This is a genomic window from Bradyrhizobium sp. ORS 375 (assembly GCF_000239775.1).
Taxonomy (GTDB): Bacteria; Pseudomonadota; Alphaproteobacteria; order Rhizobiales; family Xanthobacteraceae; genus Bradyrhizobium.
The window spans coordinates 1-43406 of record NZ_CAFI01000176.1 but is presented as its reverse complement, the minus strand read 5'-3'; the positions used below and the strand labels follow the sequence as shown (position 1 = coordinate 43406).

Below are 43406 nucleotides of genomic sequence, written 5' to 3'. Positions count from 1 at the left end.
TAACGGGGAGAGGCAGTGCACCTTGCCTGCTGAGATAGCTCGATTTTCCCTTTGAGAACAGCGAGCCATGATGAACTCAATGCGGTGTTCGCCTGATGCAATGGACTTCTGCGACGCGATTGCGTTCAATGTGTCGGATCGGGAAGCGAGGCGGTTGGGATGAAGAAACTGGGCGTGGTCATTCTGGTAGCGGGACAGTCGGCCCTGACGCAAGCCGCCGGGGCGCAGTCCACACTCGCGCCGAAGCCGGGAGCCGCCAAGCGCGCCGATGTCTGCGCGCCGATCGGGCGCACCGAGGACGGCAAGCTGGTCTATTCGATGAAGTGTGAGAGCATTCCGAGGCCGATCTCGCCAGCCGCTGCGCCGCAGGCGGCGGCACAGCCGGCGCCGGCCGCCTCGGCGGCCCAGCCGGAAGCGGAGACCGAGCGGAGCGGACTGTTCGGCTGGTCCTACGATCGCCGGCCCAAGCCGTAGCGCAGTCGTCGACATCGTCAGACGTGCTGCGCCGAGGACGCGGCGGCCGCGGCGTCGGCCTCGGCCGTCTTGCCGCTGCCGAGCCCGTTGAAGAAGGCGTTCAGCAGCACTGCAACGACGGCGCAGAGCAGGATGCCGGACTCCAGCAGCGGCTGCAGGTCCTTCGGCAGATTGTGGAAGAAGCGGGGAGCGACCAGCGGGATCAGGCCGAAGCCTGTCGAGATCGCCACGATGAACAGGTTGAAACGGTTGGTCTTGAAGTCGACATGGGCGAGGATGCGCGCGCCGGTGGCCGCCACCATTCCGAACATCACGAGGCCGGCGCCGCCGAGCACGACCTGCGGCACGGCCTCGACCAGGGCCGCCATCTTCGGCAGCAGCCCCAGCAGCAGCATGATGACGCCGCCGGTGATCGTGACCCAGCGCGAGCGCACGCCGGTGACCGAGACCAGTCCGACATTCTGCGAGAACGACGTGTAGGGAAAGGTGTTGAAGATGCCGCCGAGCAGGGTGCCGACGCCATCGGCGCGCAGGCCGCGCGACAGCGCCTCGCGATCGACCGTCTTGCCGGTGATCTCGCCCAGCGCCAGGAACATGCCGAGGGATTCGATCATCACCACGATCATGACGATGCACATCGTGACGATCGGCACGAATTGGAACTGCGGAACGCCGAACTTGAACGGGATCACCAGCGCGCCCCAGGGGGCGGCACCGACCTTGTCGAAATGCATCACGCCGAGCAGCGTGGCGAGCACCGCGCCGGCGACGATGCCGAGCAGCACCGAGACGTTGGCGAGAAAGCCCGTGCCCCATTTGATCAGGCCGAGGATGAACAGCAGAACGAACAGCGCGATCCCGAGTCCCTGAAGTTGTCCGTAGGCCGGGTTGGGGAAGGCTCCCTGGACGCCATCGACGACCTTGTTGATCGTCGGCAGGCCGCCGCCGGCCCAGTTGATGCCGACGCGCATCAGCGAGATGCCGATGATGAGGATGATGGTGCCGGTCACGACCGGCGGAAACAGCGGCAACAGCCGGCTGATGAAGGGGGCGACGATGATGCCGAAGACGCCGGCGGCGATGACCGAGCCGTAGATGCCGAGCAGGCCGACCTCCGGCGAGGCGGCCATCGACAGCATCGGACCGACGGAGGCGAAGGTCACGCCCATCATGACCGGCAGGCGGACGCCGACGCCGGGGAAGCCGACGCACTGCACGAGCGTGGCGAGCCCGCAGGCAAACAGGTCGGCGCTGATCAGGAAGGCGACATCCTCCGGCGGCAGCTTCAGTGCGCGGCCGATGATCAGCGGCACGGCGACGGCGCCCGCGTACATCACCAGCACATGCTGCAGGCCGAGCGCGAGCAGCTTCGGCACGGGCAGCATCTCGTCGACCGGATGAATCGTCTTGCTCATGTTCCCCCCCAGATCGTCCCCATCATCGCGTCAGTCGCCGAACGTCTCCTGCAACTGCTGAAACAGCCGGTCCGGCTTGAACGGCACCGCCGTGAAGCGGATGCCGGTCGCCGCGCGCAGGGCATTGCCGAGCGCGGCGGCCACCGGATTGTACGGGCTCTCGCTCATCGACTTCGCCCCCAGCGGGCCGATGGCGTCGGTGGTCTCCGCGAACAGCACCTCGGTGCGCGGCACGTCGGCGTAGGACGGCAGATGATAGTCGCGGAATTTCGGATTGACCACGCGTCCGGTGTCGTCGATCACGACCTCCTCGTAGAGGGCGGCGCCGAGCGATTGCGCGACGCCGCCCTCGATCTGGCCGCGGCACTGCATCGGGTTGGCGACGCGGCCGGCATCCGCAGCCTGCACGCTCTTGAGGATGCGGACCACGCCGGTGTGCTTGTTGACGGCGACGCGAAAGCCCTGGACGTTGAACGCGACCGAGCGCGGCGTGCCTTGCGAGTTGCCGCTGGCGCTGAGCTGTTCTTCGCTCAGGCTGGCGATGCTCGCGAACGAGAGCCGCTGCGCGCCGCAACTCACGGCCTCATCCGCGATCCGGCAGCCGGTTGCGTCAATTTTCCAGCGATCAGCCGCGAAGCGCGTGATCTTGTCGGCCAGCGCCTCGGCCGCGGCCTGGGTCGCGCGTCCGGCGACGAACGTGCCGGTCGAGCCGTAGGCACCGGTGTCGTGGCCGCCATGCGCGGTGTCGGACTGTTTGAGGGTGATGCGGTCGACCGTCGTGCCCAGCACGGTCGCGGCGATCTGCCGATGAACCGTGCTGGTGCCGTTGCCGAACTCGGCGGTGCCGACGGTCAGCGTGAAGCCGCCATCGTCACGCAGGCTGATGGTGGCATCGGCGATGTGGCCGTCGGGCGGCACGGTGTCGATCATCGTCAGCGCGATGCCGTCGCCCGTGAGCCACTCGGGCGAGAGCTCCGGCGCCGCCGTGGACTCGGCCATCGCCCGCTCGACCAGGTCGAGGCACTGGTCGAGACCATAGGAGCCGTACAGCACGTCGCTATGCTCCGAGCCCGGCGGCGCCAGCATCGGATCGCCGGGCCTGACGATGTTGCGGCGGCGCATCTCGAAAGGATCGATGCCGAGCTGGCTCGCGAGCTCGTCAATCGCGGCCTCCACGGCGAAGGTGGTCTGCGGCAGGCCGTAGCCGCGGAAGGCGCCCGCGGGCACCGTGTTGGTGTAGGCTGCGATCGCGTCGACCTTCTTGTTCGGACAATTGTAGACCGAGATCGACTCGCCGCAGGCGTGGAACAGCACCGGACCGGCGTGATTGCCATAGGCGCCGGTGTTGGAGAGTACGTCGAGCTGCAATGCCGTCAGCCTGCCGTCCTTGTCGGCGCCGGCCTTGACGGTGACGCGCATCGGATGCCGGGTCGAGGTCGCGATGAACTGCTCCTCTCGGGTGAGTTCGAGCTTCACCGGACGCCTGGTCTTCAGCGCCGCCAGCGCCAGGATGTCCTCGACGAACATCTCCTGCTTGCCGCCGAAGCCGCCGCCGACGCGCTCGCAGAACACGCGAACCTTGTCGGGCGCGAGCTCGAAGATCTCGGCGAGCGCCCGCCGCGTCAGGAACGGCACCTGCGTGCTGGAGCGAACGGTGAGGACGCCGGCGTCGTCGAGCCAGGCCAGGCCGCCATGCGTTTCGAGCGCGGCGTGCTGGACGCGTTGCGTGGTGAAGGTGCCTTCATAAGTCGCGGCGGCAGAGGCGAGCGCGGCGGCGACGTCGCCGAACTCGCCATGGCTCTCGGCGACGATGTTGCGGCTGACATCGGCGATGCGATGCGCGCTGCCACGGCCGGCATGGATGATCGGCGCGCCCGGCGCGATCGCATCAGCGGGATCGATCACGGCCGGCAGGATCTCGTAGTCGACGACGAGGCGCCGGCACGCTTCTTCCGCAGCAGCTTCCGTCTCGGCAACGACAGCAGCGACCTTCTGGCCGATGAAGCGGACGACATCGTCGAGCACGCGGGTGTCGGCGGGATCCATCCAGGCCTGCTCGTGGCGCGCCGTGGAGAACAGCAACCCAGGCGCATCCTCATGCGTCAGCACCGCATGCACGCCGGGCAGCGCGAGCGCCGCCGTCTTGTCGATGGAGGTGATGCGCGCATGGGCATGCGGCGAGCGCACCAGCTTGACGTGCAGCAGGCCGTCGATCGCGGTGTCGAACGTGTAGCGCGCCTGGCCGCGCACCACGTCGGGTCCCGCGGGGGCGGGCAGGCTGTGGCCGAACGCCTCGCCGGCGGCGACCTGCTCGACATGCGCCATACCGAGCAGCGCGTCCTCGATCGCGCGATAGCCGGTGCAGCGGCAGAGGTTGCCCTTGAGCGCCGCATCGAGGTCCTTCTTCTGCGCCTGGTTGAGCGAGGCGCAGGTGACGATCATGCCGGCGGTGCAGAAGCCGCATTGAAACGCCTGGGCGTCGAGGAACGCCTGCTGCATGGGATGCAGGCCGTCCTCGCTCGCGAGGCCTTCGATGGTCGTGACGGCCTTGCCGTCGGCGCGGAAGGCGGGGATCAGACAGCTGTGCACCGGCTCGCCGTCGAGCAGCACGGTGCAGGCGCCGCAGTCGCCGGCATCGCAGCCTTTCTTCACGCCGAAATGGCCGGTGTCGCGCAGGAACGTGCGCAGGCACTGCCCCGGGCGCGGCGCGGCCTCGACCGCCTGGCCATTGACGATCACGCTCATGGCCTGAGGCCTGCCAGCTCGGCGCGAATCTCCTCGGCGAGGCGCAAGGTCATCGCCTTGCGCCAAGCGGGCTTGCCGTGGACGTCGTCATGATAGAGCGCATCCGGAACGTCGCTGAGAAGGCTGGCGCGGAGCGTGTTGGCGTCGGGCATCGTCGAGAAGCGCAGCTGCAGCGGCTTGATGGTCGAGCCCGTCACCGTGAGCAGCAGATCGGCCTCGCGGCCCGCCGTTCCGATCAGCAGCGCGCCGGAGCGGCCGACCGGTGTCAGCGCGATCTGGCGGAAGGCGGTGCGCCGTTTCAGGGCCGCCAAGGGAATATCGATCTGCCGCAGCAGGTCGCCCGGCGCGAGGACATTGCGGTTGTTGCCGGTGACGAAGTCCACGACCGCGATGCGCTGCTCGCTGCCGTCGGTCTTCCAGATCGTGCAGACGCCTTCGAGCGCGGCGAGCAGCGAGATCATCGGGCCGGCTGGCAGCGACATGCAGAGATTGCCGCCGACGGTCGCCGTCTTCCAGATCTTGAACGAGGCGAGAAAGGCGCGGCAGCATTGATCGATCAGCGGCGCGGCGGTCCACTCGGCGGGGCACTGCAGGGCATCCAGCGCGGCGACGCTGCAGGTCGCGGCGATGCCGAGGCCCTGATCGCTGATGGCGAGCGGCGTCCAGGCCAGATCGCTGAGATCGATCAGCCGCGACAGCTGCGCCTGCGGCTCGGAGAACAACCAGGTGCCGCCGGCCAGCCAGGCATCGCCTGCCTTCCAGCTGGGCAGCTCCGCCCGCGTTCTCGGGCGCACGACCTCGGTGATGGTGTTCAGGTCCATGGTGACGCAAGCTCAATCGCGCAGCGGATCGCCGGTGAAATCCTTGCAAGACCGGAGCCAACTGGCAATAGGATGACATTGGCCTTTTGCTTGCACGCCATCCGCAGGCGCGAACGCCCCAGCAGCGAGACGAGACCGCATGAGCACCACGCCGATCTGGATCAAGGACCCGCTCGCCATCCTGGCCGAAGGCGCCGCGCGCGGTGTCGTCGTCAAGGATGGTCGCATCGTCGAGCTGGTGCCGACGGGGAAGGAGCCCTTGACCGAAGGCGCCGTGGCGTTCGATGCGAGCGCGCATGTCGTGATCCCCGGGCTGATCAACACGCACCACCACTTCTACCAGACGCTGACACGGGCATTGCCCGCGGCGATGGACCGCGAGCTGTTCCCGTGGCTGAAGGCGCTGTATCCGATCTGGGCCAGGCTGACGCCCCATGCGCTGGACGCCGCCGTCACCCTCGCCATGGCCGAGCTGATGCTGTCGGGCTGCACCACGACGACCGATCATCACTACGTCTTCCCGGCCGGGCTCGAGGATGCGGTCGGCATCGAGGTCGCCGCGGCGAAGCGGCTCGGCATGCGCGTGCTGCTGACGCGCGGCTCGATGAACCTGTCCGAGCGCGACGGCGGCCTGCCGCCTGACAGCGTGGTGCAGGACGAGGACACGATCCTCGCCGACAGCGAGCGGGTGGTCGCGACCTATCACGAGCGCGGACCCGACGCGATGGTGCAGATCGCGCTGGCGCCGTGCTCGCCGTTCTCGGTGACGGGATCGCTGATGCAGAAGACGGCGGCGCTTGCCGACAGGCTCGACGTGCGGCTGCATACGCATCTGGCGGAGACCGAGGACGAGAATCGCTTCTGCGAGGCGATGTTCGGCTGCCGTCCGCTCGACTATCTCGAGCAGAATGGCTGGCTCGGCCCGCGCACATGGCTCGCGCACGGCATCTTCTTCAATGCCGAGGAGATGAAGCGGCTCGGCAAGGCCAAGACGACGATCAGCCATTGCGCCTGCTCCAACCAGCTGCTCGCCTCCGGCTGCTGCCCGGTCTGCGAGATGGAGGAGGCCGGCGTCGGCATCGGCCTCGGCGTCGACGGCTCGGCGTCGAACGATGGCTCCAACCTGATGCAGGAGGTGCGCGCGGCGTTCCTGCTGCAGCGGGCGCGCTACGGCGTCAGCCGCATCAGCCACAAGGATGCGCTGCGCTGGGCGACGAAGGGCTCCGCGGCCTGCGTCGGCCGGCCCGAGCTCGGCGAGATCGCAGTGGGGAAGGCAGCAGATCTCGCGCTGTTCAAGCTGGACGAGCTGCGCTTCTCGGGCGCCGGCGATCCGATCGCCGCGCTGGTGCTGTGCGGCGCGCACCGCGCCGACCGCGTCATGGTCGGCGGCCGCTGGACGGTGCTCGACGGCGCCATTCCCGGCCTCGATATCGCTGGCTTGATCGGCCGCCACAGCACAGCGGCGAAGGCGATGCGAGGCGGCTGAGGCGCAGTCCGGTACGAGCTGAGGAGATCTCTCCCCGCGTGCGGGGAGAGCCTTGATCGACGCCGGGCGCCTACTTGCCCGGAAGCTTGTCGTCGACGCCCTTGACGTAGAAGTTCATGCCGAGGATCTGGCCGTCGGCGAGGTGGTCGCCGCCCTTGCACTCGACCTCCTTGCCGTCCTGCGCCACGATCGGGCACTTGAACGGATGCAGCTTGCCGGAGGTGATCGCGGCCTGCGTCTCCTCGGCCATCTTCTTCACGTCGTCAGGCATGTTGGTGTAGGGGGCCATCTCGAACATCTTGGAATCGAGGCCGCCCCAGGTGTCCTCGGACTTCCAGGTGCCGTCGAGCTCGGCCTTGACGCGGGCGATGTAGTAGGGACCCCAGGTGTCGAGGATCGAGGTCAGCTGCGCCTTGGGGCCGAACTTGATCATCTCGGAATCCTGGCCGAAGGCGAGCTTGCCGCGCTCGGCCGCGACCTGCATCGCCGCCGGGCTGTCGGTGTGCTGCATGATGATGTCGGCGCCCTGGTCGAGCAGCGCCTTGGCCGCATCAGCCTCCTTGCCCGGATCGAACCAGGTGTTGACCCAGATGATCTTGACCTTGATGTTCGGATTGATCGACTGCGCGCCGAGCATCGTGGCGTTGATGCCGGAGACCACCTCGGGAATCGGGAACGAGCCGATATAGCCGAGCACGCCGGCCTTCGACATCTTGGCCGCGATCTGGCCCTGGATGTAGCGGCCCTGGTACCACCGGCCCGAATAGGTCGACATGTTCTTGTCGCGCTTGTAGCCGGTGGCGTGCTCGAAATGCACGTTCGGATACTTCTTGGCGACCTTGAGCGTCGGATCCATGTAGCCGAACGAGGTCGTGAAGATCAGCTTGTTGCCGGCGCGCACCAGCTGCTCGATGGCGCGCTCGGAGTCCGGGCCCTCCGGCACGTTTTCGAGATACGTCGTCTCGATCTTGTCGCCGAGCTCCTTGACCAGCGCCTGGCGGCCGAGCTCGTGCTGATAGGTCCAGCCGAGATCGCCGATCGGGCCGAGATAGATGAAGCCGACCTTCAGCTTGTCGGCGGCGTGCGCCACGCCGGCGATGCTCCCCGCCAGCACCAGCGCGGCGGCAGCGCCCAGAAGCCTTTTCATCATGGTCAATGTCTCCAAACGGTCAGGGGAAAACGCGGTGATCCCAAGCGTCGCGCCCCATCGCAGGCGCTCGGGATGAAGTCATCAGCGATCCGGCACGAACACGGTGCCCAGCGCGGCGGGTGCCGTCGAGCCGCCGGTGCGGGCGCGCGAGAGCAGCACCAGCACGATTACGGTGGCGAGGTAGGGCAGCGCCGACATGAATTGCGATGGGATGCCGACGCCGGCGCCCTGCGCATGCAGCTGCAGGATCGTCACCGCGCCGAACAGATACGCGCCGATCACGAGCCGGCCCGGCCGCCAGGAGGCGAACACGACGAGCGCCAGCGCGATCCAGCCACGGCCGGCGGTCATGCCGGGAATGAAGAACGGCGTGTAGGCGAGGGGCAGGTAGGCCCCGGCCAGTCCCGCGCAGGCGCCGCCGAACAGCACCGCGAGCATGCGGATCCTCAGCACGGGATAGCCGAGCGCATGGGCGGAGACGTGATTGTCGCCGCAGGCGCGCAGCACCAGGCCGGCGCGGGTGCGATAGAGGAACCACCACACGCCGATGATCAAGGCCAGCGACAGATAGACGAAGGCGTCCTCGCCGAACAGGATGCGGCCGACCAGCGGGATGTCGGTCAGACCGGGAATCGAAAGCTTGGGCGCAGTGGTGATGCGTTCGCCGACGAAGCGCGCACCGATCAGGCCTGACAGGCCGATGCCGAGAATGGTCAGCGCCAGACCCGTCGCGACCTGGTTGACGGCCAGGCCGAGCGTCATGAATGCGAAGATCAGCGACGTCAGCATGCCGGCGACGATGCCGCACAGCGCGCCGACGATGATCGAACCCGACACCCACGCGCCGGCGAAGCCGCAGGCGGCGCCGACGATCATCATGCCCTCGACGCCGAGGTTGAGAACGCCCGCGCGCTCGGTGACGAGCTCACCGGTCGCTGCCAGCAGCAGCGGCGTCGATGCGGCGAGCACCGACAGGATGATGGCTTCAACGAGCAGCACTTTGCACCTGCCGCGCGGCGAAGACGAGCTTGAAACGGTAGAGGATGAGGGAGTCGCAGGCGAGCACGTAGAACAGCAGGATGCCCTGGAACACCTTGGTGACGTCGAGCGGAATCTTCATGGTGATCTGGGCCTGCTCACCGCCAATGAACGTCAGTGCGAGGAAAAGTCCTGCAATTAGTATTCCAATCGGATTGAGCCGGCCGAGGAAGGCGACGATGATCGCTGTGAAGCCGTAGCCCGGCGAGATCCCTGGCTGCAGATGGCCGATCGGCCCGGCCACCTCGATGATCCCGGCGAGGCCTGCCAGCGCGCCGGACACGGCGAAGGTCAGCAGCACGAGCTGGTTGGCGTTGAAGCCGCCGAAGCGGGCGGCGCGCGGCGCGACGCCGACGACGCGGATCTCGAAGCCCTTGATGGTGCGGTCGAGCAGCACGAAGGCGCCGGCGACGACGATGAGCGCAATGATGCTGCCGAGATGCAGCCGCCCGCCCTCGATCAGCACCGGCACGGTCGCGACCGGATCGAACTCCGCCGTGGTCGGGAAGTTGAAGCCGGCCGGATCACGCCACGGACCGCGCACGAGATAGTCGAGCAGCAGGTCGGCGACATAGACCAGCATCAGGCTGGTGAGGATTTCGCTGGCGCCGAACCTCACCCGGCACAGCGCCGGGATCAGCGCATAGAGCGCTCCAGCCACGGCACCAGCGACCAGCATCGCCGGCAGCACCCAGTGCCCGGCCTCGGTGCCCTGCGTCGTTACCGCGATCCAGCTGCCGGCGACCGCGCCGATCAGGAACTGGCCCTCGGCGCCGATGTTCCAGGCGTTTGCGAGATAGCACAGCGACAGGCCGATCGCGATCATCACCAGCGGCGTCGCCTTCACCGCGATCTCCTGCAGCGAGTAGCCATCGGTGAGCGGCGCGATGAAATAGACGCCGAGCGCGGTGATCGGGTTCTTGCCGAGGATCGCGAACAGCACGCTCATGGTGATCAGCGTCAACGCAATGGCGATCAGCGGCGACACCAGCGCAATGGTCCGCGAACGCTCGGCGCGTTTCTCAAGCACCAGCTGCATGCGCGGCCTCCTTCTGGTCGAGACTGGCGCCGCCCATCAGAAGACCAAGCTTCTCGCGCGTGGCGTCCGCACGCGGCAGCGCCGGGGAGAGATGGCCGTGGAACATCACGGCGATGCGGTCGGCGATCTCGAGGAGCTCGTCGAGGTCCTGGCTCGTCACCAGCACCGCGGCGCCCGCGCTGGCGAGGTCGATCAGCGCCTGTCGAATGATCGCAGCCGCACCGGCATCGACGCCCCAGGTCGGCTGGTTGACGACCAGCACCGCCGGTGCGCGCAGGATCTCGCGACCGACGACGAACTTCTGCAGATTGCCGCCGGACAGGCTGGCGGCTTCCGGATCGCGCTTGGCCTTGCGCACGTCGAACGTTTCTGTGGTGCGATCCACCGTGCGCAGCGTTGCCGCGGCGTTGATGAAGCCGTGGCGGACCATGTCGCTGGCGGCATGACCGGTCAGCAGGGCATTCTCCGATAACCTCATCCGCGGCGCGGTGCCGTGCCCCAGCCGCTCCTCGGGCACGAAGGCTGCGCCCATCTTGCGGCGCTGGGTGATCGAGAGATTGCCGCAGGCGAGGCCGTCGATGATGATGGTGCCGGGCTCCTTGACCAGGCGCTCGCCCGAGAGCGCGGCGAACAGCTCGTCCTGGCCGTTGCCGGCGACACCCGCGATGCCGAGGATCTCGCCGCCCTTCAGCTCGAATGAGACGTTCTGCAGCCGGACGCCATGCAATTCCGCGGGCGCAAGCGTGAGATCGTTGACGACGAGGCGCGGTACCGTCGTGCGCCGTTCGGTCGGAGGCTTGACCTCCTTGATCTCGGCGCCGACCATCATGCGCGCCAGCGAGGCGGCGGTCTCGCTCTTCGGGTTGCAGGTCGCCACCTTCCTGCCGCCGCGCAGGATGGTGGCGGTGTCGCAGAGACGCTTCACCTCGTCGAGCTTGTGGCTGATGTAGAGGATGGCGCGCCCCTCTGCCTTGAGCCGCTCCAGCACCACGAACAGCTGGTCGGCCTCCTGCGGCGTCAGCACGGCCGTCGGCTCGTCGAGGATCAGGAACTTCGGATTTTGCATGAGCGCGCGCACGATCTCGATGCGCTGCCGCTCACCGACGGACAACTGCCAGACCTCGCGCTTGGGATCGAGCGGCAGGCCGTAGTCGCGCGCGACATCGGCGAGCCGCGCCGAGACCGCCTTGAACGGCTCCTTGCCGTCCAGGCCGAGCGCCACGTTCTCGGCGACGGTCAGATTGTCGAACAGCGAGAAGTGCTGGAACACCATGCCGATGCCGAGCGACCGCGCCTCAGCGGGGCCGGACAGCCTGACCGGCGCGCCCTGCCAGCGCAGCTCGCCCGCGCTCGGCTGCACCAGGCCGTAGATGGTCTTGACGAGGGTCGACTTGCCCGCGCCGTTCTCGCCCAGCAAAGCGTGGATCTCGCGCGGAAAGATCTCGATGTCGATCTCGTCATTGGCGAGGAAATCGCCATAGCGCTTCGTCAGTCCGACCGTCTGCAGGAGCGGTTGCTGGGCGTGGAGATCGGCCGGGCCGGGATCAAGCATTTGGGGCTGCGTCGTGGGCAGTGAATGGAACTGCCTCAATTGTGAGCTAATTTGCGGCGGCGCGTAAGAGGCGAAAAAGCGTCATCCTCTGCTCAACTCTTGCCCAGCACGCGTCGCCAGGCGCAGCCGCGAAGAAGGTTGCAGGTGGCTTACGCTGCAATCGTCCTGTCTGAAGCAGCATGTGGCAGTTTTGCGACAGTTCGAAGGAAATCCACTCCGCCAGGCAGGCTGCACGTTGGATGAGCAGCATCATTTCATTCCTCGTCTCAGCTTCGTTCGCGCGACGGATTTGGTGAAATTCGGCGACCCGAAGCGCACTGCGGACGTTCGGAAAAGCTCAGCAATGTGAAGCTGCAAGATTGGTTCTGCCGCGCGCACCGCCGCGACCGATCGTCTCATCGCCGGCAACGACACGCCGCGCGCCGCGTCTGCAATGCGGCGGAACCTTGATCAAAGCACGGGCAACTGCTGGAGAAACTTGAGGCTTCTCGCGCTGTGGGAACGGCGCAACTGTGCATGCAAGTCGGGAATCGGCGCTTGTTAACTGGGGGTGTTTGAGATGTCGTTCTATAAGTCCATTGCGGCTGCGATCGCGCTTGGCGCGGCAGCGCTGACGTCGGTCGGAGCCGCCGGCGCAGCCGATCTGCCGGCCAAGGCAATCGCCAAGAAGGCGCCGGCGGACCTGCCGTTCTTCCTCGTCGTCGATAACCGGGTCAGCTTCTCCTACATCTTCAACGCGCGCCAGCCGGGCGCCTGGACCGCCAACCCGAACGGGACCTTCAACGCCAACACGGCCAAGCAGGTCTATTCGTTCACGCACTTCGATGTGTGGGGCTATGGCACGAACTTCTTCACGATCTCGTTGTTCAAGTCGGATCACAACGACCCGGCCGGGCCGTGCACGCAGACCGGCGGCATCGTCTCCCCCAACGCCGGCTTCGCCTTCACGCCGGCGAGCTGCGCCGGCGCGACCGAAATCTACGGCCTGTTCCGCTCGACCTTCGGCTGGAACCAGATCTTCAACACCAAGGCCTTCACCATGGGCCCGCTGCAGAACATCTCGTTCGAGGTGGGCATGGATGCCAACACCGAGAACCGCTATTTCGGTGCTGCCAAGCGTGACGTCGTCGCCGGTCTGCAGTTCGCGTTCAACCTGCCGTACAAGGGCTACTTCAACGTTGCACCGCTGATGTACTGGGAGTTCGCCAACCACAATTCGTTCTCGCAGTGCGGAGCCGGTTGGTCGGCCCCCTGCATCGCGGACGGAAACACGTCGTTCAAGCCGACCTGGGCGGTCGAGACGAACTACTACATGGACCTCGGCTTCCTGCCGGAGAACATGCAGTTCTTCTCGATCTCCGGCCGCGCCGGCTGGTACGGCAAGAAGGGCACCGACACCGAGCCGCTCCCGGCCAGCGTCGCGAACGGCGTCTATCCGACCAAGATCGAGTTCAACTCGGAGCCGATCCGCCTGACCTTCGACGCCTCCAAGGCGATGTGGGGTGAGAAGCAGAGCCACATGATCGATGTCTGGGTGGCCTACCGCTACTGGCAGAACAAGTTCGGCCTCGACCACAACAACGCGGTCGGCTGCTCCGTCGCCGGAGCCGGGGGCACCCGCGTCGCGACCGGCGCCTGCACCGAGTCCTCGCTGTATTCCGGCGTCACCGTCAAGTTCTGATCGATCGATCAAACAAAGGGCGCCGCGGCTTCGGCTGCGGCGCTTTTCATTTGTGTCGCATCATTTGTCCCAGACGCCGACATGCAGTGCGGCGGCTTCGTCCTCCAACAGCGGGCCCGAGACCTCGGTGGCGCGCTGACCGCTCGCGAATACCTCGCGGCAGGGCAGGTCGAGCGTGGGATTTTCCGGATGGTTGCCGGTGAAGTCGCGCAGCCGCCGTTCGCTCAAGCCGTAGACCACGCGGCCGATTCCGGCCCAGTAGATCGCGCCAGCGCACATCGCGCAGGGCTCCGCCGACGAATACAGCGTTGCCGTCGCTCGTACTGCCGGAGCAATCGATGTGCAGGCCAGCGTGGCCACCAGCCGCTCCGCATGAGCCGTGGCGTCGCGGTCGGGCATGTAGCCATTCTCGGCCTCGATCAGCACGTGGCCCTCGGCGTCGACCAGGATCGCCGCAAACGGATGATTGCCGTGCGCCATCGAGCGGCGGGCGACAGCGAAGCTGTGGCGCAGGAAATGGGCGTCACGCTGGTCGGCGTCGGCAAAATGGGTCTCATCCGATCGGCCTTCGCCGTCCGCCGTCATGGCTCTGCTCCGTTGCATCCGGCGTGATCCTGCTCGTTCCGGATCGGCTCCGCAAGGGAACCGGTGCGGCGAGCCGGCGTTGCCCGGCGCACGCAGAGATTTCCCGTGAGGTGTCATGGCAGCGACGACCGATTCCAGAATTGCCGTCTATGCTGCGTTGGCCGGCAATCTGCTGGTCGCCTGCACCAAAATCGCGGCGGCGGTCTGGACCGGCAGCTCGGCGATGATGAGCGAGGCGGTCCACTCGGTCGTCGACACCGCCAACGAGCTTCTGCTGCTCTATGGCTTCCATCGTGCGAGCCGTCCGCCCGATCGCCGACATCCCCTGGGCCATGGCCGCGAGCTCTACTTCTGGAGCTTCATCGTGGCGTTGCTGCTGTTCGCGCTGGGCGCAGGCGTGTCGCTGTATGAAGGCGTCGCGCACCTGATGAATCCAGAACCGATCGAGAATCCGACGGTGAATTACATCGTCCTCGGCCTGTCGTTCGTGTTCGAGGCCGGCTCTTGGTGGGTGGCGGTACGGCGCTTCCGCGCTGCCGCGCCAGGCCTGTCCACGATCGAGGCCTTCCGGCGCAGCAAGGACCCGCCGGCCTTCATGGTCGTGTTCGAGGACAGTGCGGCGCTGATCGGAATCGTGATTGCTGCCGCGGCCACGGCAGCGGCGGTCGCATTCGACGAGCCGGCGTGGGATGGCGTCGGGTCGATCCTGATCGGGCTCCTACTTGCGGCGACCTCGATGGTGCTGGCGCGGGAAAGCAAGAGCCTGCTGATCGGCGAGCCCGCGGATCCGGAGCTGGCGAGCGCGGTGCTCGAGATTGCGCGCGCGTCAAAGGGCGTGCTGTCCGCCAATGGACTGCTGACGGTGCAGCTGTCGCCCCAGCAGGTCGTCGTGGCGCTCAGCATCGAATTTGCCGACGATCTGCGCGCCGATGACATCGAGCGTGCCGTTGTGGCGATCGAGACCGCGCTGCGCGCCCGCCATCCCGTCATCGCCGCATTGTTCGTGAAGCCGCAGACTGGCGCGCGCTATCAGGAAGCGCGCGCGCACCAGCTGCAGGGATCGGCTCCGGCCTGAGCGACCGCTCAGCGATAGACGACGTCGCTGCGCGCCGACGACAGCCGCACCAGCATGCCGATCTGATAGATCGCCGACAGCGCCACCAGGATGTAGACGATCCGCGCGATCGGCGACGACGTGGCGGTTTCGGCTGCGCCGTTGCCGAAGATCGCGGTGACGAGGTCGAAATCGAACAGGCCGACAAGGCCCCAGTTCAATCCACCGATGATGACGAGAATGAGCGTGATGATGTTGAGTGCCCGCATGGTTCTGCTCCTTGGCCAAGGCATCTGATGCGAGGTCAAAGCGAGGTCGCGTGGCTCGTTCCTATTGCGGTGCCCTTGCGACCAATGGCGCGCTGACGAGCACGATGATCAGCAGCCCGGCCAGGATCCAGAAGGCGGTAGCGAGGCTGGTCGCCGCGGCAACGAAGCCGATCCCGGCGGGGCCGAGCAGCACGCCGGAATAGCCGGCCGTGGTGACGGCTGCGACCGCCAGGCCGACCGGCATCGTGCTCTGGGCGCCCGCCCTGCGGAACAGCACCGGCACGAGGTTCGACGCGCCCGCGCCGATCAAAGCGAACCCCGCCATGGCCGCAACGACGGACGGAACCATCAGCAGCACGAGGAAGCCTGTAATCGCGATGACGCTGCCCCACAGCAGTGTGGCGCGATCGCCGATCCGCGCCACGACGCGGTCGCCGACCAGGCGGCCGGCCGTCATCGCGATCGAGAACATGATGTAGCCGAGCCCGGCCTGCGCCGCCGGCAGGCGGCCGGAGCCGGTCAGCAGCAGGGCGCTCCAGTCGAGCATTGCGCCCTCGACCAGGAACATGATCGCGGCAAGTGCGGCCAGCAGCAGCACCGCGCCGTGCGGCAGCACCAGCAGTGGACCGGATTCGGCCGGCTTGCTCGCCAGCAGTCGCGGCGCGGCAATGATCATCGCCACGACCGCCAGGGCGCTGCAGATGATCGTACCGAGCAGCGGTGTCATGTCGAAGGCGAGCAGCGCGGTCATGACGCCGGAGCCGGCAAAGCCGCCGATGCTGAATTGCGCGTGGAAGCCCGACATCAGCGGCCGGTCGCTCAGCCGCTCGACCTCGATCGCCTGGATGTTGACGGCCACGTCGAGCGAGCCGAGCGCCGCGCCGAATGCGAACAGCGCCCCGGCCAGGGTGACGGGTGTCGAGGCGATCGCGAGCGACGGCAGCAGCAGGCTGAGGGCGAAGCCGCTGACCACAACCACGGGCTTGCTGCCGTAGCGCGCGCTCATCAGACCCGCGGCCAGCATTGCGGCCACCGAGCCGACGCCGAGCGACAGCAGCAGCAGCCCGAGCGTCGCGTCGCCGACGCCCAGCCGCTGCTTGGCGAACGGCACCAGCGGCGCCCAGCAGGCGATGCCAAATCCGGCGACGAAGAAGGCCAGGCGTGTCGCGAGCTGCGCCGCGCGATGGTCGGTGATTGTCATGAATGGGGTCCGGCGAGGCGGCGGTTCGGGATGAGCAGATGGGCGAACGCCCCGGGGAATTCGACCGTGACGCTGCACGACGAGGATGTCCCGCTTGTCGGTCGGCCTTATCATGCCTATAGGGCTAGCTCCACCCTTGCAGCGGTCTGACAACGTCGCAACAAAGCCGCAGAGGAACGATGAGCTCGGCAGACATGTCCAAAGCGGCCTTCGTGGCCGTCGACTGGGGAACCTCGAGCTTCCGGGCCTGGCTGATCGCGGCCGATGGGACGGAGCTGGCGGAGAGCCGCAGCAGCGAGGGCATGCTGCACTGTGCGACCTCCGGGTTCGCGCCCGTGCTGCGCGCTCACCTGACCAGGCTGGCCGCGCCCATGGAAGCTCCGGTGCTGATCTGTGGCATGGCCGGCGCGCGGCAGGGCTGGGTGGAGGCGTCCTATCTGCAGACGCCGACCAGGCTCGATGCGCTGCACGCGGGCGCGATCCGCGTCGATACGGACGGCGACGTTCGGATCCTGCCGGGACTTGCGCAGGCGCGCGCCGACCGGCCGGACGTGATGCGCGGCGAGGAGACGCAACTGCTCGGGGTGACCGAAGCGGACTTCACCGGAATCGTCTGCATTCCCGGCACCCACAGCAAATGGATTCGGATCGAGAACGGTGCCGTGGTCGAGTTCGCGACCTACATGACGGGCGAGCTGTTCGCGGTGATCTCCGAGCACAGCATCCTGAAGCACGCCGTCGAGGCGGAAGCTGCAGAGGACAAATCGGGCTTCGCTGCCGGCCTCGCATCGGCGCTGGCGTCGCCGACGAGCCTGACCAATGCGCTGTTCCGGCTGCGCGCCGCGCAATTGCTCGGCTTCGAGACGCGCTCCGCAGGCGCGGCGCGCTTGTCGGGACTTCTGATCGGTAACGAGATCGCCGACGCGCGCACGCGGTTCGGCGCAGATCGTCCGGTGCGGTTGATCGGAGCGGGCCGGCTCGGCAGTCTTTACCGTGAGGCGCTGACCACGAGCGGGTTCACTGTCGATGAATGCGACGCCGAGCGGGCGTCGCGCGGCGGCCTGATCAAGGCCGCGCGGCAGATCTGGGGAGCGCGTTTCTGACATGACACAGTCCGTTGCACAGTCCGCTGCTTGGCCCGACGTCAAACGATCGCTCGTCGCAATCCTGCGCGGCATCAAGCCCGACGAGGCCGAGGGGATCGTCGCGGTCCTGATCGAGGCGGGCTTCGAGATGATCGAGGTGCCGCTCAACTCGCCGGATCCGTTCGTGTCGATCGAGCGCCTCGCCAGCCGTTTCGGCAAGGACTGCCTGATCGGCGCCGGCACCGTGGTCAACGCGCCGGATTGCGTGCGCGTCGCGGAGGCTGGCGGCCGGTTGATGGTGAGCCCGAACGTCGATGCCGAAGTGCTGGCGACGGCGCAGGCCTACGACATGGTGACCATGCCTGGCGTGTTCACGCCGACCGAGGCCTTCCTTGCCCTGCGCTGCGGTGCGTCGGCGTTGAAGTATTTCCCTGCCTCCGTGCTCGGGCCATCGGGCATCGCGGCGCAGCTTGCCGTGCTGCCGAAGGGCGTCGTGGTCGGCGCGGTCGGCGGCGTCTCCGACACGAATCTCGCCAGCTATGTCGCGGCCGGCGTGCGCGCCTTCGGCCTCGGCTCGAGCCTGTACAAGCCGGGCATGACCGCGAGCGATGTGCGCAAGACGGCATGGGCCTCCGTGCACGCCTACGATGCGGCTGTCGCCGCCGTTGGCTGACCTGACCGTGCATGACGGTTCCGTGACGCCTTCATGAAACTGCCGCCGCCGTGCGGCGTTGACCGGGAACTCGTGTTTGTTCTCTCAACGCCATGGCAATGCACAGCGCGATCGGAAGTCGAAGCTATCAGCCGGGCACCGCGATCCGCGTGACGCCGACCAGGGCCGACAAGACGATCGCAGACATTGCGGCCCGCACGACCACCCCGCTCCTCCAGAAGCTCGGCCGTGGTCTGTCCTGGGGCGCTGACGAAAAGGTCTGGCTGGGGCTGAGCACGATCGGCTGGCTCGTCAGCCGCGGACAGGCTCGGTCGGTTCGACGCGCGGCGAACCACGCGCTCCTCGTCACGGTCGCCGTCTCGCTGCTGCCGCATGCAATGAAATCGGCCTTCAGCCAGATGCGGCCCGATCGGGAGACCATCCGCGGTCATCTCAACGGCGTTCATCTGTCCGGCAACGCGGAGGATGCTTTTCCGTCGGGCCACGCCTTGCACATGGGCGCGCTGTTCTCGGCGGCTGGCACGCTGCCGACACCGCTGCGGGTCGGAACGCGCAGCATCGCGCTTGGCCTGTGCGCCACCCGCATCCTCATCCTCGCGCATTGGGCCAGCGACGTTGCGGTCGGCTTCGTGATCGGGGCGTTGATCGAGCGCGGGCTGCGCGTGTGGACCGGCTATGGACAGGATGGGGACGGCCAGACATGACCGAATACCTCGTTCGCTTTCTGATCGGCGGCATCATCGTGTCGGCCTTCGCCATGATCGGCGACGTGCTGCGCCCGAAGAGCTTTGCCGGCCTGTTCGGCGCTGCGCCCTCGGTGGCGCTGGCGACGCTTGGCGTTGCGGTCGTCGCCCATGGCGCGGCCTACGCGGCCGTGCAGACGCGTTCGATGATGTTCGGCGCGGTCGCGCTCTGCCTCTACAGCGTGACCGTGTGTCAGCTATTGATGCGATGGCAGATGCGCGCGCTCACGGCGAGCCTGCTCGCGACGCTGGTGTGGCTCGTCGCGGCGCTCGGGCTGCAGGCGGTCTTCGCCGGAGGCGGGTGAATGCTGGTCCGCGTCTCTCCATCGTCGCTGAAGGACGGCAAGTGGCACGAATATGTGGTCCGCTTCGCCCTTGGCGGCGCGGCGACGGTCGTGACAGGGCTGATCGCCAAGGGCTTCGGCCCGGCGATCGGCGGCCTGTTTCTCGCGCTGCCGGCGATCTTCTGCGCCAGCGTGACATTGATCGAGACCCACGAGATCAGGCGCAAGCGGCACGAGGGGCTGGCAGGCAAGCGGCGCGGGCGCGAGGCGGCGGCGCTGGACACGGCAGGCGCGGCACTCGGCAGCATCGGCCTGCTCGCCTTCGCTGCCGTGTTCACCGCGCTCGTTCAGTCGAGCGTGGCACTCGCCTTCGTGGCCGCCACCGCATCATGGCTCACCGTCGCGGTGACCGCGTGGTGGATCAGGCGCAAGCTACGCGTTACCACGGCCCGCAAGGCTGCGGGCCGCCTGGATCCCGATCGCCAGCGGTCCTCGCCGCTGATCAGCTCGCCGCGGCGTTGATCTCCGGCGAGCCGCTGTCCTCCCCGGATTGAGTGAACGCCTGCAGCGCCTCGGCCATCTGGATGCGACCGCCGACACCGGTGATGACCACGTCCACCATCGTGAACGACGAATGGAAATGACCGCGCGCCTTGAGCTGGCCGACGGGTACGCCGGCCGCGGCGAGTGCTTCCGCATAGGCCACGCCCTCGTCGCGCAACGGATCGAACTCGCAGGTCACGATATACGCCGGCGGCAGTCCCTTCAGCTGTCCGCGCAGCGGCGACACGCGTGGGTCGGTGCGATCCGCCGGCGAGCAGTAGATGTCCCAGAACCAGAACATCAGGCCGCGTGTCAGGAAGTAGCCGGCGGCGTTCTCGGTGTATGACGGACGATCGAAACTACAATCGGTGACCGGGCACACCAGCAGCTGACCGCCAATCGCCGGCCCGCCGCGATCGCGCGCCAGCTGGCAGGTCACGGCCGCGATGTTGCCTCCGGCGCTCCAGCCGGCAACCAGGACCGGGCCCTCGCGGCCGCCGAGCTCGGCGGCGTGCTCGGACACCCACTTCGCCGCGGCATAGCCATCCTCGGCCGCGGCTGGGAAGCGATGCTCAGGCGCGTGGCGGTAGTTCACGCTGACGAAGATCATGTTGGAGCGGCGGCACAGGTCGCGGCAGAACGGATCGTCGGACTGCTCGTCGCCGAGCACCCAGCCGCCGCCATGGAAGTAGACGACGATCGGATGCGGCCCGGGCGTCGCGGGACGATAGAGGCGATAGGCGAGGGGGCCGTCGGCACCGGGCAGCGTGCCGTCCTTCACCTCGCCGACGGGGCGGCCCGGCGGCCGCGCCTTGTTGAACTCGGCGACGAAGTCGCGCGCGCCCTGTGCGCCCATCGATTCGATCGGCGGCAGGTTCATCTCGGTGAGCATGTTCAGCACCAGCCGGACATCCGGCTGCAGCTTCACGATCTCACCGTCGTTGCACTGGGTCGCGCCGTCCGGGCCGGTCAGCTTGAAGCCGAGCATGCCGCGGCTGACGATCTCGTTGCAGATGCCGCGATAAGGTCCGACGCCGCCGGTGTAGGGCATCAAGGTCTGAGGCTTGCCCGGCACGTTGGCGCCCGTGTACCAGGTGTTGGCGAGCCGGTGCAGCGTGACCGTCGAGCAGTCCGCCATGTGGCGCATCCAGCCGGCCTGCGCCGTTTCGGTCGGCTCGATGGTGGTGAAGCCGGCGTCGCGCAGCGCGGCGAGGCGCTCGACCACGAAGTCGACATGCTGCTCGATCGACACCGCCATGTTCGACAGCACGGACGGGCTGCCCGGACCGGTGATCAGGAACAAATTGGGGAAGCCGGCGACGGTGAGACCGAGATAGGTCTCCGGCCCATCGGCCCAGCTGTCGTCGAGCGACTTGCCGCCGCGGCCCTTGATCGGATGCACGGCGCGGATCGCACCGGTCATGGCATCGAAGCCGGTCGCGAACACGATGACGTCGACGTCGAAGCTGCGCTTGTCGGTTGTGATGGCGCCAGCGGTGATCGACGCGATCGGCTCCTTGCGCAGGTTCACCAGCGTCACGTTCGGGCGGTTGAACGTGGCGTAGTAGTTGGTGTCCAGGCACGGCCGCTTGGCGCCGAACGGATGATCGTGCGGCGTGAGCGCCTCGGCCGTCTCGGGGTCCTTGACGATCTCGCGGATCTTCTCGCGGATGAGATCGGCGAGCAGGGCGTTGCCATCGGCATCGACGCCCTGGTCGGCCCACAGCTGCGTCAGCATGCCGACGAGGTCGCCCGAGGCCCACATCTTCTCGAAGCGCTCGCGGCGCTCGGCCTCGCTCAGCGCCCAGCTGAACTCGGTGGCCGGTGGGATCGGCACGCCGGTCATCGACCAGCGCGCCTGCTCGCGCAGGCCGGCGCGATCCTGTGCCAGCTGCGCGGCACGATCCGCCGGCAGCGGCCCGTTCTGCGCGGGAAGCGCGAAGTTCGGCGTGCGCTGGAACACGGTGAGCTGCGCCGCCTGCTCGGCGATGATCGGGATCGACTGGATGCCGGACGAGCCGGTGCCGATCACGGCGACGCGCTTGCCGCGAAGATCGACGCCGTCGTGTGGCCAGCGGCTGGTGAAGTAGATCTCGCCCTTGAAATCGTTGACGCCCTCGATCTCCGGCGGCTTCGGCTGCGACAGGCAGCCGGTCGCCATGATGTAGTGGCGGCAGGACACGGCGGGGCCCTTGTCGGTCGTCAGCAGCCAGCGCTCCTGGGCCTCGTCCCAGGACGCGCCGAGCACGCGGGTGCCGAAGCGGATGTCGCGACGCAAGTCGTAGCGGTCGGCGACGAACCCGAGATAGCGCAGGATCTCCGGCTGCGTGGCGTATTTCTCCGACCACTGCCAGGCGGTCTCGAGCTCGGGATCGAAGGTGTAGCTGTAGTCGACGGTCTGGATGTCGCAGCGGGCGCCGGGATAGCGGTTCCAGTACCAGGTGCCGCCGACATCGTTGGCGGTATCGAGCGCCACGGTCGAGAAACCCGCCTTGCGCAGGCGATGCAGCAGGTACAATCCCGCAAATCCGGCGCCGACGACGGCGACGTCCACCGTCTGCGTTTCGCCGTGAGTCGTCTCCTGTGCGCGTGCCTCGACCATTCCGTCTGACATGCTGACCTCCCGATGATTTTGTGATTGCCGGAAAGGCTAGCTCTGCTCGTTTGGTTTGTCAGCACACAAAACAACGATCTGCGGTTGTTGCGCCGCAAGAAGCGGCATGAATCCGGTATGCCAGGCGCTGATTTTGCATTGCCGCTGAAAACGCCGTTGCGGAGTGGACAAGACCCTGAGAAAGCGACAGAAAGCGCTCCTGCCGCGGCGCATTCACCAAGTTTCAACGCATCGCGACTGTAACAACCGCTACACTACGCCACACCCACGATTTGATCAGGCCAGGCCCATGCCGCTCTCGCTGCCCAAGCAAAAGATCCGCGTTCTGCTCCTGGAGGGCGTCAACGACTCGGCCGTCCGCATGTTCGAGGCCAGCGGTTATACCGAGGTCGAACGGCTGCCCAAGGCGCTCGGTTCGGCGGAATTGAAGCGGATGCTGTCGGGCGTGCACATGCTCGGCATCCGCTCGCGGACCAATCTGACGGCGGATGTCTTACAGGCTGCCGACCGCCTCATGGCCGTAGGCTGCTTCTCGGTCGGCACCAACCAGGTCGATCTCGACGCCGCCAAGCGGCTCGGCATTCCCGTCTTCAACGCGCCCTATTCGAACACGCGCAGCGTCGCCGAGCTGACCATTGCCGAGGTGGTGATGCTGATGCGGCGCATCTTCCCGCGCTCGGTCTCGGCGCATGCCGGCGGCTGGGACAAATCCGCCAATGGCAGCCGCGAGGTGCGCGGCAAGACGCTCGGCATCGTCGGCTACGGCAATATCGGCTCGCAGCTGTCGAACCTCGCCGAGGCCATGGGCATGCGGGTGATCTTCTTCGACCTCACCGACAAGCTGCGCCATGGCAACACCGAGCCGGTCGAAAGCCTCGACGAACTGCTGGCGACGAGCGACGTCGTCTCGCTGCACGTGCCGGAGACGCCGGCGACCGCCAACATGATCGGCGAGCGCCAGATCCGCCACATGAAGGACGGCGCCTACCTCATCAACAACTCGCGCGGCACGGTGGTCGACATCGAGGCGCTGGCGAGCGCGCTGCGCGACGGCAAGCTCTCGGGCGCGGCGGTCGACGTTTTCCCGGTCGAGCCGGCCTCGAATGCCGATCCGTTCGTCTCCCCGCTGCAGGGCCTGCAAAACGTGATCCTGACCCCGCATGTCGGCGGCTCCACGGAGGAGGCGCAGGACCGCATCGGCGGCGAGGTTGCGCGCAAGCTGATCGACTATTCCGATGTCGGCTCGACCTTCGGCGCTGTGAACTTCCCGCAGGTGCAACTGCCGGCGCGCCCGACCGGCACGCGCTTCATCCACGTCCACCGCAACGTTCCCGGCGTGCTGCGGCAGGTCAACGAGGCGGTGTCGCGGCACAACATCAACATCCTCGCGCAATATCTGCAGACCGATCCGGAAGTCGGCTATGTCGTGCTCGAAACCGATGTGGTCGGCGGCGAGGGCGAGGAGCTGCTGTCGGAGCTGCGCGCGGTCGACGGCACCATCCGTGTACGCGTGCTGTACGATCACGACCGGCCCTGAGCGGGGAAGGCTGACGTCGATGAGCGCCCAGTCCCCATCCTCGTCAGCATCCTCCGTCGTGCTCAGCACGACGGTGCCGGCGCGCGTGCTGCGCCACGATCCGCAATACGGCCTATCGACGCTGTTCTTCGCCGATGGCGAGCTGCGGGTGCCGATGGTCGATGCCGCCATCGATGCCGGCGTGTCGGTGACCATCGAGGCGCGCGACGTCTCGATCGCGCTGTCGCGGCCGATGGACGTGTCGATTACCAACCGCTTACCGGGCCGGATCGAGGAGATCCTGCCGCTCGATCCGCCTTACGTGCGGGTCACCTTCGATCTCGGCACGACGAAGCTGCATGCGCTGGTGACGCTCGAATCGGTCGAGCGGCTGGCGCTGGAGCCGGATCTCTCGGCCTGGGCGATGATCAAGAGCGTCGCGATCGGGCCCGGCGCGGTTCGGCCTTCGGAGCTGCCTCGGCCGCGCCGCTGGCCCGCTTCTGATAGCGGGGATCGGTAGCCTTCTGCAGCTCGCCCAGCGCCGCCGCCGTGGCGGTGCGTGTGCGTCGCTCCATCGAGCCGTACAGTGCGACCAGCCGTTCTCCGAACGCCGTGATCTCGGCGCCGCCGCCGCGGCGGCCGGGATGCGTCTCGAACACCGGCGTCTCGAAGGTGCGGTTCAGCGCATCCACCATCAGCCAGCATTTGCGGTAGGAGATGCCGCTGGCGCGCGCCGCGCCGAGGATCGAGCGCTCCTTGCGGATGTACTCGATCAGCAGCAGATCCTCCGGCGACAGGCTGCCGCCATTGCTGAAACTGATGGTCAATGCGATCTGAGCTTCGCGCTTCATCCCATTCCGATCCGCTCGCGTGGAGAGCCGATCATCTCATGGGTGCTCCGCGATGTCACCCTCCGGGCGGACCACGCCTCGATCCAGCCGGGGCTGCGTGCCACGTCGGCGGGCACGCATTCGGCGAATGGGCCTGCGAAGCGCGTCCAGGCCTCCCTCATGGCGGGTGAGACGGCGGTGATGATCGGAAGCCCTGCCGAGATCGCCGCGCCGAATGCATCGGCGAGACCGCTGCCTGCGGCTTCCTGCTTGCCGAACTTGCTGAGAATCACCACGTCGGCGCCGCGCGAGATCGACCGCTGAACGGCCGCACAGGCGAGCGCCAGGCCTTCCGGATCGAGATGGCAGGCCTGCGATCCCGGACCGAGATCCTGCGAGATCGAGAACATGCTGTTGTCGCCGAGGCTGCGCAGCATCATCGCCTTGCATGGTCTCGCTTTGTCCGCGCTGCTCTCGATCACGCCGGATACGCGCAATCCTGCGTCTGCCAGGCGCGTGGCGAACTCGCCGAGCAGGTCCTGAATCACCGTCGATGCAGCGCCCTGCAGCGCCACGATCCGACTCGTTCCGCTATCAGCTGATGCCATGACAATCCTCTTCACACCCTGGTGGAGACGCGGCCCGCCGTCCGACCCGTTTGCATGATCTGGTGAACGGCCGAGACGACGCCCGTAGCGATCGCCTGTCCGCGTTCGTCCATGCCGGTCCAGGTGGCGTGACGGCCGCGCGGATCGATCTCGATCAGCTTGATGTCGGCCGGCACGCGGAGACCGTCGCGCGCGATGCCGCGCAGCGTGCCGTCGAGCGGCGCCAGCGCCGGCGTGCCGCCGAGCGAGCCGAGCTGCATCCCCTTGTAGACGCGGGTGCCGATGTCGAGCGGCGTATGCCAGACGGCGTCCTGGTCCGAGTAAACGAAGCGCTCCCGCCCGGCGCCGCCGAGATCGCGCGCTTTGCCGTCGGCGTTGCGCGTGGTGCCCTGCGCGACGATCGCTCCAGTCTCGCAGGGGTGAGTCTCAATTGCGATGTCGCAATTGTGCCCGACGGCAAAGCGCGGGCCGATGCCCACCGCGATGCCGGCGACGCCGCGCAGATCAGGCGTGGCCAGATGTTTCTGCATGCGGGCGTCGATGATGACCGCTGGATAGCGGAACGCGATGATGTCGGTGAGATGCAATCCGGTCACGGCGACCTGGTCGGGCGCGCGGTGAATGCGCACGACATCCGCAATGCTCTCGGCCCGCGCGCCGACCACACCGTCGACGTCGCGCGCCTCGCCGAACAGGACGTCGTGGAACGCCATGCCGCGGCGGATCACCGGAGGAAACGCATCATGACAGAGCACGATCGCAAAGCGGGCGCGGCTGAGCTTCGCCGCGACGGCGGAGGCGATCTCGTTGGTGCCCAGCACCAGCGCGAGCGGCTTGGGCGCGTTCGGATGCCAGGTGACGGCGGCGGGGTTCATGCTGATGACCTCGTGTTGCGAGATCGAAATGAGCAAGCGTCGGGCCAGCAAGCCCAGCGCGAGACAAGTCATTGTACGAGTTCACGAATCCAGGACTATCCAACCAGCTTCGGTCAAAAGCTGTATTGTTTAGGATATAACATAAGATGCTATATTGTCGTGTATACAACACGGCGTGATGCTGGAGATAAAGCGCGGAGTCCTGGCCTCAGGCGAGGGGCTCTTCGCGGCGGACCAGCGCGACGCCCTTGACCTGGGCGTAGACGGGCAGTCCGACCTGAAGGCCAAGCTCGTTCCACGAGCGCTGCGTGACGCGCGACAGCAGCCGCGCGCCGTGGCCGTCCTCGCCGAGGCCGAGCAGGGCGGTGACGCGATGATCCGACTGGCTGCGGATCTCGAGGATCCTGGCCCTGAGCACGTTGACGATGGTGCTGCGGCTGGGTGCCTCGACCGCGAGGCTGACGTCATCCGCCAGCACGCGCAGGCGGCGCCGGGTGCCCAGCGTGAGCGGCTCAGTCGGCACCAGGAAGGATCCTCCGCCGACTTCGAGCGTCGCCATGCCGTCGGTCGCATCCTGCTTCAGCACAGTAGCGTCGAGGCTCACCGCGGCATCGCGTGACAGCGCCAGCGGTAGCGACAGATCGGCTTGCAACTCGGACAGCGGACCCGACGCCAGCACGGCGCCATTGCGCATCAGCACCAGCTGATCGGCGAGCCGCTCGACCTCGGCGATGTCGTGGCTGATGTAGAGGATCGGCAGGACGAGCGCGGCGTGCAGCCGCTCCAGATAGGGCAGGATCTCGTCTTTGGTCATCTGGTCGAGCGCCGACAGCGGCTCGTCCATCAGCAGGAGTTTTGGCTGGCTGAGGAGCGCGCGGCCGATCGCGACGCGCTGCCGCTCGCCGCCGGAGAGATGCCGCGGCGAGCGTTCGAGCAGTCTGGCGATGCCGAGCAATCCCACGATCTCGTCGAAGCCGATCGCGCCGGCCTCCGTCCGCCCGGGATGGCCGTACATCAGGTTGCGGCGGACCGAGAGGTGCGGAAACAGGTTGGCTTCCTGGAACACGTAGCCGATCGGCCGCTGATGCACGGGTCGGAAGGTCTTCTCGTCCTGCCAGACATCGCCGGAGACGGAGCACAGCCCGTCGAGACGATTGAGCCCGGCGATGCAGCGCATGACCGCGGTCTTGCCACAGCCGGAGGGGCCGAAGATCGCGGTCACGCCGCGCGCCGGAACCTCGAAGCGTGCGTCCAGCCCGAAGCGCCCGAGCGTGCCGCGGAAATCGACCTTGACCGTGCTCATGACGCGCTTTTCGTCATCTTCTTCTCGATCAGCATCATCGTCAGAATGACGACGAACGAGAACACGACCATGCCGAGCGCGAGCACCGAGGCCTCGGTCCATTGCGAGGTCTCGACATAATCGTAGATCGCGACCGACAGCACCTTGGTCTTGCCGGGAATGTTGCCGCCGATCATCAGCACGACGCCGAACTCGCCGACCGTGTGGGCGAAGCCGAGGATCGCACCGGTGAGGAAGCCGGGACTCGCCAGCGGTACGGCGATGGTCCAGAACGCGCGCCACGGCGAGGCGCGCAAGGTGGCGGCTGCCTCCATCGGCTTTTCGCCCATCGCCTCGAAGGCGTTGCGGATCGGCTGCACCACGAACGGCATCGAGAACAGCACCGAGCCGATCACGAGACCTGGAAACGTGAAGGCCAGCGTCCGCGCGCCCCACAGCGAGGCCAGCGCGCCGCCAGGGCCGCTCGGACCGAGCGCGACCAGCAGATAGAAGCCGAGCACGGTCGGCGGCAGCACCAGCGGGATCGCGACCAGCGCCGCGACCGCCTCCTTCCACCAGGCCTTCGACCGCGCCAGCCACCACGCGATCGGCGTGCCCACGAGCATCAGGATGACGGTCGTGAGCGCCGCGAGCTCGAGAGTGAGCCGGACCGGTTGCCAGATGTCGGCCGAGACGTGGAGGTTCATGAGTCCGAGTGCTCAGGTGCCCGATTTCGGGTCCAGAGCATAGCCGAACTTCTCGATGACGGCACGGGCTTCGGGGGTCCTGAGGAAGGCGAGAAATGCGGTGGCCGCCTCGTTGCCGGCCGAGGCCTTCAGCAGCACCGCATCCTGGCGGATCTCGGTGTAGAGATTCTGTGGCACCAGCCAGCGCGAGCCGCCGGCATTCGGCATCAGCTGCGACAGCGCGACGAAGCCGAGCTCGGCATTGCCGGTGTCGACGAACTGGAAGGCCTGCGAGATCGTGTTGCCCTGGACGATCTTGGGCTGGACCGCCTCATAGAGCTTGAGCGCCTTCAGCGTTTCGATGGCGGCAGCGCCATAGGGCGCTGCGGTCGGATTGGCGATCGACAGCTTGTTGAACGCGCTCGCCCTCAGCGTCTCCTCGCCCTTCACCGTGTTCGCATCTTTGCTCCACAGCACGAGCTTGCCGATGGCATAGGTGAAGCGGCTCTCGGGCACGCCGAGACCTTCGTCGACCAGCTTCTTCGGCCGCTCATCATCGGCGGAGAGCAGGATGGCGAACGGCGCGCTCTCCTTGATCTGGGTGTAGAACTGCCCGGACGAGCCGAAGCTCAGCACCAGCTCATGCCCGGTCTTGGCCTTGAACAGCGCAGCGATCTCCTTGGCCGGCTCGGTGAAGTTGGCGGCCACGGCGACGGTCGCGCTGCCGGCGAACGCATTAGCGTTGGTCAAGAGGGCAATGGCCGCGCCCAGGGCGGCAGTGGCGAAGCGCATCGATCTCATCGCGTTGTCCTTGTTCGATCCACCAGAGGGGTTGTTGTCGGTGAATTGCAAGTCCCGTTCCGGCGCCCCGGCCGGGTCGAGGTTGTGCTGTATCCATTTGTATATATCAGAATAGACAGCTCGCCCTGTTTCCGTCAACACGAGGGCAGCCTCGTGCGATGCGCGTCCCTGTTCGACTTACGACAAGGGCTGCGGCGGCGTGTCGCAAACACGACGGCGCCACGACACATTCGGTGTCGTCCCGGCCTTGAGCCGGGACCCATAGCCACCGGCAGATGTATGAGGCAGGAAGGTGCTCAGGCTGTGCCCCGCACGTCTTCCTGTGGTTATGGATCCCGGATCTTCGCGCGCGATGCGCGCTCGTCCGGGATGACAGCGGGGGGATGATAATGCCACACCCGCGCTGTCAACGCCCGGCTTGGCCGACGATGACAGCGAGGGTCAATTGTCCTCATGGCCACGAACAGGACCCTGGAACGGGTCGTCTAGCCCATCGTCTGCCAGAGCTGCTTGACCAGCAGCCCCGCGCGCTTCTCGATCGCGGCGGCGGCGTCGAGCGCGAGATCCTCGCGATAGCGGCCGGCGATCAGCTGGACGCCGATCGGCTGGCCATTGTGGACCGTGACCGGCACGACGGCACCGGGCAAGCCGAGCACGTTGATCGCGGAGATGAAGCGGATCTCGTTGAAGAAGATCTCCTGGACGCGCTCGGGGCTGACGGTGTCGTCGCGCGGACCCGGCGTCGGCTTGACCGTCGTCGGCGCGAGCACCACAGGGTATTCCTCGAAGAACAGCTGCCAGGCGCGGATATGCGTCGAGCGTTGCGCCGTTGCATTCATCCAGCCGGCGAGGTCGAGGATCTCCGCCTTCGCCCGCATCCCGCCCCACGCCTTGTGGAAATCCTCGGAGGTGACAGCGAGCATCTTGGCCTCCTGCATCACCACGACCTCGGTGGTGATGACGTCGCACCAGGTCTGCCAGACGCCGGAGATGTCGGGGACCTCGACCTCGCTGACGCGATAGCCGGAGCGCTCGAGATGATCCGCGGCCTGCCGGAGCGCAGCGCGCACCGAGGGATCGACGTCCATGTCGTCGGGGATCCTGGCGAGTGCGACCTTGATCGGCCGCTTGGGCTTGTCACCTTCCAGCGGCGCCGGCACCCACCAGGGATCGCGCGGATCGCGCCGGCTCATCACGTCCAGCGCCAGCCGGACATCGGCGACGCTGCGCGCCAGCGGGCCCTGCGACGACATCAGATGCGCCAGCATCGGCCGTTCGGACGCGGCGCTCTCGTTGTAGGCGGGGATGCGCCCCTGCGTCGGCTTGATCGTCACGACGCCGTTGCAATGCGCCGGCCAGCGCAGCGAGCCGCCGATGTCGTTGCCATGCGCGATCGTGCCGATGCCGGCGGCGACCGCAGCACCCGCGCCGCCGGACGAGCCGCCGCAGGTGATGTCCGGATCCCACGGATTCAAGGTCAGGCCATGGAGCGGATTGTCGGTGAAGCCGCGGAACGAGAATTCCGGCGTGTTGGTAAGGCCGAGCACGATCGCGCCGGCCTTCTTGAGGTTGCGCACGACTGGCGCGTCCGACGGCGCAATGATGCTCATCTGGGCCTGAACGCCGTTGGGATTCGGCCGCCCCTCGTAGTCGACGTTCTCCTTGATGGTGACCGGCACGCCGTGCAGCAGGCCGCTCTTGTCGCGCGCCTTGTCGGCGGCCCGCGCGGCCTTCAACGCCTCCTCGCTGAGATCGACGACGACCGCATTGAGCTTGGGATTGACTTCGTGCATGCGCGCGATGTGCGCCTGGGTCACCTCGACCGAGGAGACGGCGCCGGAGCGGATCGCAGCGGCGGTGTCGACCGCCGACCATTGCCAGGCCGGCCCCCTCGGCAGCCGCGGCTTTGCCGCAGCTGCCTTCGCCGGCGGCTTGAGTGGTGTCTTGGCCTTGGCTACGGGCTTCGTCTTTGCCCTCGCGTTCGCTGCGCGCTTCGGGACCGGCCGGGCGGCCTTCGCCGCCGGCTTCTTTGCTGTCTTTGCCATGCTATTCCCCCCAGTTCTGGTTTCAGGCGACCGACATCGTCAGCGGCGGCTCGATCTCCGCGGGCAGCGGGCTGACGTAAGGCGTGCGCGTCGTCCGCTTATGCAGGTCGGCTTTCGCAGCGGCAATCAGAGCGGGCTCGTTGAGCGCCTTGATGCCGAGGCCGGCCATCGCCTTGGCGGCCTGCACCATCGCCTTGTGGGCCGCGGGCGTCTTGCCCTGAGCGACGACCTGCCACGTGTGGAACGGCGTGCCGATGGCCACCGTCGGGGCGTGGACCTGCACCGTCGGCACCACCCAGCTGACGTCGCCGACATCGGTCGAGCCGATCTGCGGATTGCGCTTGGCGTTGAGCGGCACGAGGAAGTCGGCGAGCGGCTTGTCGGTCGGCTCCATGCCGATGCTGTAGTAGACGGACTCGATATCCTTGTCGGTCAGGGTCGCCTGGATCTGGCCGGCGAAATCCCTGTCGCCCTCGTCGAAATGCGGCGGCCCGAGCTCCTGCATCACCTCGTACAGCGCCTCTTCGAGCGGCGTGTTCGGCAGGATGTTGGAGACCGCGGAGATGATCTTCATCTCAACCTTCGTCTCGGTCATCATCGCCGCGCCCTGCGCGATCTTGTGCACGCGCTCGACGAGCTCGTTCATGCCGGGCAGGTCGCGGGCGCGGATCGAATAGCGCACGCGGGCATGCGCCTGCACGACGTTCGGCGCGATGCCGCCGGTGTCGAGCAGCGCGTAATGCACCCGGGCGTCGCTCGGCATGTGTTCGCGCATGTAGTTGACGCCGACATTCATCAGCTCGACGGCGTCGAGCGCGCTGCGGCCGAGATGCGGCGACGCCGCCGCATGCGAGGTGCGGCCGGTGAAGATAAAGTCCGCGCGGGTGTTGGCCAGCGACGGCGTCATCACCACTTCCCAGAAGCTCGACGGATGCCAGGTGATGGCGATGTCGGCATCCTCGAACGCGCCCGAGCGCACCATGAAGGCCTTGGCGGCGCCGCCTTCCTCGGCGGGGCAGCCGTAGTAGCGGACGCGGCCGGGGACCTTGTTGGCGGCGAGCCAATCCTTGACGGCCGTGGCCGCGAGCAGCGCGGCCGAGCCCAGCAGATTGTGTCCGCAGCCATGGCCATGGCCGCCGGTCTCGATCGGACGATGCTCGGCGACGCCGGCCTCTTGGCTGAGGCCGGGCAGGGCGTCGTATTCGCCCATGAACGCAATGACCGGACCGCCTTCGCCCCATTCGCCCATCAGCGCGGTCGGAATCCCCGCGACCTTCTCAGTGATGCGAAACCCCTGGTGCTTCAGCTCGGCGAGATGTTCGGCAGATGAGCGGGCCTCGGTGTAGCAGACCTCGGGCATGCTCCACACGCGGTCGCTGAGCTCGATGAAACGGGTCTTGATCGCGTCGACGCCGCGCCAGATCTCGCTGCGGTTATCCATCTCCGGTCTTGTCCTCTTTGGCAGATAGGAAGCCGGTATGGTTATCAGCTAAGTTCCCGCCCGCCTAGCGATCCCCGGCGGGAGCAGCCATGCGGGCTGGTGTGAGGCCTGTGGCGCGTCCTCCAAGCCGTAAGCAAATCGTGCTGCGATTGGATGCAACGGGATGATTTCGGCAGCGCGTGTGAATGTCCCGTAGACGCGCGTTCTCACATTTCGGAACTGCCGCTGTGCGCCGGTACCACCGCAGTCCAGGAACGATCGCGGACCGCCCCTGTTCTCGGTGCGAGGAGCGCGATCGCCATGCGTGCAGGTCCCATCACGATCATCGTTGCATTGCTGCTGATTCTCGCAGGCGCCGTCGTCTTCGCCTATCAAGGGCTGACGCTGCCGGGCGACCCCATGCCGACCGAGGGATGGATCGCGCTGACGCTCGGCGTGGTGTTCTCGTTGATCGTGGGGATTGGGCTGATGGTGCTGTTGTTCTACAGCAGCCGCAGGGGATACGACGAACCGTCCCGGTTCAGGCCGGACGACCGTCCGGAGTGACGGCTCAAGCCGGTCGCGGCGGATGCTCCGTGCGCGGATGACGGTCGTGCAGCAGCTTCGCCAGCTGATGCCGCAGATCGTCGTGGCCGCGCATCGCGGTCTCGAACAGCGCCTCCTGGATGTCGCGCGGCATGTCGCCCCACACGCTGATCGCGGCGTTCCCGAGCAGCTCGGCGAATCGGTTGTCGTCCATGCGGCACCTCCGGACGAGGTTACGCCCTGGTGCCGCGAAGGTTCCAAGCGGCCTACTGGGTGACGAACAGGACAGTGGCGATCGCCACCGATGCCGCAATGGCTGATACCGTGCCGGTGGTCGACAGCACGCCCATGCGCCGCAGCGCGGCTGCGAATACGATGATGATCGGCGTGGCGGTGACGAGGCCGAGCTGGGCTTCGGTCATAGAACTGCTCCTTGGATCTGCTCCTGGCGGTGCTCTCGATCCCTAGCGCAGTCCGGCGCCGCGCTGTTTGTGCACCGACAAAGAGGGCCTCTGCTCCCCGGACTAGCTTTCCGGCATCCATTCGGAGGGCGCGATGTCTGCACTCACATGCGAAACGGAGCAGGGGGAGCGCTGGGGCGCGTTCGACGGGCTGCCCGGCGATCCCATGATGTGGGTGCTGATCCTCAGCGAGCTCGTCGCGTTCGGCCTGCTGCTCGGCGCCTTCATCGTCGCCCGCGCGGTCCATCCGGTGGTATTTGCGGCCGGGCAGGGCGTGCTCGACGGACCGCTCGCCGCATTGAACACGATCGTGCTGGTGACGAGCGGGTGGGCCGCCGCGCGCGCAGCCGCAGCTGCGCGGCGCGCATCCCCTCGCAACGCACGGCGCTGGATCGCGCTGGCCATGACGCTCGGTGCTGCGTTCATCGCCATTAAGCTGACGGAGTACGGCCATGAGATCGCGTCCGGCGCGAGCCTCGAATCGTCGGTCTTCTTCACGCTCTACTTCCTGCTGACGGGGTTCCACCTGCTGCACGTTGCGCTGGGGATCGTCATCCTCGCCGTCGTCGCCCGCAGCGCCACGTCCAGCGGCGTCGAGACCGGGGCCGCGTTCTGGCACATGGTCGACCTGGTCTGGATCGTCATGTTCCCCATCCTTTATTTGGTGAGGTGAGGCATGTTCCGCGATCGGCTTGATATGGCTTGGCTGCACCTGCTGAGCTTCGCCCTCGCCACGCTCGCAGTCTCGCTGCTGGTGCCGAACAGATGGCTCGTCGATGCGCTGGTCCTCTCGCTCGCCGCTGCGAAGGGCAGGGTGATCGTGCTCGATTATCTCGGCCTGCGCGGTGCGCCCGCGCTGTGGCGCGGTCTGCTCACCATCTGGCTTGCCGGTCTCGCCGCCTTTGCCGTGCTTGCGGTTGCGATCCGGGCTGTCGTCTGACGGGGGATCGCCGCGCTCGTTGCGCTCCGACAAAGAGCCCCTCGGCAGCGCCGGTAGATTGCTTCCACACACAATCGACTCTTCACCAACCGGAAAGGACGTGTCATGGCGGAACGCCTGACCAAGTCGGCCGCGCGGAACGTCTTCTACGGCGGTTCGGCCTTCTTCTTTGCGATCTTCCTCGGGCTGACCGCGCACAGCCACTACTACATGGTCACGACCTCGACCAAGGCGTCGACGCTGTCCGACGGCGTCGCGCGCGGCAAGCATGTCTGGGAGAAGAACTCCTGCATCAACTGCCATACGCTGCTCGGCGAGGGCGCCTATTTCGCGCCCGAGGTCGGCAATGTCTGGGACCGCTGGGGCGGCCGGCAGGATCCTGCCGCTGCGCGCGAGATGCTCAAGTCCTGGATGCAGTCGCAGCCCTCCGGCGCGCCGGGCCGGCGGCAGATGCCGCAGTTCAACCTGACCGACCAGGAGCTCAACGACCTCGCCGACTTCCTGCAATGGACCGACACGATCAAGCGCCAGGACTGGCCGCCGAACAAGGCCGGCTGAGGTCCGCATCCCGCCCTCCATCATGAGAGAGATCCTCGATGAGATATGAGACCCAGAAGGTCGCGATGCTGTATTTCTACGGCGCGCTGACGCTCTTCCTCGCCCAGGTCCTGTTCGGCCTGCTCGCCGGCACCATCTACGTGCTGCCGAACACGCTGTCGGTCCTGCTGCCCTTCAACATCGTGCGCATGATCCACACCAACGCGCTGATCGTCTGGTCGCTGATCGGCTTCATGGGCGCGACCTATTTCCTCCTGCCCGAGGAGACCGAGACCGAGCTCTACAGCCCGCTGCTCGCCAAGATCCAGTTCTGGATGTTCTTCGGCGCCGCGGGTGCTGCCGTGGTCGGCTATCTCTTCCACTATCATGAGGGCCGCGAGTTCCTCGAGCAGCCCTTCATCATCAAGGTCGGCATCGTCGTGGTCTGCCTGATGTTCCTGTTCAACGTGACCATGACGGCGCTGAAGGGCCGCAAGACCACGGTGACCAATATCCTGCTGTTCGGGCTGTGGGGCGTCGCGATCTTCTTCCTGTTCGCGTTCTACAATCCAGCCAATCTCGCCGTCGACAAGATGTACTGGTGGTACATCGTCCATCTCTGGGTCGAGGGTGTCTGGGAGCTGATCATGGCCTCGATCCTGGCCTTCCTGATGATCAAGCTCAACGGCATCGATCGCGAGGTGGTCGAGAAGTGGCTCTATGTCATCATTGGCCTCGCGCTGTTCTCCGGCATCCTCGGCACCGGCCATCACTTCTACTGGATCGGCGCTCCCGGCTACTGGCAGTGGATCGGCTCGCTGTTCTCCACCCTCGAGGTCGCGCCGTTCTTCACCATGGTGATCTTCACCGTGCAGATGACGCTGAAGGCAGGCCGCAAGCATCCGAACCGCGCCGCGCTGCTGTGGTCGGTCGGCTGCTCGGTGATGGCGTTTCTCGGCGCCGGCGTGTGGGGCTTCCTGCACACGCTGTCCTCGGTGAACTACTACACCCACGGCACCCAGGTGACCGCCGCGCACGGCCATCTCGCCTTCTTCGGCGCCTATGTGATGCTGAACCTCGCCGTGATGGCCTATGCGGTGCCGCAGTTGCGCCAGCGTGCGCCGTACAATCAGTGGCTCTCGATCGCGAGCTTCTGGATCATGTGCACGGCGATGATGGTGATGACCTTCGCGCTGACCTTCGCCGGCATCATCCAGGTGCATCTGCAGCGCGTGCTCGGCCAGAGCTACATGGACGTGCAGGACCAGCTCGCGATGTTCTACTGGGTGCGGCTCGGCTCCGGCGTGTTCGTCGCGATCTCGGCGCTGATGTTCGTCTGGGCCGTGCTGGTGCCTGGCCGCGCCAAGCAGGCGGTCATCCCCGGCGCCCTGCAGCCCGCGGAGTGAATGCTGGCAGGCGGCGGCCCGGCGGTCGCCGCCTGCATCCCCCGATTTTGGAGAGAGATCATGAAGGCCGCACTGCACGCGATCGACGCCGTTCCGCCGTTTCCGTCCTACACGCCGACCGGCAATGAATGCGCGCTGTTCGAGCACGCATTCCGGCATCGCCTGCCGGTGCTGCTGAAAGGCCCGACCGGCTGCGGCAAGACCCGGTTCGTCGCGCACATGGCCGCGCGGCTCGGGCTCCCGCTGCACACGGTGGCTTGCCACGATGACCTCACGGCCGCTGATCTCACCGGCCGCTACCTGCTGAAGGGCGGCGACACCGTCTGGACGGACGGGCCGTTGACCCGCGCGGTGCGCGAGGGCGGCATCTGCTATCTCGACGAGGTGGTCGAGGCGCGCAAGGACGTGACCGTCGTGCTGCATCCTCTCACCGACGACCGCCGCATTCTCCCATTGGAGCGCACGGGCGAGGAACTGGCTGCGCCGGACGGCTTCATGCTCGTCGTCTCCTACAATCCCGGCTACCAGTCGCTGCACAAGGCGCTGAAGCCCTCGACGCGCCAGCGCTTCATCGCGATCGAATTCGGCTTCCTGCCCGCGGAGCAGGAGATCGCCGTCGTCGCCGCCGAGAGCGGGCTGTCGCCCGACCGCGTGCGCCCCCTGGTGGCGCTGGCGCATCGGCTGCGTGCGCTGCAGGGCCATGATCTGGAGGAGGGCGTCTCGACACGACTGCTGGTGTATTGTGCCACGCTCGTTGCCGCCGGGACGCCGGTTGACGCTGCCGTACTTGCCGCGATGATCGAGCCGCTGACCGACGATGCCGACGTCAAGGCGGCGCTGCGCGAGGTCGCGCAGGCCGTGATCGGGTGAGCCATGTTCGACTTTCTCGAACTGGAGGAGACCGTCGGCCGCGCCTGGCATCGCCTGGTCGGCACGACGTCGAGCTACCCGGTCCATCCCGATCACGCCGTCGCGCTGAACGACGTGAGCGGCCGCATCGCGGTGATGTTCCGCGCACTCGGCGGCGAGACCGGCGTGCAGATCGCAGGTGCCAAGGCGCGCAAATCAGGGCATCGTCTCGGCTGGCGCCAACGCATCGGACTCGGTGACGAGTGTCTCGACCAGGCCGGGCGAGATGGCGCCACCATTTTTCTTCCGGAGACTCTCGCGCTGCTGCCGGATCGTGCGCTGAACGCGCAGCTCTACCACTGGCTCGCGGCGTGGTTCGCGACCATGCCCACCGATCCGATTGCGGAGGGCGATCCGCTCCGGCGCGATCTTCTCGCGCTGCGTCGGGCTCGAGAGACCACCATCATGGTGCTCACGCGGTTTCCCGGATTAAATCGAAACTATGCCCAACTCGCGCGCGCACTGGCCGCAGCCCGGCCGCGGCGTTCGCTGCCGCGTCTGGAGCAGCAGCTCGAGCAGATCGTCATGGCGCTGCTGGGGGCCGCGGTGCCGCCGCAGGGCGCGTTGTTGAACGCCGTGATTGCCGATGGCGAACTGCCGGGCATGGCGCCGCCCGGCTATCGGCCGATGCTGCCGTGCCCGCTGTGGGGCGATTGCTGGAGCCGCGAGGCCGTCGCGGCGGAACGCGACGACGAGGAAACGCAGACGCCGGCCGAGCAGGCCGAGACGCCCGATACCCGCAAGCGCTTCGCGCGGCGGGAGCGCGACGATGCCACCAGGCGCGATCCGTTCATTCTCAACCGCTTTGAGAAGATCCTCGCGATGGCGGAGATGGTCAATGTCGATCGTCCCACGGACGACACGGACGATGACGACGCCCGCAAGGCCGCGGACGATCTCGACGAGCTCGCGATCTCCCGACGCAAGGGGCGGCCGGCGAGCAAGCTCAAGTTCGATCTCGATCTGCCGCCCGAGGCGGTGGACACCGCGCGGCTGGATAGCGGACGGCTGTATCCCGAATGGAATTATCGCAGCAGCGCCTATCTGCCCGACCACTGCCGCGTCGTGACCGGCGACGCCGCAGAGACAGGCGAGACCTGGGCGCCTGATGATGCGATGCGCCGCCGCATTCGCAGCGTGCGGCGGAGGTTCGAAACGTTGCGGCCGCGCCACGAAGTGATGCGTGCCCAGGCCGATGGGCATGATCTCGACATCGACGCGCTGGTCCGCGCGCGCAGCGATCTCAACGCGGGCCACGGTGGCCTCGATCGCGTTCACCTCGCCATGCGTCCGCTCGCGCATGATCTTGCGGTGACGCTGCTGGTCGACGTCTCCTTGTCGACGGATGCGTGGATCGATGGCGTGCGCGTCCTCGACGTCGAGAAGGAGGCGCTGCTGGTGCTGGCGCATGGGCTGTCGGCCTGCGGTGACAGCCACAGCATCGTCACCTTCACCTCGCGGCGCAATTCCTGGGTTCGGCTCGAAACCGTCAAGGCGTTCGGCGAGAAGATGAGCGGGCAGGTCGAACGCCGCATCGGCGCGCTGCGGCCCGGCTACTACACGCGCATCGGCACGGCGGTACGCCATGCCGCCGGCGAGCTGGCCGAGCGTCCCGAACGCAAGCGGCTGCTGCTGGTGTTGACCGACGGCAAGCCGAACGACGTCGATCACTATGAGGGACGGTTCGCGATCGAGGACACGCGCAAGGCGGTGCAGGAGGCCCGCCGCGCCGGCGTCGCCGTGTTCGGCGTCACCATCGATGCGGCGGCGCAGTCGTATTTTCCGACCCTGTTCGGGCGCGGCGGCTACGCCATCGTCGGCCATATCCGCCGCCTGCCTGCGGCGCTGCCGGCGCTGTACCGGCAGCTCGCGCATTGAGCTCGCGGCTGTCCTCAGGTCGCCGGCTCGCGCAGGTTCCTGAGCGGTACCGGCAAATGGCCCATCAGCTTGTCGAACTCGCCGGGATCGAGCTTCTCCCACAGGATCTCGAAGATGCCGCGCGCCGCCTTGAGCGGATCGACCGGGAATTGCGGCGGCAGCTGGCGGAAGATGTCGTCGACGAACTCCTCGAGATGCCGGTCCTTGGTTGGCGTCGCCGCGTGGTGCCAGCCCTCGTAGTAGACGCCGCGGATCAACAGCGGCAGCTGCGCGCCGAAATTCGCGGCGGTGGCCAGCGGCAGGCGGTCGCGCAGGACGTGCAGCACCGCGCGCAGCGCGCTGTAGGCCTGCTGGCGGCTTGCCAGCGCCAGCCGCTGCTCGATCGTCTTCAGCCAAATGTTGGTTTCGTGGACGGTGTGGTCCAACGCGGTGACGCCGATCTCGCTCATCTGATTCTCCATGGCAATGCAGGGACCGTTGGCGGAACGCCGAACCAGGGAACCGCAACGACTGATTCGCTTGGACGTGCCGGCAGTAGGCGGCGCGTTCGAACCGAGAACGTTGACCTGCATCAATGTCACGGTCTTGTGGACGACCGCGAGGTAAACGGACGGTCAAGAGCGAGCTTCGGCGTTTACTGTTCCGGCCGTCGGAACGAATCACGCTCAGATCTTCGCAGTGCGCTGGCGCGCCATCAGGTTGAACCGTAATCGTCCTGCTTGTGCAGAACGCGTCTTCGCTTGCTCGTCGCGACAGACTCACCTTACATCGGTGTTGTTCGAGGCGCGGAGACCCGCGTACCCGGCACTCCCTCAACTCACGAATCGACGTCGGCTCGCAATGCTCAAGTCTGCCCAAGAGAAGTCTGCTCACGTGAAGTCTGTTCACAACAAGCCTGCTCAAGACAAATCCGGCAACGACCTTCCGCTGACCGGCTATGCGGTCGTGGTCGATGGTCAGATCAAGACCGAGTTCAAGACCAAGGACGGTGCGCATAACGGCGCGCATGATCTCAAGCGTCGCTTCCCGATGTTGCAGATCAAGGTGTACGACGCCGAGACGAAGCAGACCCACGAAATCGAGCTGGCGCGGGCGTGAGATCGCGCGGCGGGAGCCTTGCCGCCACGCGCTCGCGGGGCTCCCGTCCTGGACTGAAATCGTCGATGTGCCTTGTTCGCGCCTGAGCGCCTCGGTACATGCCAGTTATGTCATCGCAGGGGCGCTGCCGTTGATGCGCATCTCGTCCGTTCCGGAAAGGATGGTGCCGTTGCGGTTTTCATGGCGCCATGACCGCCAAGCAGATTGCATTTTCTGCGCTGGTTTCGTTTGATCGCGATCTGCCTCTCGCGCTGGAAAGCCGGCAATGACGCCGTTGGCGCGCAGACTGGAGACCGCCTTGAGTCGCATTTTTCGCGCCGCCGCCGCCCAGATGGGCCCCACGCAACAGGCCGACAGTCGTGCGCACACGCTGTCCCGCATGATCGAGCTGCTGGAGCGGTCGGCCGCGCAGGGCGCCACACTGGTGGTGTTCCCGGAGCTCGCCTTCACCACCTTCTTTCCACGCTGGATTCTGGAGGGCGAGGCGCTCGACAGCTATTTCGAGCGGTCGATGCCGAACCCGTCGGTGGCTGCGCTGTTCGACCGGGCGCGCGCGCTTCGTGTCGGCTTCTATGTCGGTTATGCCGAATTGACGCCGGACGGGCGGCGCTTCAACAGCGCCATCCTGGTCGATCCCGACGGCGAGATCATCAGCAAGTATCGCAAGGTGCATCTGCCGGGCTCGGTTGAGCCGCGCGCCGGCGCCAAATATCAGCAGCTCGAGAAGCGCTATTTCGGTTACGGCGATCTCGGCTTTCCGGCCGTGCGCACCGGTTCCGAGTGGGGCGGCGCGATCATGGGCATGATGATCTGCAACGACCGGCGCTGGCCGGAATCCTGGCGCGTGCTCGGGATGCAGGGTGTCGAGCTGGTCTGCGTCGGCTACAACTCGGCGGCCTACGATCCGAACGGCGGCAACACCGAGGATGCATCGCTGCGCACCTTTCATTCGACGCTTGTGGCGCAGGCCAACGCCTACATGAACGCGACCTGGGCGATCGCCGTGGCCAAGGCGGGCGACGAGGACGGCAGCGGTTTGATCGGCGGCTCCTGCATCGTCGATCCCAATGGCTGCATCGTGGCGCAGGCGAAGACGCTTGCCGACGAGGTGCTGGTCGCCGAGATCGATCTCGACCTGTGCCGGCAGGGCAAGGACAAGATGTTCAACTTCGCGGCGCATCGTCGGCCGGATCAGTACAAGGTCATCACCGAGCGGGCGGGCGTGGTCGAGCCGGTCGCGATCGACTAGCTGAAACGCGCGGCCGCATCTCGCGTGGCGAGCCGGTGGGTCTCATTGAACTCTGTCAAACAGCTGGGGCAAGCCACATCGTTGCCGCGGCACTGAGTGCCCGGATGTTGCTGAAGTCTCGGCCCTCTTGGAGAGATGAGGGCGCAGGGAAGGCCGGGTGCCGGTCGCACCCATGGTCCGCGTGCGGAAAAAAGCACGCGGCAGAACCACAGGTACGGACCGGAGCATCCGGCCCTCCCTGCGCGATGGTTTACGGCTTATACGCGATCTCCCCGGCGCCCGGCTCGTTGGCCGCCGTCATCGTCCGATGCGTCACACCGGCCGACTTGATACCAGCTTCGGGGTATCAGAACCACGCGACTTCGCCGTCCGCAGAGCACCGCTCGTCCGCGCAAGCGCATCCGATGCTCCGACGTCCACCGCATTGCCGATCCAACGTATCGTGACGACGCGTACGCCCCTCATCCGGACCGGAACGGGGGGAGGATAAACCCGAAATTCTGATTTCTGGAAAGCGATTTATTTTCGTGCGGGCTCTTGAAAGTCCCCTTGTCATTGAAGGCACGAATGAAATCAGCATTCCCGCGCGAAGAGATCAGCCTGGGCCGGCGGACGATTCCAGCTCCGAATCTCAGCAGGAGCATGCCCGTCGGGCAAATCAAGGCAGGGACGTCGCGCTGACGACAACTGATCGTAGCCGACCCGGCTCACGCGAACTTTGCCAGACCGTGACCGACGGACCAGTTCTCCTTTGCGGCATCGAGAACAATCACGAACACGTCCTCCGGCCGGATGCCGGGGTTCTCACCGAGCAGCTCGGCGATGCGCCGGAACAGCGCCTGCTTTTGCTGGGGCGTGCGGGTGCTGAACACGGTGATCTGGATGTAGACGAGGTCGTCGCTGCGGTCGACGCCGAACGCCTTGCCGTAGCGGAAGTTCGACGGATCGTGCTCGGTGATGGTCATGAACTGATCGTCGTCGGGCACGTCGAGGGCCTCGCGCATTGCCTGGTACAGGCTGTCGAAGATGGCCTGGCGATAGGCCGCGGGCTGGCCGGCTTGCAGGGAAATGTGAAGCAGGGGCATGGTCGTCCTCATCTGATCTCCAGACAGAGAATAGATGCGGCCCCGGCAATCGGATATGTTGCCGGCTCTGATATCAGTCATAACGGTTGGAAATGACCGGGCAACCGCTCGACCTCGACGCCGTCCAGGCCTTCGTTCGCATCGCCGAGCTCGGCAGCTTCACGCGCGCGGCCGAGGCGTTGGAGACCACGCAGGCGGCGATCAGCCTGAAGCTGCGGCGGCTGGAGACCCGGCTCGGCTGTCGGCTGATCGAGCGGACACCGCGTTACGTGCAATTGTCCGAGCGGGGCGCGGCGTTCCTCGATGCCGCGCGTGAGCTGCTCTCGGCACATGACCGCGCGTTGGCCGTGTTCGAAGGTGTGCGCCAGCGCCTGACCGTCGGCATCAGCGATCATGTCGCCGGGCCGGAGTTGCCGTCGCTGATCGCGCACATGAATGAAAGGGATCCGCGGCTGGTGATCGAGATCCGGATCGGGTCGTCGGCCGATCTGCTGCAGAGTTTCGACCGGCGCGAGCTCGACGCGGTGATCGTTCGCTTCGAAGCCGGGCGGCCTGATGGTGAACTGATCGTCGAAGAAAAGTTCGGCTGGTTCGCATCATCAGATTGGCGGCATCGCCCTGGTGAGCCGCTGCCGGTCGCCACCATGGCGGAGCCGTGCGGCGTGCGTGCCATGGCTGCACAGCATCTCGATGCGGCGGGTGTGTCGTGGGCGGAGGTTTTCGTGGGTGGTGGCGTTGCCGCCGTCGCGGCGGCCGTGATGGCGGGCCTCGGCATGGCCGCG

Annotated in this window: 46 protein-coding genes; 21 read left to right on the top strand and 25 right to left on the bottom strand. The window is 66.7% G+C overall.

Annotated features, from left to right (window positions below; all coding sequences use genetic code 11):
• The first annotated feature begins 159 nt into the window (after positions 1-159).
• A complete protein-coding gene (locus BRAO375_RS15370) occupies positions 160-474 on the top strand; it encodes a hypothetical protein (RefSeq protein WP_009028384.1) in 315 nt (104 codons plus the stop codon).
• 17 nt (positions 475-491) lie between these two features.
• Here the strand turns inward: BRAO375_RS15370 and BRAO375_RS15365 are convergent, their stop codons facing one another.
• Genes BRAO375_RS15365 through BRAO375_RS15355 form a run of 3 tightly spaced genes read right to left on the bottom strand, consistent with a single transcriptional unit; the run spans position 492 to position 5455 of the window.
• On the bottom strand, positions 492-1889 hold the full coding sequence (locus BRAO375_RS15365; protein WP_009028383.1) for a nucleobase:cation symporter-2 family protein: 1398 nt from the start codon (positions 1887-1889) through the stop codon (positions 492-494).
• A gap of 30 nt (positions 1890-1919) precedes the next feature.
• Entirely contained in the window at positions 1920-4634 is a 2715-nt protein-coding gene (locus tag BRAO375_RS15360) for a molybdopterin-dependent oxidoreductase (RefSeq protein ID WP_009028382.1), read from the bottom strand.
• Positions 4631-5455, bottom strand: coding sequence for an FAD binding domain-containing protein (locus BRAO375_RS15355; RefSeq protein ID WP_009028381.1), 825 nt, complete (start codon positions 5453-5455; stop codon positions 4631-4633). The genes BRAO375_RS15360 and BRAO375_RS15355 overlap by 4 nt, the downstream gene beginning before the upstream one ends.
• A gap of 139 nt (positions 5456-5594) precedes the next feature.
• On the opposite strand from BRAO375_RS15355, the gene BRAO375_RS15350 reads away from it, so the two are divergent.
• On the top strand, positions 5595-6941 hold the full coding sequence (locus BRAO375_RS15350; protein ID WP_009028380.1) for an 8-oxoguanine deaminase: 1347 nt from the start codon (positions 5595-5597) through the stop codon (positions 6939-6941).
• Positions 6942-7011: 70 nt separating this feature from the next.
• On the opposite strand, the gene BRAO375_RS15345 is transcribed toward BRAO375_RS15350, so the two are convergent.
• From BRAO375_RS15345 to BRAO375_RS37405, 5 genes are all read right to left on the bottom strand, one after another.
• Positions 7012-8091, bottom strand: coding sequence for a BMP family ABC transporter substrate-binding protein (locus BRAO375_RS15345; RefSeq protein ID WP_009028379.1), 1080 nt, complete (start codon positions 8089-8091; stop codon positions 7012-7014).
• A gap of 81 nt (positions 8092-8172) precedes the next feature.
• On the bottom strand, positions 8173-9090 hold the full coding sequence (locus tag BRAO375_RS15340) for an ABC transporter permease (protein WP_009028378.1): 918 nt from the start codon (positions 9088-9090) through the stop codon (positions 8173-8175).
• The gene (locus BRAO375_RS15335; protein ID WP_009028377.1) at positions 9077-10168 is read right to left on the bottom strand and encodes an ABC transporter permease; all 1092 of its coding nucleotides are present in this window, start codon (positions 10166-10168) and stop codon (positions 9077-9079) included. Before BRAO375_RS15335 ends, BRAO375_RS15340 begins: the two co-directional genes overlap by 14 nt.
• Entirely contained in the window at positions 10152-11720 is a 1569-nt protein-coding gene (locus BRAO375_RS15330; RefSeq protein WP_009028376.1) for an ABC transporter ATP-binding protein, read from the bottom strand. Before BRAO375_RS15330 ends, BRAO375_RS15335 begins: the two co-directional genes overlap by 17 nt.
• A 46-nt stretch (positions 11721-11766) precedes the next feature.
• Positions 11767-11973 (bottom strand): hypothetical protein, encoded by a 207-nt coding sequence (locus BRAO375_RS37405; RefSeq protein WP_139031387.1) that lies wholly within the window; start codon positions 11971-11973, stop codon positions 11767-11769.
• A gap of 306 nt (positions 11974-12279) precedes the next feature.
• On the opposite strand from BRAO375_RS37405, the gene BRAO375_RS15325 reads away from it, so the two are divergent.
• Positions 12280-13401 carry a hypothetical protein gene (locus BRAO375_RS15325; RefSeq protein WP_009028375.1) on the top strand — a complete coding sequence of 374 codons (1122 nt, stop codon included), beginning with the start codon at positions 12280-12282 and terminating at the stop codon, positions 13399-13401.
• A gap of 60 nt (positions 13402-13461) precedes the next feature.
• Here BRAO375_RS15325 and BRAO375_RS15320 read toward each other — a convergent pair whose 3' ends face one another.
• Positions 13462-13986 carry a nucleoside deaminase gene (locus tag BRAO375_RS15320; protein ID WP_052536094.1) on the bottom strand — a complete coding sequence of 175 codons (525 nt, stop codon included), beginning with the start codon at positions 13984-13986 and terminating at the stop codon, positions 13462-13464.
• Positions 13987-14101: 115 nt separating this feature from the next.
• Here BRAO375_RS15320 and BRAO375_RS15315 point away from each other — a divergent pair, with 115 nt between their 5' ends.
• The gene (locus tag BRAO375_RS15315) at positions 14102-15061 is read left to right on the top strand and encodes a cation diffusion facilitator family transporter (protein ID WP_009028373.1); all 960 of its coding nucleotides are present in this window, start codon (positions 14102-14104) and stop codon (positions 15059-15061) included.
• 8 nt (positions 15062-15069) lie between these two features.
• Here BRAO375_RS15315 and BRAO375_RS15310 read toward each other — a convergent pair whose 3' ends face one another.
• Together BRAO375_RS15310 and BRAO375_RS15305 are read right to left on the bottom strand one after the other, a co-directional pair.
• The gene (locus tag BRAO375_RS15310; protein ID WP_009028372.1) at positions 15070-15309 is read right to left on the bottom strand and encodes a DUF378 domain-containing protein; all 240 of its coding nucleotides are present in this window, start codon (positions 15307-15309) and stop codon (positions 15070-15072) included.
• A gap of 61 nt (positions 15310-15370) precedes the next feature.
• The gene (locus BRAO375_RS15305) at positions 15371-16510 is read right to left on the bottom strand and encodes an MFS transporter (RefSeq protein WP_009028371.1); all 1140 of its coding nucleotides are present in this window, start codon (positions 16508-16510) and stop codon (positions 15371-15373) included.
• 179 nt (positions 16511-16689) lie between these two features.
• Between BRAO375_RS15305 and BRAO375_RS15300 the strand changes: the two genes are divergently transcribed.
• From BRAO375_RS15300 to BRAO375_RS15280, 5 genes are all read left to right on the top strand, one after another.
• The gene (locus tag BRAO375_RS15300; protein ID WP_009028370.1) at positions 16690-17613 is read left to right on the top strand and encodes a 2-dehydro-3-deoxygalactonokinase; all 924 of its coding nucleotides are present in this window, start codon (positions 16690-16692) and stop codon (positions 17611-17613) included.
• A gap of 1 nt (position 17614) precedes the next feature.
• A complete protein-coding gene (locus BRAO375_RS15295) occupies positions 17615-18268 on the top strand; it encodes a 2-dehydro-3-deoxy-6-phosphogalactonate aldolase (protein ID WP_009028369.1) in 654 nt (217 codons plus the stop codon).
• 98 nt (positions 18269-18366) lie between these two features.
• Entirely contained in the window at positions 18367-18972 is a 606-nt protein-coding gene (locus BRAO375_RS15290; protein WP_009028368.1) for a phosphatase PAP2 family protein, read from the top strand.
• Positions 18969-19316 carry a DUF3147 family protein gene (locus BRAO375_RS15285; RefSeq protein ID WP_009028367.1) on the top strand — a complete coding sequence of 116 codons (348 nt, stop codon included), beginning with the start codon at positions 18969-18971 and terminating at the stop codon, positions 19314-19316. Before BRAO375_RS15290 ends, BRAO375_RS15285 begins: the two co-directional genes overlap by 4 nt.
• Positions 19317-19817 (top strand): hypothetical protein, encoded by a 501-nt coding sequence (locus BRAO375_RS15280; protein WP_009028366.1) that lies wholly within the window; start codon positions 19317-19319, stop codon positions 19815-19817.
• Here BRAO375_RS15280 and BRAO375_RS15275 read toward each other — a convergent pair.
• On the bottom strand, positions 19798-22452 hold the full coding sequence (locus BRAO375_RS15275; RefSeq protein ID WP_009028365.1) for a flavin-containing monooxygenase: 2655 nt from the start codon (positions 22450-22452) through the stop codon (positions 19798-19800). The two genes, BRAO375_RS15280 and BRAO375_RS15275, sit on opposite strands and share 20 nt — an antisense overlap.
• A 289-nt stretch (positions 22453-22741) precedes the next feature.
• Between BRAO375_RS15275 and serA the strand changes: the two genes are divergently transcribed.
• Both serA and BRAO375_RS15265 read left to right on the top strand, forming a co-directional pair.
• On the top strand, positions 22742-23989 hold the full coding sequence (gene serA / locus BRAO375_RS15270; protein ID WP_009028364.1) for a phosphoglycerate dehydrogenase: 1248 nt from the start codon (positions 22742-22744) through the stop codon (positions 23987-23989).
• A 19-nt stretch (positions 23990-24008) separates the two neighbouring features.
• Positions 24009-24488, top strand: coding sequence for a TOBE domain-containing protein (locus BRAO375_RS15265; protein WP_009028363.1), 480 nt, complete (start codon positions 24009-24011; stop codon positions 24486-24488).
• On the opposite strand, the gene BRAO375_RS15260 is transcribed toward BRAO375_RS15265, so the two are convergent.
• The 8 genes from BRAO375_RS15260 to BRAO375_RS15225 form a co-directional block, all read right to left on the bottom strand.
• The gene (locus BRAO375_RS15260) at positions 24397-24819 is read right to left on the bottom strand and encodes a winged helix-turn-helix domain-containing protein (RefSeq protein WP_009028362.1); all 423 of its coding nucleotides are present in this window, start codon (positions 24817-24819) and stop codon (positions 24397-24399) included. The genes BRAO375_RS15265 and BRAO375_RS15260 overlap by 92 nt on opposite strands.
• The gene (locus tag BRAO375_RS15255; RefSeq protein WP_009028361.1) at positions 24816-25406 is read right to left on the bottom strand and encodes a DUF2478 domain-containing protein; all 591 of its coding nucleotides are present in this window, start codon (positions 25404-25406) and stop codon (positions 24816-24818) included. The genes BRAO375_RS15260 and BRAO375_RS15255 overlap by 4 nt, the downstream gene beginning before the upstream one ends.
• Positions 25407-25417: 11 nt before the next feature.
• Positions 25418-26281, bottom strand: a complete 864-nt coding sequence (locus BRAO375_RS15250) for a xanthine dehydrogenase (protein ID WP_009028360.1) — start codon at positions 26279-26281, stop codon at positions 25418-25420.
• 208 nt (positions 26282-26489) lie between these two features.
• The gene (modC, locus tag BRAO375_RS15245) at positions 26490-27584 is read right to left on the bottom strand and encodes a molybdenum ABC transporter ATP-binding protein (protein WP_009028359.1); all 1095 of its coding nucleotides are present in this window, start codon (positions 27582-27584) and stop codon (positions 26490-26492) included.
• On the bottom strand, positions 27581-28270 hold the full coding sequence (gene modB / locus BRAO375_RS15240; RefSeq protein WP_009028358.1) for a molybdate ABC transporter permease subunit: 690 nt from the start codon (positions 28268-28270) through the stop codon (positions 27581-27583). The genes modC and modB overlap by 4 nt, the downstream gene beginning before the upstream one ends.
• Before the next feature lie 12 nt (positions 28271-28282).
• The gene (gene modA, locus BRAO375_RS15235) at positions 28283-29050 is read right to left on the bottom strand and encodes a molybdate ABC transporter substrate-binding protein (protein WP_009028357.1); all 768 of its coding nucleotides are present in this window, start codon (positions 29048-29050) and stop codon (positions 28283-28285) included.
• A gap of 485 nt (positions 29051-29535) precedes the next feature.
• Positions 29536-31095: an amidase family protein gene (locus BRAO375_RS15230; RefSeq protein WP_009028356.1), complete on the bottom strand. Its 1560-nt coding sequence runs from the start codon at positions 31093-31095 to the stop codon at positions 29536-29538.
• 22 nt (positions 31096-31117) lie between these two features.
• On the bottom strand, positions 31118-32536 hold the full coding sequence (locus BRAO375_RS15225; RefSeq protein WP_009028355.1) for a M20 family metallopeptidase: 1419 nt from the start codon (positions 32534-32536) through the stop codon (positions 31118-31120).
• Between the two features lie 300 nt (positions 32537-32836).
• Between BRAO375_RS15225 and BRAO375_RS15220 the strand changes: the two genes are divergently transcribed.
• Positions 32837-33082 carry a hypothetical protein gene (locus BRAO375_RS15220; RefSeq protein ID WP_009028354.1) on the top strand — a complete coding sequence of 82 codons (246 nt, stop codon included), beginning with the start codon at positions 32837-32839 and terminating at the stop codon, positions 33080-33082.
• A 4-nt stretch (positions 33083-33086) separates the two neighbouring features.
• Here BRAO375_RS15220 and BRAO375_RS15215 read toward each other — a convergent pair whose 3' ends face one another.
• Entirely contained in the window at positions 33087-33275 is a 189-nt protein-coding gene (locus tag BRAO375_RS15215) for a hypothetical protein (RefSeq protein ID WP_009028353.1), read from the bottom strand.
• 52 nt (positions 33276-33327) lie between these two features.
• Positions 33328-33483 (bottom strand): hypothetical protein, encoded by a 156-nt coding sequence (locus BRAO375_RS38015; protein WP_009028352.1) that lies wholly within the window; start codon positions 33481-33483, stop codon positions 33328-33330.
• Between the two features lie 133 nt (positions 33484-33616).
• Here BRAO375_RS38015 and BRAO375_RS15210 point away from each other — a divergent pair, with 133 nt between their 5' ends.
• The 6 genes from BRAO375_RS15210 to BRAO375_RS15185 all read left to right on the top strand — a co-directional run bounded on the left by BRAO375_RS15210 (position 33617) and on the right by BRAO375_RS15185 (position 39192).
• Positions 33617-34195 carry a cytochrome c oxidase subunit 3 gene (locus BRAO375_RS15210; protein ID WP_009028351.1) on the top strand — a complete coding sequence of 193 codons (579 nt, stop codon included), beginning with the start codon at positions 33617-33619 and terminating at the stop codon, positions 34193-34195.
• Positions 34196-34198: 3 nt separating this feature from the next.
• On the top strand, positions 34199-34462 hold the full coding sequence (locus BRAO375_RS15205) for a cytochrome C oxidase subunit IV family protein (protein WP_009028350.1): 264 nt from the start codon (positions 34199-34201) through the stop codon (positions 34460-34462).
• 105 nt (positions 34463-34567) lie between these two features.
• Positions 34568-35020 carry a c-type cytochrome gene (locus BRAO375_RS15200; RefSeq protein ID WP_009028349.1) on the top strand — a complete coding sequence of 151 codons (453 nt, stop codon included), beginning with the start codon at positions 34568-34570 and terminating at the stop codon, positions 35018-35020.
• A gap of 38 nt (positions 35021-35058) precedes the next feature.
• Positions 35059-36405, top strand: a complete 1347-nt coding sequence (locus BRAO375_RS15195) for a cbb3-type cytochrome c oxidase subunit I (protein ID WP_009028348.1) — start codon at positions 35059-35061, stop codon at positions 36403-36405.
• Positions 36406-36465: 60 nt separating this feature from the next.
• The gene (locus BRAO375_RS15190; RefSeq protein ID WP_009028347.1) at positions 36466-37275 is read left to right on the top strand and encodes a CbbQ/NirQ/NorQ/GpvN family protein; all 810 of its coding nucleotides are present in this window, start codon (positions 36466-36468) and stop codon (positions 37273-37275) included.
• Positions 37276-37278: 3 nt separating this feature from the next.
• Complete coding sequence (locus BRAO375_RS15185) at positions 37279-39192, top strand: nitric oxide reductase activation protein NorD (protein WP_009028346.1); 1914 nt, start codon at positions 37279-37281, stop codon at positions 39190-39192.
• A gap of 14 nt (positions 39193-39206) precedes the next feature.
• Here the strand turns inward: BRAO375_RS15185 and BRAO375_RS15180 are convergent, their stop codons facing one another.
• Positions 39207-39641 carry a DUF2267 domain-containing protein gene (locus BRAO375_RS15180; protein WP_009028345.1) on the bottom strand — a complete coding sequence of 145 codons (435 nt, stop codon included), beginning with the start codon at positions 39639-39641 and terminating at the stop codon, positions 39207-39209.
• Between the two features lie 424 nt (positions 39642-40065).
• Here BRAO375_RS15180 and BRAO375_RS15175 point away from each other — a divergent pair, with 424 nt between their 5' ends.
• Positions 40066-40290 carry a hypothetical protein gene (locus tag BRAO375_RS15175; protein WP_244423197.1) on the top strand — a complete coding sequence of 75 codons (225 nt, stop codon included), beginning with the start codon at positions 40066-40068 and terminating at the stop codon, positions 40288-40290.
• A gap of 105 nt (positions 40291-40395) precedes the next feature.
• Here BRAO375_RS15175 and BRAO375_RS37400 read toward each other — a convergent pair whose 3' ends face one another.
• Entirely contained in the window at positions 40396-40599 is a 204-nt protein-coding gene (locus tag BRAO375_RS37400; protein WP_139031386.1) for a hypothetical protein, read from the bottom strand.
• Here BRAO375_RS37400 and BRAO375_RS15170 point away from each other — a divergent pair.
• Complete coding sequence (locus BRAO375_RS15170; protein WP_083842488.1) at positions 40589-41539, top strand: N-carbamoyl-D-amino-acid hydrolase; 951 nt, start codon at positions 40589-40591, stop codon at positions 41537-41539. The two genes, BRAO375_RS37400 and BRAO375_RS15170, sit on opposite strands and share 11 nt — an antisense overlap.
• 707 nt (positions 41540-42246) lie before the next feature.
• Here BRAO375_RS15170 and BRAO375_RS15165 read toward each other — a convergent pair.
• Positions 42247-42624 (bottom strand): tautomerase family protein, encoded by a 378-nt coding sequence (locus BRAO375_RS15165; RefSeq protein WP_009028342.1) that lies wholly within the window; start codon positions 42622-42624, stop codon positions 42247-42249.
• A gap of 92 nt (positions 42625-42716) precedes the next feature.
• Here BRAO375_RS15165 and BRAO375_RS15160 point away from each other — a divergent pair.
• On the top strand, positions 42717-43406 hold a 690-nt coding region (locus BRAO375_RS15160), incomplete at its 3' end, for a LysR family transcriptional regulator (RefSeq protein ID WP_035640458.1).

Bases quoted from the DNA above. Each gene is read 5' to 3' on its own strand.
- BRAO375_RS15370 (WP_009028384.1), top strand. From the start codon at position 160: ATGAAGAAACTGGGCGTGGTCATTCTGGTAGCGGGACAGTCGGCCCTG.
- BRAO375_RS15325 (WP_009028375.1), top strand. From the start codon at position 12,280: ATGTCGTTCTATAAGTCCATTGCGGCTGCGATCGCGCTTGGCGCGGCA.
- BRAO375_RS15295 (WP_009028369.1), top strand. From the start codon at position 17,615: ATGACACAGTCCGTTGCACAGTCCGCTGCTTGGCCCGACGTCAAACGA.
- BRAO375_RS38015 (WP_009028352.1), bottom strand. From the start codon at position 33,483: ATGACCGAAGCCCAGCTCGGCCTCGTCACCGCCACGCCGATCATCATC.
- modC (WP_009028359.1), bottom strand. From the start codon at position 27,584: ATGAGCACGGTCAAGGTCGATTTCCGCGGCACGCTCGGGCGCTTCGGG.
- BRAO375_RS15165 (WP_009028342.1), bottom strand. From the start codon at position 42,624: ATGCCCCTGCTTCACATTTCCCTGCAAGCCGGCCAGCCCGCGGCCTAT.
- BRAO375_RS15185 (WP_009028346.1), top strand. From the start codon at position 37,279: ATGTTCGACTTTCTCGAACTGGAGGAGACCGTCGGCCGCGCCTGGCAT.
- BRAO375_RS15200 (WP_009028349.1), top strand. From the start codon at position 34,568: ATGGCGGAACGCCTGACCAAGTCGGCCGCGCGGAACGTCTTCTACGGC.
- BRAO375_RS15345 (WP_009028379.1), bottom strand. From the start codon at position 8,091: ATGATGAAAAGGCTTCTGGGCGCTGCCGCCGCGCTGGTGCTGGCGGGG.
- BRAO375_RS15230 (WP_009028356.1), bottom strand. From the start codon at position 31,095: ATGGCAAAGACAGCAAAGAAGCCGGCGGCGAAGGCCGCCCGGCCGGTC.
- BRAO375_RS15335 (WP_009028377.1), bottom strand. From the start codon at position 10,168: ATGCAGCTGGTGCTTGAGAAACGCGCCGAGCGTTCGCGGACCATTGCG.
- BRAO375_RS15280 (WP_009028366.1), top strand. From the start codon at position 19,317: ATGCTGGTCCGCGTCTCTCCATCGTCGCTGAAGGACGGCAAGTGGCAC.
- BRAO375_RS15215 (WP_009028353.1), bottom strand. From the start codon at position 33,275: ATGGACGACAACCGATTCGCCGAGCTGCTCGGGAACGCCGCGATCAGC.
- modB (WP_009028358.1), bottom strand. From the start codon at position 28,270: ATGAACCTCCACGTCTCGGCCGACATCTGGCAACCGGTCCGGCTCACT.
- BRAO375_RS15190 (WP_009028347.1), top strand. From the start codon at position 36,466: ATGAAGGCCGCACTGCACGCGATCGACGCCGTTCCGCCGTTTCCGTCC.
- BRAO375_RS15330 (WP_009028376.1), bottom strand. From the start codon at position 11,720: ATGCTTGATCCCGGCCCGGCCGATCTCCACGCCCAGCAACCGCTCCTG.
- BRAO375_RS15260 (WP_009028362.1), bottom strand. From the start codon at position 24,819: ATGAAGCGCGAAGCTCAGATCGCATTGACCATCAGTTTCAGCAATGGC.
- BRAO375_RS15360 (WP_009028382.1), bottom strand. From the start codon at position 4,634: ATGAGCGTGATCGTCAATGGCCAGGCGGTCGAGGCCGCGCCGCGCCCG.
- BRAO375_RS15315 (WP_009028373.1), top strand. From the start codon at position 14,102: ATGGCAGCGACGACCGATTCCAGAATTGCCGTCTATGCTGCGTTGGCC.
- BRAO375_RS15290 (WP_009028368.1), top strand. From the start codon at position 18,367: ATGCACAGCGCGATCGGAAGTCGAAGCTATCAGCCGGGCACCGCGATC.
- BRAO375_RS15305 (WP_009028371.1), bottom strand. From the start codon at position 16,510: ATGACAATCACCGACCATCGCGCGGCGCAGCTCGCGACACGCCTGGCC.
- BRAO375_RS37405 (WP_139031387.1), bottom strand. From the start codon at position 11,973: ATGATGCTGCTCATCCAACGTGCAGCCTGCCTGGCGGAGTGGATTTCC.
- BRAO375_RS15285 (WP_009028367.1), top strand. From the start codon at position 18,969: ATGACCGAATACCTCGTTCGCTTTCTGATCGGCGGCATCATCGTGTCG.
- BRAO375_RS15350 (WP_009028380.1), top strand. From the start codon at position 5,595: ATGAGCACCACGCCGATCTGGATCAAGGACCCGCTCGCCATCCTGGCC.
- BRAO375_RS15180 (WP_009028345.1), bottom strand. From the start codon at position 39,641: ATGAGCGAGATCGGCGTCACCGCGTTGGACCACACCGTCCACGAAACC.
- BRAO375_RS15250 (WP_009028360.1), bottom strand. From the start codon at position 26,281: ATGAACCCCGCCGCCGTCACCTGGCATCCGAACGCGCCCAAGCCGCTC.
- modA (WP_009028357.1), bottom strand. From the start codon at position 29,050: ATGAGATCGATGCGCTTCGCCACTGCCGCCCTGGGCGCGGCCATTGCC.
- BRAO375_RS15320 (WP_052536094.1), bottom strand. From the start codon at position 13,986: ATGACGGCGGACGGCGAAGGCCGATCGGATGAGACCCATTTTGCCGAC.
- BRAO375_RS15210 (WP_009028351.1), top strand. From the start codon at position 33,617: ATGTCTGCACTCACATGCGAAACGGAGCAGGGGGAGCGCTGGGGCGCG.
- BRAO375_RS37400 (WP_139031386.1), bottom strand. From the start codon at position 40,599: ATGCGACTCAAGGCGGTCTCCAGTCTGCGCGCCAACGGCGTCATTGCC.
- BRAO375_RS15355 (WP_009028381.1), bottom strand. From the start codon at position 5,455: ATGGACCTGAACACCATCACCGAGGTCGTGCGCCCGAGAACGCGGGCG.
- BRAO375_RS15365 (WP_009028383.1), bottom strand. From the start codon at position 1,889: ATGAGCAAGACGATTCATCCGGTCGACGAGATGCTGCCCGTGCCGAAG.
- serA (WP_009028364.1), top strand. From the start codon at position 22,742: ATGCCGCTCTCGCTGCCCAAGCAAAAGATCCGCGTTCTGCTCCTGGAG.
- BRAO375_RS15265 (WP_009028363.1), top strand. From the start codon at position 24,009: ATGAGCGCCCAGTCCCCATCCTCGTCAGCATCCTCCGTCGTGCTCAGC.
- BRAO375_RS15255 (WP_009028361.1), bottom strand. From the start codon at position 25,406: ATGGCATCAGCTGATAGCGGAACGAGTCGGATCGTGGCGCTGCAGGGC.
- BRAO375_RS15300 (WP_009028370.1), top strand. From the start codon at position 16,690: ATGAGCTCGGCAGACATGTCCAAAGCGGCCTTCGTGGCCGTCGACTGG.
- BRAO375_RS15220 (WP_009028354.1), top strand. From the start codon at position 32,837: ATGCGTGCAGGTCCCATCACGATCATCGTTGCATTGCTGCTGATTCTC.
- BRAO375_RS15225 (WP_009028355.1), bottom strand. From the start codon at position 32,536: ATGGATAACCGCAGCGAGATCTGGCGCGGCGTCGACGCGATCAAGACC.
- BRAO375_RS15275 (WP_009028365.1), bottom strand. From the start codon at position 22,452: ATGTCAGACGGAATGGTCGAGGCACGCGCACAGGAGACGACTCACGGC.
- BRAO375_RS15195 (WP_009028348.1), top strand. From the start codon at position 35,059: ATGAGATATGAGACCCAGAAGGTCGCGATGCTGTATTTCTACGGCGCG.
- BRAO375_RS15310 (WP_009028372.1), bottom strand. From the start codon at position 15,309: ATGCGGGCACTCAACATCATCACGCTCATTCTCGTCATCATCGGTGGA.
- BRAO375_RS15205 (WP_009028350.1), top strand. From the start codon at position 34,199: ATGTTCCGCGATCGGCTTGATATGGCTTGGCTGCACCTGCTGAGCTTC.